Origin of the sequence: Wenjunlia vitaminophila DSM 41686 (assembly GCF_000380165.1) — a bacterium.
GTDB classification, from domain to species: Bacteria; Actinomycetota; Actinomycetes; order Streptomycetales; family Streptomycetaceae; genus Wenjunlia; species Wenjunlia vitaminophila.
The window spans coordinates 115,344-172,752 of record NZ_KB904735.1 but is presented as its reverse complement, the minus strand read 5'-3'; the positions used below and the strand labels follow the sequence as shown (position 1 = coordinate 172,752).

Genomic DNA, 57,409 nt, shown 5'->3' with positions numbered 1-57,409 from the left:
CGACCGGAGCTTCCCCACTTATCCGGCCCTCTTCCTCATCCGGGGCGGGAAACTGTTCTACTCCGGCGCCAACTCCGGTTACGGATCGACCACCGAGGGGCGCACCCCCGGGGTCTGGGACCTAAGGCACAACCGCTTCACGCCGGTGCCGGGCCTGGCCGCTCCCCGGCTCACCGAGACCTCCGCCTCGGTCCTGCTGCCCCCCGCTCAGGACCAGAAGGTGATGCTGCTCGGCGGCGGTGGCGTCGGGGAGTCCGACCGGGCCACCGCCCGGACCGCGGTGGCGGACCTGCGGGCCCGCCACCCCCGGTTCGTCGACGGGCCCGACCTGCCGCTGCCCGGGGTGCGCTACCTGTCGTCGGTGATCCTGCCGGACGACCGGGTACTGACCACCGGCGGCTCGGTGCGGTACCGCGGCCGGAACGGCTCCGACCTGCACAAGGCGCAGTTCTACGACCCCAGGACCAACACCTTCGTTCCCGCGGCCGACCCCACCGTGGGGCGGAACCACCACTCCGCGGCTCTCCTGCTGCCCGACGGACGGGTCGCCACGTTCGGCTCCGACCCCCTGTTCGGCGACAGTCGGAACAGTGAGCCGGGAACCTTCGAGCAGCGCATCGAGGTGTACTCCCCGCCCTACCTCCACCGTGACCGCCGCCCGGTGATCTCCGGGGGCCCGGAGCGGGTACGGCGTGGCGGCTCCGCGGAGTTCGGCGTCACCGGGACCCGCGGCCTGGACCGGTTCCGCCTGGTGCGGCCCTCCGCGGTGACCCACACCACCGACGTGGAGCAGCGCTCCGTCGAACTGGACTTCGTGCGGACCAGGAAGGGGGCCCGGGTGACCGTCCCCGCGGACCCCTCCCTGGTGCCCCGCGGCTGGTACATGCTGTTCGCCGTGGACAGGGCCGGGACACCCTCCGAGGCCGCCTGGATCCAGGTCACCTGACGCTCCTCCTCCGTCGCCGCCCGTCGCCCTCGAGCACCACCCGTGTCACCATCCCCCGGTCCAGGGGCCACCCGGTGCCGCCGCTCGGCACTCCCGTGTCTCCCGTTCCGCGGTAAAGGTCAGCAGATGTCACCTTTAGTGGTTATATAGGGTTTTTCTGGCCAGTGAGGAGAAAATCGGAGGAAACCGCACCGCGGAATCGCAGTCCGAGTGCCCCGCGGTGCCGCCCCTGCCGGTCGTCCGGCGGGGGCGGCTCCACCGTTCTCCAGGGAGCGTCCCATGGCCGTCCTTTGCCGTCCCGCCATCGCCGTGCCGGAACACACCATCACGATGGAGGAGACCCTGGACCTCGCCCGACGCCTGCACCCGGACCATCCCCAGCTCGAGTTGGTCCTCCGGCTGATCGGCAACACCGGGGTGCGCAAGCGCCACCTCATCCGACCCATCGCACAGACGTTGCGCCACCCCGGGTTCACCGCACGCAACGAGGTCTACCAGCGCGAGGCCAGAGCCAGGGTCCCCGAGGTGACCCGCTCCGCGTTGGCCAACGCGGAGCTGGAGCCCACCGACATCGACCTGATCGTCTACGTCTCCTGCACCGGCTTCACGATGCCGTCGCTGACCGCCTGGTTGATCAACACCATGGGCTTCCGCAGCGACACCCGCCAGATCCCCATCGCCCAGCTCGGCTGCGCCGCGGGAGGAGCGGCCATCAACCGGGCCCACGACTTCTGCACGGCCTACCCGCGGGCCAACGCGCTGATCGTCGCCTGCGAGTTCTGCTCCCTGTGCTACCAGCCGACCGACCTGGGCGTCGGCTCGCTCCTGTCCAACGGACTGTTCGGTGACGCCGTGGCCGCGGCGGTGGTCCGCGGCCACGGCGGGACCGGGGTCAGCCTGGAGCACAACGGCTCGTACCTGATCCCTGACACCGTGGACTGGATCTCCTACGCGGTCCGCGACACCGGCTTCCACTTCCTGCTGGACAAGCGCGTCCCGCGGACCATGGAGCCGTTGGCCCCGGTCCTGGCCGAGCTGGCCGGGCGACTCCACTGGGACGCCTCCACACTGGACTTCTACGTCATCCACGCCGGAGGACCGCGAATCCTGGACGACCTCAGCCGCTTCCTGGGGGTGTCACCCGAGATGTTCCGGCACAGCCGGGCCACGCTCACCGAGTACGGGAACATCGCCAGCGCCGTCGTCCTCGACGCCCTGGCCCGCTGCTGCGCCGAGGGGGGTCTGCGGCCCGGTGACCGCGGCATGATCGCCGGGTTCGGGCCCGGGATCACCGCGGAGATGTCCCTGGGGACCTGGGCCCACGACCAGCGGCCGGAGCCGGCCGCGGAACGAGTCCACCGCTCCTGCCGCTAGCGGCTGTCCGACACGTAGCGCCGTCCGGGCCTCCGGGCGCGTGGGCGTCCGGAGGCCGGTCCCTCGGGCGGGGCATTCGGCGCAGGGCCACGTTTCAACCGGCTGACCGCCGGTTATCCGCAAACGAGCCCGGAACGGAAGGGGGCGAACGATGGACTCTCGGCTCCTCACGTCGGCGGTCACCCTCCGGGTGAACGGCACCGTCCATCGGCTGACCCTGGACAACCGCAGCACCCTGCTCGACACGCTGCGCGAGGACCTGGACCTGACCGGCGCCAAGAAGGGCTGCGACCACGGCCAGTGCGGCTCCTGCACCGTGCTGGTGGACGGCCGGCGGGTGAACTGCTGCCTGCTGCTCACCGTGGCCTGCGACGGGTCGGAGATCACCACCGTGGAGGGGCTGTCCGACGGCTGGTCGCTGCACCCGGTGCAGGAGGCGTTCCTGGCACGGGACGCCTTCCAGTGCGGTTACTGCACCCCGGGGCAGGTCTGTTCGGCCGTGGGCGCGCTGCGGGAGATGGCCGAGGGCCGGCCCAGCGCGGTCACCGTGGGCACGGAACCACCCTCGGGTGCCGCGGAGATCCGGGAACGGATGAGTGGGAACCTGTGTCGCTGCGCCGCCTACCCGAACATCGTGCGGGCGGTGGGGGACGCCGCCGAGCGGGCCGCGGAGTGGTGGGAGCGGACGCCATGAGGACGCTGCGCTACCAGCGCCCCGAGGGGGTCGAGGCGGCGGTGTCCGCGGTCAACGCCACACCTGGGGCCCGTTATCTGGGTGGGGGCACCAATCTGGTGGACCTGATGAAGCTGGGAGTGGAGACCCCCGACCTGCTGGTGGACGTCAGCGGGCTGCCGCACCACGACATCGAGGAACTGCCCGGCGGCGGGGTGCGGATCGGCGCCGCCGTGCGCAACAGCGACCTGGCCGCCGACCCGCTGGTCCGCACCCGCTACCCGGTGGTGTCCCAGGCGCTCCTCGCCGGGGCCTCGGACCAGTTGCGCAACGTGGCCACCGTCGGCGGCAACCTACTCCAACGCACCCGCTGCCTGTACTTCCAGGACGCCGGCAAGCCGTGCAACAAGCGCGCCCCCGGCACCGGCTGCCCCGCGATCGAGGGGGTCCACCGCAACCTCGCGATCCTCGGCGCCTCCCCGCACTGCGTGGCGACCCACCCCTCCGACCTCGCCGTGGCCCTGGCCGCCCTGGACGCCCAGGTGCTGGTGGAGGGAGGGACGGGCCCGCGGGAGATCCCGCTGACCGAGTTGCACCGGCTCCCCGGCGACCGGCCGGAACGGGACACCGTGCTGGAACACGGTGACCTGATCACCCATGTGCGGCTCCCTGCGGCCCCCGAGGCGGTGAACTCCGCCTACCGCAAGGCCCGCGACCGGGCCTCGTTCGCGTTCGCCCTGTCCTCGGTGGGCGCGGCCCTCGAGGTGCGGGACGGGCTGGTGCACCGGGTGCGGCTGGCGCTCGGCGGGGTGGCGCCCAAGCCCTGGCGGGCCCGCGCCGCCGAGGAACGGCTGCGCGGGGCGCCGGCCACCCCCGAGGCGTTCACCCGGGCGGTGGAGGCCGAACTCTCCGTCGCCGAACCCCTGCGGGACAACGCGTTCAAGGTGCCGCTCACCCGGCACCTGGCCGTCCGGGTGCTGTGCGACCTCGCCGGTCGGGCCGGGGGCCCACGATGACCGGCACCACGTTCGGCGCCGTTCCCTGGGGTCCCCCGCTGGGCGAACCGGTCCCCCGGCTGGACGGCCGGGCCAAGGTGACCGGTTCGGCCAGGTACGCCGCCGATCACACCCCGGCGGGCTGCGCCCACGCGTGGCCGGTGCCGGCGCCCGTCGCCAAGGGGACGGTCACCGCGGTGCACCGCGCCGCGGCCATGGCCGAGCCCGGCGCCCTGTCCGTGCTCGCCCACGACGACGCCCCCCGCCTCGGCGACGCGGACGACCGCACCCTGGCCGTGCTGCAGTCACCCCGGATCGCCCACCGGGGCCAGGTGGTGGCGCTCGCCGTCGCCGAGACCCTGCCCGCCGCCCGGGCGATGGCCGCGGCGGTGCGGATCGAGTGCGCCCCCGTGCCGCCCGACCTGGAGCTGACCCCCGAACACCCCAGGCTGGTCACGCCCGAGGGGGCGGAAAGCGCCCAGGGGGACTTCCCCGCCGCCTTCCACGGCGCGCAGGTGCGGATCGACGCCGTCTACAGCATCCCCCCGCTGCACAACCACCCCATGGAGCCGCACGCCGCCACCGCGCAGTGGCTCGGCGGCCGGCTCGTCGTGTTCGACTCCAGCCAGGGCAGCAACGCGGTGCGGGACGCCCTGGCCGCCCTGTTCGAACTCGAGCCCGACCAGGTCAGCGTGGTTTCCGAGCACGTCGGCGGCGGCTTCGGCGCCAAGGGCACGCCGCGACCGCACGTGGTGCTGGCCGCGATGGCGGCCATGGCGGTCAACCGGCCGGTCAAACTCGCCCTGCCCAGGGGGCTGCTGCCCGCGTTGACCGGCTACCGCGCGAGCACCCTGCAGCGGGTCAGGCTAGGAGCCGACACCGAGGGCAGGGTCCGCGCCATCGCCCACGAGGTGGACACCTACACCTCCCCGCTGAGTCCCGACTGGCGGGAGAGGGCCACCCAGCCCACCCGTTCCCTCTACGCGGCCCCGCACCGGCTGACCCGGGAGCGGGTGGCGCCGCTCGACGTTCCCAGCCCGTCGTGGATGCGCGCCCCCGGGGAGTGCTCGGGGATGTTCGCGGTGGAGTCGGCGATGGACGAGCTGGCCGTGGCCTGCGCCATGGACCCGATCGAGCTGCGGGCGCGCAACGAGCCGGACGTGGACCCGCACACCGGCAGACCCTTCAGCAGCCGCCACCTGGTGGAGTGCCTCCGCGCGGGCGCCGACCGCTTCGGCTGGGCGGACCGCGACCCGGCCCCGGCGATGCGGCGGCAGGGCCGGTTGCTGATCGGCAGCGGGGTCGCCGCGAGCACCTACCCCGCGGAGGTCATCCCCTCCTCGGCCCGGGCGCACGCCAACCCGGGCGGCGGTTTCCTGGTCGAGATCAACGCCACCGACATCGGCACCGGGGCCAGGACCGTGCTCGCCCAGATCGCCGCGAGCACCCTGGGCATCGGGGTGGACGAGCTGGAGATCGACATCGGGCGCACCGACCTGCCCCGGGCCCCCCTGGCCGGCGGTTCGTGCGGCACCGCCTCCTGGGGCTGGGCCGTGCACAAGGCCTGCGGGGAGCTGAGCCGGCGGATCGACGAGCACCAGGGCGCGGTGCCCGCAGGGGGCCTGACGGTGACCGTGGACACCACCGAGGACCTGGCGACCGACGACCAGTACACCCGCCGTTCGTTCGGGGCGCAGTTCGCCGAGGTGGCCGTGGACGTGGACACCGGCGAGGCCCGGGTGCGCAGGCTGCTCGGCGTGTTCGCCGCCGGCCGCATCCTCAACCCCCGCACCGCCAGGTCCCAGCTCCTCGGCGGCATGATCATGGGCCTGTCCATGGCGCTGACCGAGACGAGCACGCTGGACCTGGCGTTCGGGGACCACCCCGAGCGGGACCTGGCCTCCTACCACGTGGCGAGCTGCGCCGACGTGCGGGAGATCGACGTGCACTGGCTCGCCGAGGAGGATTCCCGGCTCAATCCGATGGGCTCCAAGGGGATCGGCGAACTGGGCATCGTCGGCACCGCGGCGGCGGTGACCAACGCGATCCACCATGCCACCGGCGTCCGGGTCCGGGACCTCCCCGCGCAACCGGACGCGCTGCTCGAGGCCATGATCGCTCAGGGGCGGATCTGACGCTCGGGCCCCCGCCGCGGCGCACCCGCGGCAGGATGAGGGCCATGCCGCACCCATCGAGCGGGCTCAGCGATGCCCAGCGACGCGCCGTCCTCGCGGCGGACCCGGATACCGGCCGTCTGTCGGCCGCGGCCGTGACCTGCGCAGCCCTCCGTACCAGGGGGCTGGCGTACCGGCACGCGCGCAGCCCGGCGCACTACCTCACCGAGGCGGGACGAGCGCTGCGGAGCCGGCTGCTGGCTCCGGTGGAGGAGCCGGGAGCCGGGACACCCGCGGTGGCCGCCGACCCGTCCGGTTTCGCCGCGGCGACGGGCCAGGAGGGCGGCGTCCCCACCGGTCCCGGCCGGCAGCGGGAGGTCGCCGCCGCCTGGGCGGCGCTGCTCCAGATCCGTGGCCTGCTCCAGGGCGGCACCGACTGCCCGGCCGAGTGGGAACGGTCCCGTCCGGTGCACGCCGCGGCACTCGCCCTCGAGGCCGCGGGCCTGCCCCCCGCCCCGTCGGCCCGGGGCGGGGGCTACCGGGTGGCCGCGTCCCCGCAGCCGGACGCGGTCCGGGTGTCCTGGTCCGGCCCCGGGGACCGTCTCAACGACTGTGCCGCGGCGCTGTCCGCCCGCGGCTGGCAACCCACCCGCCACACGGACCGTTCCGGTGCCGCCTTCCTCCTGGTCAGCCCCCGCCGGCGGAGCCCGTCCCGCGGTCGCCGCTGAGCGCCGCGCCCCGGGGCCGTCACACGGGCGGCGGCCCCGACTCCTCGCCGCGCCGCGGGCTCCGGCGAGCGCGTGAGGTCATTTCCCGGAGAAGGAGTTGTGTCCGAAGTCACGTCGGCATTCCATCTCCCCTCGGATTTCACGCCGGCCGACTCCCTTGGCATCCCGTCAAATACCTGGTGGAACAGCGGGAATTCCGAGAGCGGCAACAACAAATGATCTCCGGACGCCGGAGGGATGCCGGCGGTTCCGTGACACAACTCACGCCGCATTCTTCGCTATGACTGATCTATTCGGACAAATCTCCAGGTGCATCAATGGGCTCACTCGCCTCGAAACGGATTTCACGCCAGAAGTCCTCCACACAGAGTCATCCGGCTTCACGGTGGGTGCAAGTCAATTGATCTAGGGAAATTCCGATGCTTGTCCGAGCCGGAACTTGTGTGCTTTCTTTTAGCCCGTCCCGCCGTCCCGACAGCGGCTGGACCCCGCCGGTCAGAACGCCGAGTCCTGTCCCTGGCCCGCCGGGAAACGACAACCACCAAGGGCAGGAGCGGGGGACCCAGGTAAGCGCCGTACCACTGCGCAGCAGTGACACGGCTTGGGGTGAAGCCGCGCATACGCGGCCGGGCAACTCCAGCCCGAACCCGACAGCTCACCTCGCAGGCGTGGGAGAGGAACAGCACACCTATGTCCGCAGGACGTCCTCGTCACGCTCGCAGGAGCATCTTCAACTCGTCCCGAGTGACCCTTGCCCTCACCGCGGGCGGTGTCGGCATCGCCCTGCCCCTGATCATGGCCACCACCGCCAACGCCGCCTCCACCGAGACCTGGGACCGGGTCGCCCAGTGTGAGAGCAGCGGCGACTGGAGCATCAACACCGGCAACGGCTTCTACGGCGGCCTCCAGTTCACCCAGAGCACCTGGAACGAGTTCGGCGGCGCCCAGTACGCCTCCCGTGCCGACCTGGCGACCAAGGAGCAGCAGATCGCCATCGCCGAGAAGGTGCTGGCGAGCCAGGGCCCCGGCGCCTGGCCCGTGTGTTCCATCAAGGCCGGCCTGACCCGCGGAAGCGCCGAGCCCACCAAGGCCCCCGCCGCCGCGCAGCCGACCGAGCAGAAGCAGGAGGCTCCCCAGGCCGAGGCCCCGCAGCCGCGGGCCGAGCGCTCCCAGGACCGCGCCGACCGGGGCGCCAGCTACACCGTGGTCGTCGGCGACACCCTGTCCGTGATCGCCCAGGACCAGTCCGTGGACGGCGGCTGGAACGCCCTGTACTCGGCCAACCGCCAGGTCGTCGGCGACGACCCCAACCTGATCTTCCCCGGCCAGAAGCTCTCCATCCCGGGCCAGGCCGAGGAGACCGCGTCCCGTTCTGCGGCCCCGCAGCAGCCGGCCGCCAAGCCGGCCGCCCAGCCGCAGTCCTCCGGCTACGTCGCCCCGATCAGCGCCCCGCTGGGCACCGCCTACGGCGTGGCCGGCTCCATGTGGTCCAGCGGCCACCACACCGGCGCGGACTTCTCCGCCGCGACCGGCACCCCGGTGAAGGCCATCACCTCCGGCACCGTGGTCAGCGCGGGCTGGGGCGGCGCGTACGGCAACGAGGTGGTCGTCCGCCACGCCGACGGCCGCTACAGCCAGTACGCCCACCTGTCGTCGCTGAGCGTGTCCTCCGGGCAGACGGTGTCCGCCGGCCAGCAGGTCGGCCTGTCCGGTGCGACCGGCAACGTCACCGGACCGCACCTGCACTTCGAGGTCCGTACCGGCCCCTCGTACGGCTCCGACATCAACCCGGTGGCCTACCTGCGGGCGCACGGCGTCGCCATCTGACCCCGTAGCACCGGCGCCAGCGGTCCACGGCGGCCTCGCGGACATCGTCCGCGGGGCCGCCGCGCCGTTCGCGCGGCGCGCGGCCGGACCGTCCCGGGAAAGGGAAAGGGCCCGGCCGGTGCGACGGGGGATGCACACCGGACGGGCCTGGTTCCTTTGTACCGTACCCGGTGCCCGTTCCGCAGCATCCGCAGGGAACAAATTCATCAACCGATGGGATTCCTCGGTTCACTCAAGCGGGACTCCAGGGCGTGCGTTCCTGCCGGTCCCCGCGCCACGCACGAGGGACGCGCCGTACCGGGGCCCCGCGGAACGGCGCTCCGGATCGCTGTCGGATCGCAACCCACCCGTGATCGACGCCTCCTGTCACCCGGACGAGCGACCTTCCCGCGCACACAGGCCGCGCCCCTGCCAAGAGACGAAGCCCGGCGACCGAAGAACGAGGGAGCAGGCTGAGGAACGAGGGAGCAGGCTGAGGAACGCAGGCAGGGGCACCCCAAGCGGCCGGAGGCGAGAGCGAACACAAGCGCTGTGTCCACCGCCCGTGACGCACGGCTGTCGCCGGCGGGGCCGGAGCCGACTCCCACCCCCGACCGGGGACGCCTGGTGACCAGGCCCAACGGAGACGAGGGCACCACACGAGTTTTCGGGCGGGGGTTAGCGGCAAGTCCAACGGTGTGGACACCACCACCGTCCGAAGCGTCGGAGTCGAGGAAGAACTGCTCCTCGTGGACCCCGCCACGGGCCATCCACGGGCGGTCGCCGGTGCGGTGCTCAGGTCCCCCGGGGACAACGACCCCCTGGTGGCGGAGCTCCAACGCGAGCAGCTCGAGACCGGTACCCGTCCGTGCCTGACCATGGACGAGCTGTCCGACGAGGTGCGTCGCTGGCGCCGGGAGGCGTCCGAACGGGCCAGGCAGGCCGATGTCGAGGTGGCGGCGCTGGCCACCTCGCCGCTGCCGGTGGACCCCTCGGTGAGCCCCATGGCCCGCTACCGCCGGATCTGTGAGGAGTACGGGCTCACCGCCCAGGAGCAGCTCACCTGCGGCTGCCACGTCCACGTGGGGGTCGAGTCGGACGAGGAGGGAGTCGCGGTGCTGGACCGGGTCCGGCCCTGGCTCGCCCCGCTGATCGCCCTCAGTGGGAACTCCCCGTTCTGGCAGGGGCGGGACACCGGGTACACCAGTTACCGGTCGCAGGTGTGGAGCCGCTGGCCGTCGTCCGGACCGGTCGAGCTCTTCGGCTCGGCCAAGCGCTACCACGCCGCGGTGCAGGCCATGGTGGACTCCGGAACGCTGCTGGACCGGGGCATGGTCTACTTCGACGCCCGGCTCTCCGCGAACTACCCGACGGTGGAGATCAGGGTGGCCGACGTGTGCCTGGACGCGGACGACACCGTGCTGATCGCCGCGCTGATCAGGGCCCTGGTGGAGACCGCGGCGCGGGAGTGGTTGCAGGGCGAGCCACCCGATCCGATGAGCGTGCCCCTGCTGCGGCTCGCCTCCTGGCGGGCCGGTCGCTCCGGCCTCGACGGGCAGCTCCTGCACCCGGTGGGGCACACCCCCGTCCCGGCGGAGCAGGTGCTGCGGACGCTGGTCGAGCACTGTGCCGCCGCGCTGATCTCAGCGGGTGACCTGGCCCTGGTCCAGGAGCGCGTCCATGCCGTGCTGCGCCGCGGGAACGGCGCCGCCGCGCAGCACGAGGCGTTGCGCGGTGGCGGTGGGCTGGCGGGGGTGGTGGCCACGGCGGTGGCCAGGACCGCCGCGTAGGCGACGGCTTCCGGTGCCGGCACGGCGGAACCGCCCGGGGACCGGGGCGCCCCGTCGGGCGGGGCCGGTCCGGCTCAGCTCCGTTTCACCCGCCCGCGGACCGCGAGCGCGGCCAGGCCGAGCAGCACTGGCCCGGTGAACCGGCAGGCCATCTCGATGTAGGTGCCGGCCGTCGTGAGGTTCTGCCCGCTGGAGCGGAAGACCACGGAGTTGAGCACCAGCCGCAGCGACTTCTCGGCCCGCTCCGGGGTGTAGCGCTGGCGGTGGCCCAGGGTGAGTTCCGGTTCCTGGCCGTCGATCACCAGACTGACCCGGTCGTCGCGGATCGGGCCCGTCGCCGTCTGGGTCGGGCTGGAGTCGGGGAGGCCGAGGCCCATCAGCAGCGTCATGAACAGCGCCGCGCAGGCCGCCAGCCACCCCAGGGCCCTGGAGGCACGCAGCCCGTAACCGGAGAGCGCCCAGTACAGGTGCAGCAGGACGCGTTCGCCCCACGGGTTGCCGGCGTGGTGTCGGCGCATCTCCATCTCGCCGTAGTAGAAGTCGGCGGCGCCCGGCTCGTCCTTCGCGTCCTCGAAGGCCTTGCGGAGCTGGCGGTAGAGCACGGCGAGGGTGGCCGGGCCCGCGGTGGCCGAGGCGTGCGGGCGACCGGGCCCCCTCGTCCAGCCCTCCCTGGCGTAGGGCCGGTGGACGGGCAGGGCCCGCCAGTGGTGCTCCTCGCCGAGCAGTTGCCGGTCCACCCAGGCGAAGGGGAACCGCCGGCGCGGGGGCCGGGCGAAGCCGCAGTGGCCTTCGAGGCGGATCTGGTCCAGGTGGTGCACCCCGCTGAACACGCAGGTGGTGAGGTCCACGTCGGCCAGTACCAGACAGGCGGCGTCGACCCGGCGCAGTGAGGTCACGCGGGGGCGCGGGCTGTCGCGGCCGAACGCCAGCAGCACCTCGCCGAACCGCGGCTCGGGGTCCGCGTCGCCCGCGACGGTCAGCAGCGACTCGATGGCCACCCCGGTCAGATCGACCTCGGCGTAGCGCACGTGGAGCACGGCCGGCGCGGCGAACCGGGTGCCGGCCAACGACACCCGCTGGGCGGCGAGCTCCGCCACCACCGGGGCACCGAACTCCGAGCCGTCCAGGTGGACGTCCAGCACACCGGTCAGCGGCCCCAGCCGTTGGACCTCGGGCAGGGACGCCTCGTCGAGGTGGAAGGGGCCCAGGCACCTGGCCCCGGCGAACCCCGCGTCACCGGCGAACGACGCCCGGGTGAAGGCGGCACCGTGCTGGAAGTCGGCCCGGTTGAACCAGGCGTCGGCGGTGAAGCACGCGTCCTGGAACCGTGCCTCGCCGTGGAACGTGGCCCCGGTGAACTCCGTGCGGTCGGTGAACCGCGCACCGCGGAACTCGGCCTCGGCACAGAACACCGCGTCCATGAACCGCGCGGTGTTGGCGAAACGGGCGCCCTCGAAGGTGGCGGCGCCGCGGAAGGCCACCCGCTCGAACGTCGCCCCCCACTGGAACTCCGCACGGTGGAACACCGCGTCGCCGGTGAACACCGCCTGGTCGAACCAGGCGCGGGCGGTGAAGACGGCCCCGTCGAACCTGGCGTCGCCGAACCGTGCGCAACCGGTGTCGTCCTGCACCGCCCCGAGGACCTCCCCCAGCAGCCCGGAGCCGAGGGTCACCCCCCGGTAGTCCACGTCCGCCCCCGGCTCAAGGGCCGCGAGGTGGGCGGCCCGCCCGTCCGGCGGAAGGTGGGCCAGGCAGCGGCCGGTGCCGGCGACGCGTATCCCCCGGCAGCCGACGGGGTCGGTGGAGGTGGTGCCCTCGCCGCAGTGCGACCAGTTCGGCGGCTGGTGATCAGTCACACCTCGTTGTGTAGCGCCGCCGGGTGCCACCTCGCAGCCCGTTCATCACATTTTCTCAGCCCGGAGCCGAACACGCTGCGCGCACGCATGCGCGCAGCCGCGGGTGAGGGGGAGCAGACGCGGCTGCGCGCTTCAGGCAAGCGTTCGGTAATACCGGGATGGGTGACGTGTGCTCAGGTCACCGCCCCTGGCAGTGGTGCGCCCACGACCAGTGTCGCCCCCGGCGGGCGCGGTGGCGCGACCGAGGAGAGAACCTACGTCGCATCCTGCGCACAACGGCGTATTCCCGGCGACTACGGTGGGTAGCGACCCTGCGTGCCGGGGGCGGCTACGGGTTCCGCGCCCGTGCGTGCCGGATCAGCCGAGGAGCTTGACCGCCTGGTAGTAGGTCCACGCCGTGCTGTCGCAGGCCGTCTTGGTCGCGCCGCTGTAGTTGTTGCAGACCCGCTTCAGGTCCTCGTAGAAGGCGGAGTCCAGACGTGACTTGTTGGCCGAGAAGGTCCCCATGGCCTTGTAGTTGCGGTACCCGAAGTCATGACGCGCACAGGCGTTCTTGAACGGGAAGCCCCAGGGGTTGTCCGGCGAGCTGCTGCAGTAGTCCGTGGACCAGTCGAAGGCGTAGGCCGACCAGGCCGACTGGTTCAGCCGCGCCGAGTACCAGGCGTTGTAGCTGCTGGCGCTGGTCTGGGTCCAACTGGCGAGGACCTGTGCCTTGTCCGCGGGCACGGCCTGGGCGGGGGTGCTGGCCAGGCCGACGCCGACGAGGGCCGCCACGGCGGTGGTGGCGAGGCTGGTGGTGAGCCGACGCATCCGTTCCTCCAGTTCTCCGAACGACCCTCTTGAGGTCGCGCGCACGGGCGAACAGCCCTCGCCGGGAGACGGGGGCGGAACAACGTGTCGGATGATGCGACTACCATCTTGATTCTGACTTGTACTTGTCAAAAGCGCCGGACGATCGACTTCCGTTCCTCCGGATTGCACCCCGTTTGCCCAACCGGACCGCGGGCCCACGAGGGCCAACCGCACGGCGGTCGGCGTTCCGACGTTCCAGCGGTGAGGGCAGAACGAGGGAGGGCCACGGCGCACGGGGAGACTCTGACGGTGCGGCCCGGGGCGGGCGCCGGCGGGAACCACCTGACACACCGCTCTCGAGCCGAGAGCTATCACCGCTGGATGACCGTCCCCTACCTTCCGCGCATGTCCGCTACAGACGCGGCGCCCAACGGCCCGCTGAGCACGCGCGTCCGTGTCGGCTACGGACTCGGGTCCTTCGCCACCGGCACCTTCAACACCGTGCCGGGACTGCTGCTCCTCTACTACCTCACCGACGTCCTCGGCGTAGCCGCGGGTCTCGCGGGGTTCCTGGTCTTCCTGCCCAAGGCGTGGGACGTGCTGCTCAACCCCTGGGTGGGCAGCCGTTCGGACCGCACGGCGCACCGGTGGGGTCCGCGTCGGCCGTGGATGGTCGGTGGTGCCGTCGCCCTGCCGCTGGGCTTCGCGGCGATGTTCGCCGGCCCGCCCCTGGGCCTGGGGTGGGCCACCGCCTACGTCGCCGTGCTGTTCCTGCTGACCGCGACGGGGTTCGCGTGCTTCCAGGTCCCGTTCGTCGCCCTGCCCGCCGAGCTGACCGCGGACCCCGACGAGCGGGCCCGCCTGATGTCCTGGCGGGTGGCCTTCCTCGGCGGCGCCATCCTGCTGTCCGGGTCCGTCGCCCCGGTGCTCGCCGGCTCCTCGGGGGACGACCACGGCACGCTCGCCGGCTACCGGCTGATGGGCGTGGTCATCGGGGCGCTGGTCTGTGCGGGCGCCTTCGGTTCCATCCTGGCCACCGCCGGCGCCCCCAGCGCCCTGCCGGCCACGGTCAGCGAGCCCTCCCTCCCGGCGCAGTTGCGGGCCGCCCGGGGGAACCGCCCGTTCGTCTGGCTGCTGACGGTGTACGTGGTGCAGTCCGCCGCGGCGGGGCTGATGCTCGCCGGCGCCCAGTACTTCGCCACCTACGTCCTGGACGAACCCGACGCCGTCACGGCGCTGTTCGCCTGCCTGATCGTCCCGTCCCTGCTGGCCATGCCGCTCTGGCTGGCCGCGGGTCGGCGGGTGGGCAAGCGCAACGCCGCCTTCGCCGCGTCCGGCTGCTTCCTGGCGGGGGCGGCGGTCGCCGCCCTGTGCCGGCAGCTCCCGGAGGCGGCGGCGTTCGCCGCCGTGGGCCTCGCCGGCATCGGCTACGCGGGGATGCAGATGCTGCAACTGTCCATGCTGGGCGACGCCATCGCCGCGGACACGTTCACCAGCGGACGGCGCAGGGCCGGGGTGTTCACCGGGCTCTGGACCGCGGGCGAGACCATGGGGCTGGCCCTGGGGCCGGCCCTGTTCGGCCTCGTCCTCGCGGTCAGTGGGTTCGTCTCCTCCGACGCGGAGCACCGGGTGTCCCAGCCGGACTCCGCGCTGACCGGCGTGGTGATCGGCTTCGGCGCGCTGCCCGCGCTGCTGATGCTGATCAGCCTCCCGCTGCTGACCAGGTACGACCTGTCAGAGGACCGGCTCAGGGCGCTGGCCGGCGCGGCCCGGACCGGCTCCGAACGCCGCGCGGCCGAACGCCCCGCCGCCACCCTCCCCGACGCCGGGTGAAAGACGCGCGGAGCGGCGGCCAGGGGTGCACGAGCACGCCCGATCAGTGACCCCGGTCGATCCACTCCTCCAGATGGGGCGCCTCGGCTCCGACGGTGGTGCTGTCCCCGTGCCCGGTGCGCACCACGGTGGACGCGGGCAGGGTCAGCAGCCTTTCCCGGATCGAGTCGATGATGGTCGGGAAGTCCGAGAACGAACGGCCGGTGGCCCCGGGGCCGCCCTGGAAGAGCGTGTCACCGGTGAGGACCGTCCCCAGCGACGGCGCGTACAGGCAGATCCCGCCGGGGGTGTGGCCGGGCGTGTGGATCACGCTCAGCTCGGTCCCGGCGACGGTGAGGCGCTGCCCGTCGGTCAGGGTGCCGTCCGGCTCGACGTCCGGGTGCGCCATGCGCCACAGCGGCAGGTCCTCGGCGTGCAACAGGACCGGCGCCCCGGTCAGCCGGGCCAGCGCGGGAGCGGCGTCGACGTGGTCGTTGTGGGCGTGGGTGCACACGATCGCGGTCACCCGTCGGCCGCCGACCGCGGCGGCGATGGCGTCGGCGTCGTGGGCGGCGTCCACGACCAGCACCTCCGCGTCGTCGCCGAGCAGCCAGACGTTGTTGTCCACCTCCCACACCCCGCCGTCCAGGGCGAACGTGCCGGAGGTGACCAGGTGCTCGACGCGGGCGGTCACAGCACCACCACCGAGCGCAGCACGTCGCCCCGGTGCATCCGGGCGAACGCGTCCTCGACGCCGTCCAGGGCGATGGTCTCGCTGACGAAGGCGTCGAGGTCGAGCCGGCCCTGCAGGTACAGGTCGATGAGCATGGGGAAGTCCCGGGACGGAAGGCAGTCGCCGTACCACGACGACTTCAGCGCACCACCGCGGCCGAACACGTCGATCAGCGGCAGCTCCAGCGTCATCTCCGGGGTGGGCACACCGACGAGCACCACGGTGCCGGCCAGGTCGCGCGCGTAGAACGCCTGGCGGTAGGTCTCCGGCCGGCCCACCGCGTCGATCACCACGTCCGCCCCGAAGCCCCCGGTCAGGTCGCGGATCGCCTCGACGGCGTCCGCGGTGCGGGAGTTGACCGTGTGCGTGGCGCCGAGCTTCTCCGCCGAGGTGAGCTTGCGGTCGTCGATGTCCACGGCGATGATCCGGGCGGCACCCGCGAGCCGGGCCCCCGCCACGGCGGCGGCGCCCACGCCACCGCAGCCGATCACCGCGACCGTGTCACCCCGGCCCACCGCGCCGGTGTTGATGGCGGCGCCGAGGCCCGCCATCACCCCGCAGCCGAGCAGCCCGGCCGCCGCGGGCGCCGCCGCGGGGTCCACCTTGGTGCACTGCCCCGCCGCCACCAGCGTCTTGTCCGCGAACGCGCCGATCCCCAGGGCCGGCGAGAGCTCGGTGCCGTCAGCCAGGGTCATCTTCTGGGTGGCGTTGTGCGTGGCGAAGCAGTACCAGGGTCGACCCCGGCGGCAGGCCCGGCACTGGCCGCACACGGCCCGCCAGTTCAGGATCACGTAGTCCCCGGGCACGAGGTCGGTCACACCCTCCCCGACCTGCTCCACCGTGCCCGCCGCCTCGTGGCCGAGCAGGAACGGGAAGTCGTCGTTGATGCCGCCCTCGCGGTAGTGCAGGTCGGTGTGGCACACCCCGCACGCGGCGACGCTGACCACGGCCTCGCCCGGCCCCGGGTCCGGGACCAGGATCGTCTCGAGCCGTACCGGCTCCCCCTTCGCGCGGGCGACGACGCCCCTGACCTCGTGCGGCATGTTGGCCCCTTCGACTCTGCCCCGCCCGTTGTCGGCGGGCGGCCCTGCTGGCGGTGGTCGCCCCAGCTCAGCGATCAGCCTAGCCACCGGTGTGGCCAGGCACTACGGCGCCGTCGGGGCCCGGCGGGTATCGTCACCGTCCGCCGGCCTGGCAACCGCACCAGCCGGTGAGGCCAACCCGTCCCGGAGCCGCCCGGCAACCCCGGGCCCCGGCCTACCGCACTGACTGGAGACCCGACACCCATGCCCGCGACCTGGCTAGAAGACCTCCCCGAGGACTCCCCGTTCGGCCCGGACAACCTGCCGTACGGCTGCTTCACCACCGACGACGCACCGACGAGCCCGCGCGTCGGCATCCGGATCGGGGACCGGGTGCTGGACGCCGCGGCGTGCGCCCGTGCGGTGGGCGACCCCCACGTCGAGCTGCTGGACCACCCCACCCTGAACCCGCTGCTCGCCGCGGGGCCCGCGGCCTGGCGGGCGGTGCGCGCGGCCGTCACCACATGGGTCACCGACCCGGGGCTGCGTCCGGTGGTGCAGCCCTGCCTGGTGCCGCTGGACCGGGTACGCCTGCACCTGCCGTTCGAGGTGGCCGACTACGTGGACTTCTACTCCAGCGAGCACCACGCCACCAACGTGGGCCGGATGTTCCGTCCGGACAGCGACCCGCTGCCGGCGAACTGGAAGCACCTGCCGATCGGCTACCACGGCCGGGCCGGGACCGTGGTGGTCTCCGGCACGCCGGTGGTCCGCCCGATGGGACAGCGACGGGCGCCGGGCAGCGCGGGGCCGTCCTACGGCGCCTGCCTGCGCCTGGACTTCGAGGCGGAGGTGGGTTTCGTGGTGGGAACTCCCACCGCGCTGGGCGAGCGGGTGCCGCTGTCCGCCCTCGCCGAGCACGTCTTCGGGGTGTGCCTGGTCAACGACTGGTCGGCGCGGGACATCCAGTCGTGGGAGTACGTCCCCCTGGGCCCGTTCCTGGGCAAGTCCTTCGCCACCTCCGTCTCCCCGTGGATCGTGCCGCTGGACGCGCTCCAGGCCGCCCGCACCGCTCCCCCGGCGCGGGACGTGGAGCTGCTGCCCTACCTGGACGACTCCGGGGAACAGCCGTGGGGCCTCGACCTGCGGCTCACCGTCAGCCTCAACGGCCACCCGATCTCCCGTCCCAGGTTCGCCGACATGTACTACACCCCGGCGCAGCAGCTCACCCACATGACGGTCAACGGCGCCCGGCTGCGCACCGGGGACCTGTTCGCCTCCGGGACGGTCAGCGGCCCCGATCGGGAGCAGCGCGGCTCCATGCTGGAGCTGTCCTGGTCGGGGCGGGAGCCGCTGGTCCTGCCGGACGGGACGGAACGGGCCTTCCTCGAGGACGGTGACGAGCTGACGGTCACCGCCTGGGCCCCGGGACCCGGCTCGAGCAGGATCGGATTCGGCGAGGTCACCGGCCGGGTGTTGCCCGCCAGGGACTGATCGCGTCCGCCACACCGGTGGCCCGCACGCGTCGCCCCGGCCGGCGGAAGCCCACCGTCCGGTACGCCCCGCCCCCCTCCGCCCGCCCGGCAGGCCCGGGCGGGGCGGCCCTAACCGGTCGTGCCGGCCCAGGGGTGCCACGTGTGCACCCCGCCGGGGCGTCCCGCTGGTGTGCCACTCTTGATCCGCTCATCGGGCACTCGAGCACACACATGGGGGAGCAGTGGTACAGCGGTCGATACCGGAACACCTCTTCGACGACTACGCCGACATCCTGGCCCAGGTGTCGATCACCGGTCGTCGACTGACCCGGGACGAGCTCCAGGCCCGACGCGCCTTCGGGGAGCGGGCGGCCGGGGAGGGCTACGGACTGCGTCAGCTCGTCGGCCGGCACCTGGCCAGGACCCGCGCGGTGTGGCCCGAGCTCCCCGGAGCGGTCGGCGCGTCCGGGTCCCGGGAACTGCGCCAGGTGGCGCAGAGCGTGTTGGCGGCGGCGGAGCAGGCCATCGACGCGATGGCCGAGGGCTACGAGCGGGCCCAGCTCCTCGCGGTGCGCCAGGAGGAGGCCGCGCGCCGGGAGTTCGTCGACGACCTGCTGTACGGCCGCAGCGACCTGGGCCGGCTCTCCGCCCGCGCCGAGCGCTTCGGTCTGCGCCTGGCGCACTCCCACGTCGTCGTGGTGGCTCGCGGCGCCGAGGTCTTCGACGACACCCATCCGGTGACCCGGAGCGTCGAGGACGCGGTGAACAGCCGGTTCGGGGAACGGCGGGTGCTGCTGACCACCAAGGACGGTCTCCTGGTGTGCATCGCGCCCGGCACCCACGACGAGGTGGTCGAGTACTTCGCCGCCCAGGCCAGGGCCGCGCTCGGCGGGGGCAGCGCCAACCGGGTGGCGGTGGGGCGGCCACACACCGGCCCGGGAGGGGTGGTGCAGTCGTACGAGGAGGCGCTGAGCGCCCTCGAGCTCGGCGACCGGATGCTGTTGGAGACGCCGGTGCTGCGCGCCGCGGAGCTGCTGGTGTTCCCCGTGCTCACCCGGGACCGGGAGGCGATGGCCGACCTGGTCCGCACCGTGCTCGGTCCGCTCCAGGGGGCCCGGGGCGGGGCCGAGCCCCTACTGGAGACCCTGGACGTGTACTTCGGCGCCGGCTGTGTCTCCGCCGAGGCGGCGCGTCGGCTCTCGTTGAGCGTGCGCGCGCTGACCTACCGTCTGGCCAGGATCCACCGGCTCACCGGCTCCAACCCGGCCGATCCACTGCACCGCTACACCCTGCAGACGGCGGTGATCGGCGCGCGGCTGCTGGACTGGCCGGCCAGGTCGGTCTAGCGACGCGGGCCGGCCGCACGGGTGGGTCGAAAGGGTGGGCCTGGTGGCCGAAGCGGAGTTTGTCCCGGGGATCGACGGGTAACCGAGATCGTCCGATCAGCGACGGCATCCGGAGGACCCCATGCGGCACCCCGAGCGTTCCAAGGGCGACGGCGCGCCAGGCACCGATCCCGCCGAGGCCAAGCAGGCACAGCTCGACCAGGTGCGGGACCGCCCGGAAGGCACTCGGCTCAGCACGAACTTCGGCACCCGGGTCGGCGACACCGACAACTCGCTGCGCGTGGGCGAGCGCGGCCCCACCCTCCTGGAGGACTTCCACTTCCGGGAGAAGATCACCCACTTCGACCACGAGCGGATTCCGGAACGGGTAGTGCACGCCAGGGGTGCGGGGGCGCACGGCTACTTCCAGCCCTACGCCTCACTCGCGGCGTACACCACGGCGGACTTCCTCCAGGACCCGGCCCGCAGGACCCCGGTGTTCGTGCGGTTCTCGACGGTGGGCGGGTCCCGCGGCTCCGCGGACACGGTGCGCGACGTGCGGGGGTTCGCGACGAAGTTCTACACCCGCGAGGGCAACTACGACCTGGTCGGCAACAACTTCCCGGTGTTCTTCATCCAGGACGCCATCAAGTTCCCGGACTTCGTGCACGCGGTGAAGCCGGAGCCCGACAACGAGATCCCCCAGGCGTCCTCCGCCCACGACACCTTCTGGGACTTCGTCTCCCTGCAACCGGAGACGCTGCACACGGTGATGTGGCTGATGTCCGACCGGGCGCTGCCGCGCAGCTACCGGATGATGCCGGGGTTCGGGGTGCACACCTTCCGCTTCGTCAACTCGGAGGGCCGCGGCACCCTGGTGAAGTTCCACTGGCGGCCGATGCTCGGCACCCACTGCCTGGTCTGGGACGAGTGCCAGAAGATCGCCGGCAAGGACCCCGACTACAACCGCCGCGACCTGTGGGACGCCATCGCCAGCGGCAACTACCCCACGTACGAGTTGGGGGTGCAGATGGTGCCCGAGGAGGACGAGTTCACCTTCGACTTCGACCTGCTGGACGCCACCAAGATCATTCCGGAGGAGGTGGTGCCGGTCCAGCCCATCGGGAAGATGGTGCTGAACCGCAACCCGGACAACTTCTTCGCCGAGACCGAGCAGGTCGCCTTCCACACCGCCCACGTCGTCCCCGGCATCGACTTCACCAACGACCCGCTCCTCCAGGGCCGCAACTTCTCCTACCTGGACACCCAACTGATCCGTCTCGGCGGGCCCAACTTCGAGCAGTTGCCGATCAACCGACCGGTGGCCGAGGTGCGCAACAACCAGCGGGACGGCTACGGCCAGCACCGCATCCACCCCGGCACGACCTCCTACTCACCCAACACGCTGGGCGCCGGCTGCCCCGCGGTGGTGGCGGGCGCCGGGGCGTACGCCCACCGCCAGGAACGGGTGGAGGGGTCGACCATCAGGAAGCGCAGCGAGAGCTTCCAGGACCACTACAGCCAGCCCACGCTGTTCTGGAACAGCATGGTGGGGTGGGAGAAGGACCACACCGTCGCGGCGTTCCGGTTCGAGCTCGGCAAGGTGGCGCACCCCGAGGTGCGCCGGCGGACCGTCGCGGAGCTCGGCAAGATCGACCACGTCCTGGCCACCCGGGTCGCGCAGGGCCTCGGTCTCGAGCCCCCGCCCGCCCCCGAGGGGGGTCGGCCGGTCAACCACGCCCGCACCTCCGCGGCGCTGAGCCTGACCGCGCAGGGGGCCGGCTCGACGGCCACCCGCAAGGTCGCCCTCCTGGTCGGGGACGGGGTGGACGCCGGGCAGGTGCGTGCGATCACCGAGGCGCTCACCGTCACCGGGGCGGTCCCCGAGGTGCTCGCGGCGCGTGACGGCGCGGTGCTGGCCGCGGGCGGCGGCGAGCTGGAGGTGGACCGGGCGATGTCCACCATGGCGTCGGTGCTCTACGACGCGGTGTGCGTGCCGGGCGGCGAGGAGTCCACCCAGGCCCTGCTGGACGACGGCCTCGCGGCGCACTACGTGGCGGAGGCGTTCAAGCACGGCAAGGCGGTGGGCGCGGTGGGCTCCGGGGTGGCGTTCGTCCGGGGCCTCGACCTGCCCGGGGTGCGCCTCGCCGACGGGGAGGAGGTGTGCAGCCACCGCGGCGTGGTGACCGCCGGCGCCGTGCCCGGTGGCTTCGCCGGCGCGTTCCTCGAGGCTCTCGCGGCCCACCGGCACTGGGACCGGGACACCGACCGCGTCGCCGCCTGAGCGCGCGTCGCCCACCGGCCCCGGCCCCAGTCCCGCCCCCGAACGGACCCGGCACGGGGCCGGGTGCCGGGTGCGGGTGCCGGGTGCGGGGCCGGTCAGCGGATCGGCATCCCGGAGAGGGCTCGCGCGATCACCAGCCGTTGGATCTCGCTGGTGCCCTCGAAGATGGTGTAGACGGCGGCGTCCCGGTGCATCCGCTCCACGGGGTACTCCCGGGTGAAGCCGTTCCCGCCCAGGATCTGCATGGCCTGCGCGGTGACCCACCGGGCGGTCTCCCCGGCGTACAGCTTGGACATGGAGCCCTCGGCCGCGGTGAACGGCTTGCCGGCCACGGCCATCCACGAGGCCCGCCACACCAGCAGCCTGGCGGCGTCGATCCGGGTGCGCATGTCGGCGAGCTGGAACGCGATCCCCTGGTTCTCGATGATCGGCCGGCCGAACTGGACCCGGGTCCTGGCGTAGTCCAGGGCCACCTCGTAGGCGGCGCGGGCGATCCCGACGGCCTGGGCGCCGACCGCGGGACGGGACGCCTCGAACGTCGCCATGGCGGCGTTGCGGCTCCGCTCCCCCGTGGCGGAACGCTCGCGGGCCCTGGCCAACCGCGCGTCGAGATTCTCCTTCCCGCCGAGCAGGCAGCGCCCGGGCACCCGGACGTCGTCGAGGACGACCTCGGCGGTGTGGGAGGCACGGATGCCGTGCTTCTTGAACTTCTGCCCCTGCGACAGTCCCCGGGTACCGGGTGGGACGACGAACGAAGCCTGCCCGCGGGCGCCGAGCTCGGGTTCGACCGAGGCGACCACCACGTGGACGTCGGCGAGGCCGCCGTTGGTGGCCCAGGTCTTGGTGCCGTTGAGCACCCACTCGTCGGTGGCCCCGTCGTAGCGCGCCCTGGTGCGCATCGCCGAGACGTCGGACCCGGCGTCCGGCTCGGAGGAGCAGAACGCGGCGAGCTTGATGTCGTCCGGGGTGCCGAACATCTGCGGCACCCACTCCCCTATCTGTTCCTCGGTGCCGTTGGCCAGCACGCCCACCGCGGCCAGGGTGGTGCCGACCACGGACAGGCCGATCCCGGCGTCACCCCAGAACAGCTCCTCCATGACCACCGGGACCCCGAGACCGGTCGGGTCGAAGTAGCACTGGGCGTAGAAGTCCATGGAGTACAGACCGATCCGGGCTGCCTCGCGCAGCACCGGCCAGGGCGTCTCCTCGCGCTCGTCCCACTCGGCGGCGGCTGGTCGCATCACGTCGGCGGCGAAGCCGTGGACCCAGTCGCGGAGCTGGACCTGGTCGTCGTTGAGTTCGAGCGTGGAATCGCCCATGTTCCCTCCGGGTGCGCGGATCGGTGGTGCCCGGCGGGTCACCCGGGCACCGGACCCGCGGTGTCACCTGCGGTGGCCGAAGTCTTTTACCGGTCAGTAAGCGATGTCAACGCCCTGGCACCGGATGGGCCCACGTGACCTGGGCATGTGGCCGCACGGGGGTGCCGTCGGGTCCTGATCCGCTGTCCGGAGTCGGTAGGCTTCCCTCGCGACCGTTGGCCTGCGCCGCTCGTCCCGGCTACGGCCCACGGGGGATGGCAGGTGACCGGCGGCCCGGCCGCGACTCGAGGAGGAGCACCAACGATGCAGGATGCCTCGCCACAGCAGGGCAGCTCGGAGCCGTTGACGCCGCGTGCCAAGCTCGCGGTCACCGCGGGCAAGGTCGTGGCGGCGGTGTCCCGTTCCGCCGGCCGGGGCAGCGGCTCGGTGATCGGCGGCAAGGTCGCGCTGCGCGTGGACCCCGACCTGCTGGCCCGGCTGGCGACCCACCTCGACGTGGTGCTGGTGTCCGCGACCAACGGCAAGACGACCACCACCCGGCTGATCGCCGAGGCGCTGCGCGCGCACGGCCCGGTGGTCTCCAACGCCCTCGGCGCCAACATGCCGGCCGGGATCACCTCCGCCCTGGCCGGTGGTTCCGCGGCGAAGTACGGCGTGATCGAGGTGGACGAGAAGTACCTGGCGACGGTCGCCCGGGACGTTCGGCCCAAGGCCATCGCGCTGCTCAACCTCTCCCGGGACCAACTGGACCGGGCCGCGGAGACCCGGATGCTGGCCGAACGCTGGCGCGAGGGCCTGTCCGGAACCGACGCCTGGGTGGTGGCCAACGCCGACGACCCGCTGGTGGCCTGGGCCGCGTCTTCCTGCCCGCACGTGGTCTGGGTGGCCGCTGGCCAGAGCTGGAAGGACGACGCCTGGTCCTGCCCGTCCTGCGGTGGGGTCCTCCAACGGCCCGGCGACGACTGGCTCTGCGCGGAGTGCGGTTTCCGCCGGCCCCCGCCGACCTGGGCCCTGTCCGGTGACTACGTCCTGGACCCGAACGGCACCGCCTGGCCGATGTCGCTCCAGCTCCCCGGCCGCGCCAACAAGGCCAACGCGGCGACGTCCGCCGCGGTGGCCTGGGTGTTCGGAGTGCCCCCCGAGACGGCGTTGGAGCGGATGAAGTCGGTCGCCGCGGTGGCCGGCCGCTATGACGTGGTCAACTACCAGGGGCGCGACCTGCGGCTCCTGCTGGCGAAGAACCCGGCCGGTTGGTTGGAGACGTTCTCCCTGATCGATCCGCCCCCGACCCCGGTGCTCCTCTCGGTCAACGCCCTGGGCGCCGACGGCACCGACACCTCCTGGCTGTGGGACGTGGACTACCCACGGCTGGCCGGGCACCCGATCTTCGTGATCGGCCAGCGCAAGCTGGACCTGGCGGTGCGCCTCGACGTCGCGGGACTGGACTTCCGGGTGTGCGAGGACGTCTCCGAGGCGGTGCGCCTCGCGCCCCCGGGACGGATGGAGTGCATCGCGAACTACACGGCGTTCCAGCAGCTTCGCCGCCAGGTCGGCGGTTGAGTCAGGTGACACGACGACAGGGAGTGAGCAGATCCGTGAGCGAGTCCGTCCTGCGCCTGGTGTGGGTCTACCCGGACCTGCTGTCCACCTACGGCGACCAGGGGAACGTCCTGGTGGTGGAGCGCCGCGCCCGCCAGCGGGGCCTGAACGTGGCACGCGTCGACGTCCGCTCGGACCAGCAGATCCCCACCTCGGGGGACATCTACCTGGTGGGCGGTGGCGAGGACCGGCCACAGCGGCTCGCAGCGGAGCGGCTGCGCCGCGACGGGGGCCTGTCCAGGGCCGCGGGCAACGGCGCGATCATCTTCTCGGTGTGCGCGGGCTACCAGATCCTCGGGCACGAGTTCGTCAACGACCTCGGCCGGCGGGAGCCTGGCCTCGGCCTCCTCGACGTGGTCAGCGAGCGGGGCACCGGGGAGCGGTGCGTCGGTGACGTGCTGGCCGACATCGACCCGCGGCTGGGGCTCCCCGAGCTGACCGGGTTCGAGAACCACCAGGGCGTCACCCGGATCGGCCCGAGCGCCAAGCCGTTCGCCCGGGTGCGGATCGGCAAGGGCAACGGCACCGGCGACGGCACCGAGGGCGCCTACAACGAAACGGTGTTCGGCACCTACATGCACGGCCCGGTGATGGCCAGGAACCCGGCGATCGCCGATCTCCTGATCAAGCTGGCGCTGGACGTGAACGCCCTGCCGCCGGTGGAGGAGACCTGGTACGAGGCCCTGCGCGCCGAGCGGATCGCCGCGGCGGAGCGGCCGGCCTGACGGGGCGGACCGCCCTCGTCCGAGCGCCCATCACCGCCCCTGTGCTCTTGTAGGGTTATCCCGGGTGTGTCGTCAAGGAGGACGCCCGGGCTCCGGCACCCCGGTGCCCACGGCTCGCACGGACCCGATGCGGCCGGCCCGAGGAACCAGCCCTGGGTCCCGGCCCCGAACCTCGGCCGGGGCGCCAGCCCCGCGGCCACGGACCCACCGGTCACGAGCCCCGCGGGCAGCGGCCCGCGGGCCGCTCGGGTCACGGCCGCCGTCCCGTGCCCAGCGCCCCACCGGGCCCCGTTGCACCACGTGCCCAAGCCCCACCGGACGATGGCGTCCGGCCGCGCACCGGTTGAGTTCAGGAGTAGTTGGAAGATATGCGTATCGGAGTGTTGACCAGTGGTGGCGACTGCCCGGGCCTGAACGCGGTGATCCGGTCCGTGGTGCACCGTGGTGTGGTCGACCACGGCGACGAGGTCATCGGGTTCCGGGACGGCTGGAAGGGCCTGCTGGAGTGCGACTACCGGGAGCTCGACCTGGACGCGGTGTCGGGCATCCTGGCCCGTGGCGGCACCATCCTCGGCTCGTCCCGGGTACAGCCCGCGCACCTGCGGGACGGGGTGCAGCGCGCCCGGCAGCACCTCGCCGACCTGGGCCTTGACGCGGTCATCCCGATCGGTGGCGAGGGCACCCTCAAGGCCGCCCGGATGCTCTCCGACGCCGGACTGCCGATCGTCGGTGTTCCCAAGACCATCGACAACGACATCTCCGCCACCGATGTGACCTTCGGCTTCGACACGGCCGTCGGCGTCGCCACGGAGGCGCTGGACCGGCTCAAGACCACGGCGGAGTCCCACCAACGGGTACTGATCGTCGAGGTCATGGGGCGGCACACCGGCTGGATCGCCCTCCACTCCGGCATGGCGGCCGGTGCGCACGCCATCGTGGTGCCCGAGCGGCCCTTCGACGTCACCGAGCTGGCCGAACTGGTCGGCAAGCGGTTCGCCGCGGGCAAGCGGTTCGCCATCGTGGTGGTCGCCGAGGGGGCCAAGCCGCGACCGGGGACGATGGAGTTCGACGAGGGCGGCAAGGACGTCTACGGGCACGAGCGGTTCGCCGGGGTCGCCCGCCAGCTCGCCGTGGAACTGGAGCAGCGCCTGGGCAAGGAGGCCCGGCCGGTCATCCTCGGCCACGTGCAGCGGGGTGGCACCCCCACCGCCTACGACCGGGTGCTGGCCACCCGGTTCGGCTGGCACGCGGTGGAGGCGGTGCACGACGGCGCGTTCGGCATGATGACGACGCTGCGCGGCACGGACATCACCCTGGTGCCGCTGGCCGAGGCGGTGGAACACCTGAAGACGGTGCCGCCGGCCCGCTACGTGGAGGCGGAGTGCGTGCTGTGAGCTGAGCCGGACGCACGCCGTCCGGTCCGCCCGGCGCGTGCATCGCCGGGTCGCGGGGCCCGTCGTCCGCCTGGTCGGACGCCGGGCCCCGCCGCCGTTGACCGGCGGGGGCGGGTGCGGGGGCGCGGCGCGCCAGGACTACTGTGGTGGGGGCACGGCAAGCAGGACGAACGCCGCGAAGCGGTCGCCCGGCGACGCCGGCGGACGGCCGGGTGCGGCGCAGGACCGCTCCGCCGTCCGACCACTCGGAACAGGGCCGTCGCCGTCCCATCGGCAGACTCACGAAAGAGGCCACGGCATGGACCACGACGGGCACGGGAGCGGCGTCCCGACCGACCCGTTCACGCTCTCCCGCGGGTTGGCGTTCACCGGGGAGCCGTTCTTCCTGGTGGGCTGTCTGGTCGCGCTGGCACTGTACGGCGCGGCGGTGTGGCGGCTGCGCAGGCGTGGCGACCGGTGGTCGTGGGGGCGGTCCACGGCGTTCGTCCTGGGCGTGCTGACCGTGGGCGTGGCCATGTGCACCGCGCTGAACGACTACGGCATGGTGATGTTCAGCGTGCACATGGTGCAGCACATGATCATCAGCATGGTGTCGCCGATCCTGCTGCTGCTGGGCGCCCCGGTCACGCTGGCGCTGCGGGCGCTGCCCCCGGCGGAACGCGGGCGCACCGGTCCGCGGGAGCTGCTCGTGGCGCTGCTGCACAGCCGCTACCTGCGGGTGGTCACGCACCCCGCGTTCACCATCCCGATGTTCATCGCCAGCCTCTACGCCCTGTACTTCACTCCGCTGTTCGACACCCTGATGGGCAGCAAGGCCGGGCACATCGCCATGATGGTGCACTTCCTCGCCGTGGGCCTGGTCTTCTTCTGGCCGATCATGGGAGTGGACCCGGGGCCGCACCGTCCGGGACACGTGATGCGCATCCTGGAGCTGTTCATGGGGATGCCCTTCCACGCGTTCTTCGGCATCGCCCTGATGATGTCCAGCGAGCTCGAGGTGAAGGCGTTCGACAACCCGCCGGCCTCGCTCGGGGTGAACCCGCTGTCGGACATGCACGCGGCCGGGGGCATCGCCTGGGGCTTCAGCGAGATCCCCTCGGTGCTGGTGCTGATAGCGCTCGTCTTCCAGTGGCAGCGCTCGGAGGAGCGTCAGGCCAAGCGGATGGACCGGGCCGCGGACCGGGACGGGGACGCGGAGCTGGCCGCGTACAACGCCTACCTGGCGGGTCTCGAGCAGCGGGCACACGGGGTGAAGGGCGCGCAGCCGCGCTGAGGTCGGCGCCCGCGGTGTACGCCGCACCGGCGAAAATCGGGCGTCCGAGTGGCAGCATGGACCCGAAGGACTGTTCCCACCGGGCCGTGCCGCTGCCTGTTGTGGCGGCTCGCGGAAGGAGGGCCGGATGCAGACGCCCGCGAAAACCATGATCGCGTGCACCGCGGTGAGCCTGCTCGCGGTGACGACCTACTCCGTCGCCATGGGGAGCAACGGTTGGCTCTGGTTCACCTGGGTGGTCCTGGGGCTGACCACGGTGGGTGTGATCGTGACCAGCGAGGCATAGTTCGGTCTCTGGCCTCGGTTTCGGAACCGGGGTCGGCGGTCACACGGCGTTCGTCCACGGGCCCCCGCGGCGGGGAAGATCTTTGTTATCGTGGTGGGAGCGAGTGATCGCGAACGAGGGAGGCCGGACATGGCGGGAGACGACGACATCTCCGGGTGATACCGGAAGCGATCGACCACGGGCAGGCGCGTTCGAGTGCTGCCGTGGTCACTTCGTCGTCCCGTCAGTTCTCCGCCGGGCGGCCGTGGCACGCCCGCGTCACACACGAGGTCCCTCGCATGTCCCACTCCTTCATCATCTGTTCCAACCTGCACTTCTCCTGGCCTGACGACACCCCGGTCTTCCAGGACCTCTCCTTCACCGTGGGCGCCGGCCGCACGGGCCTGGTCGCTCCGAACGGCGCCGGCAAGAGCACCCTGCTCAGGCTGATCACCGGCGAGTACCGGCCCGGCAGCGGAACCGTCTCCGTCGAGGGGGTCACCGGCTACCTCCCGCAGAGCCTCCCGCTGGTCGGCGACCTGACCGTGGCGGAGGTCCTGGGGATCGCCCCCGTGATCAAGGCGCTGGACGCCATCGAGTCGGGGGACACCAGCGAGGAACACTTCGCAACGATCGGTGACGACTGGGACGTCGAGGAGCGCACCCGTGCCCAGTTGGACCGGCTCGGACTCGGGGAGGTGTCCCTCGCCCGGCGCCTGGACACGCTCAGCGGCGGCCAGGTCGTCTCCCTGGGCCTGGCGGCCCAGTTGCTGAAGCGGCCGGACGTCCTGCTCTTGGACGAACCGACCAACAACCTCGACCTCGACGCGCGCCGCAGGCTGCACGCCGTGCTCGAGGACTTCACCGGCTGCCTGCTGTTGGTCAGCCACGACCGGGCCCTGCTCGACCGCATGGACCGCATCGCCGAGCTCGACCGGGGCGAGCTCCGTTCCCACGGCGGGAACTTCACCGCCTACCAGGAGGCGGTGCGCGCCGAGCAGGAGGTGGCCGAGAGGAACATCCGCAACGCCGAGCAGGAGGTCAAGCGCGAGAAGCGGGACATGCAGCAGGCACGTGAACGGGCCGAGCGGCGGGCCAACAACGCCGCCCGCAACATCAAGAACGCCGGCCTGCCGAAGATCGTCGCCGGTGCGATGAAGCGCAACGCCCAGGAGTCGGCCGGGAAGTCCCAGGAGCGGCAGGCGGCGCGCGTCAGCGCGGCCACGGCCCGACTCGACGAGGCCGGCCGAGCCCTGCGCGACGAGCAGAGGATCTCGCTGGACCTCCCCGGGACCGAGGTCCCGTCCGGACGCACGGTCTTCCTCGGGGAACGGGTGCGGGTACGCCGCGGCGAGCGGGAGATCTTCGCCGGTGAGGGCGTTGACCTGGTCATCAGGGGACCGGAGCGGATCGCCCTGACCGGTCCCAACGGCGCCGGGAAGTCCACCCTGCTGCGCCTGCTCGGCGGCGACCTGGAGCCGGACGGGGGCCTGACCAGGCGGGCTGACGGCCGGGTCGCCTACCTCTCGCAGCGGCTCGACCTGCTGGACCAGGACCGCACCGTGGCGGAGAACCTCGCCGCGTTCGCGCCGGGGATGCCGCGCGAGGAGCGGATGAACCTGCTGGCCCGCTTCCTGTTCCGGGGCTCCGGCGCGCACCTCCCGGTCGCGGTGCTGTCCGGGGGCGAACGCCTGCGCGCCACGCTGGCCTGTGTCCTGTTCGCAGAACCGGCACCCCAGCTCCTGCTGCTCGACGAACCGACCAACAACCTCGACCTGGTCAGCGTCGGGCAGTTGGAGAGCGCGCTGGTCGCCTACCGGGGGGCGTTCGTGGTGGTCAGCCACGACGAGCGGTTCCTGGCGGAGATCGGGGTCAACCGGTGGCTCCGGCTCACCGGGGGCCGGCTGCTGGAGACCGGGGCCACGGGGTGACCTCCGGGTCCTGAGTGGTGGTGTCGCGGCCCTCGGGGCTGGTGGGCTCGCACACCCGTGGCGCCGCTCACCGCCCGGTGCGTCCCGTGAGGTGGGTGAGGGCTTCCTGCCAGGTGCCCGTGTGCACCGGCAGGGGCCGCAGGGACGCCGCCAGTGTGTGGATGGCCTCGGTGGTGGCCGGGCGGGCGATCCAGTTGACGACGGATGCCAGCAGCCAGGCCCGGGTTGGTGGGGCACCGGCCCGGGGAGCCTGGGTGAGGACCGCGGTGACCGCCGGGCCCGGCCGCCCGGGCCTGGCCGGGTCGGGCAGGTGGAGGACGCCGCTGCCGGGGGCGGACCGCAGCGTGGTGAAGGGCTCGGGTCGTACGCGCCAACCGGCGTTGCCCAACTGTCGCGCGCGTTTGACGAGGTCGGACATCCAGGTGCGGGGGAAGAGGACCGCCTGCCGTCCTTCGTGCTCGACGACCCCGCACAGCAGCGGGATCTCGTCCCGCCCGGGGGACGCGTGGCGGCCGTAGCCGGCGAGGACGGCCTGGAGCGTCTGGTGCAGGGCGGTGGGGGTGGCGGCGCGGGTGAGGAGTTCGCCGCCGCGGAAGAGGAGGTGGAAGGTGCCGGGCCGCTCGACGGTGAGGGTGACGGGCGTGTAGCCGTCGTCGGGGATGCCGCCGGTCGCGGTCTCGGTGATCTGGCGGGACTCCTGGCCGCGTACCGCGATGCCCAGGCGTACGCCGTTGACCCGGGCGGTCAGGACCGCGTCGACGGGCTGGGCGGCAACGTTCACCGAACAGCTCGTGGGCGCCTCGGTGATCGTGGCCCGCGCGTCGGCGCCGCTGAGCGTGATCAGGGCGTGGCTGACCTCGTCGAAACCGGTGAGTACCCGCGCCGGCGTGCCGGGGGCCACCAGCACGGCGGTGGGGGTACCCCGGTGCGCGGCGTGGCGGCCGAGTCGGGTCAGGCACCGGTGTGCTGGTGCGGCCAGGGGTCGGCCCAGCGTGCGGGTGCCATCGGCATCGACCAGGAGCACGGAGGCGTCGAGTTCGGAGAGGCTGCGGCTGTTCGCCGCGAGGTCGGCAGCCAACTGGGCGCAGAAGGCGCAGGTGGCGGCCATCGCCACCACGAGCACCGGATGCGGCACCGACGCGGCGCAGTCGGCGGCGCGCACCTCCAGATCGCTGTGCGCCGCGGTAGCGGCGGCCCCGTGGGCTGGTGCGACGAGGCCGATGGCGCGCCACTGGGTGAGGCAGTGTGCGTGCTGGGCGCGGTGTTCCGCGGCGGGAGGGCGTCCGTGGAGCCAACCAAGGGCGGTCGGGCTGAGGTAGGCCGCGGCGGGTCTGCGGGTGTCCATCAGGACCCCGCCACCGCCCAGCTCGGCCACGACCACCCCTGGCAGCAACATCGGCTACGGCTGCTGGCAGAAGCCGCTGAAGCCGTTCGTCGACACGCACACGAGGCCCGGGCAGCACCCGACGGCTCCTGTGCAGCCTTCTCCCTGCACCCTGCAGGCCACGGGGGCGATGAAGGTGTCGGTGAAGATCTCTTCGATCTCGGCGATCATTTCGGCGCCCAGCTCAGGGGCGGGTGTTTCTTGCAGGTAAGTGACCATATGGGCAGGATGCGCGACCCCTGACGAGGTGTCGAGGGGGGTGTCACTCGCGAGGCTGACCGAGGTGGCTTCAAACGGCTCGGATTCGGCCGTGGTTCCCCGTTCCCGCCGGCCCCCGACCAGTACGACGATCACACCTCGGCCTGGGGTGGTCCTGGTGCTGACCTGCGGGGGAGGCGCGCGGCCCGTGGTCCCACCCACGGTGGCACCACGTGGGGCGGGAGGAAACGAGGCCGGTTCCCACCGTCGGAGCCCGTCAGGCGAGAGGCGTCCCGCCTCCGGTCCCACGGGAGCGGGAACCGACGGCGGCCGGGGTCACGGGGCGCTGGTGTCCTGGTAGGGGCTGGCCTGGGTGCGGAAGAGGGTCGCGTAGTGGCCGCCCTTGCGCAGGAGCGCGTCGTGGCTGCCCTGCTCGATGACGCGGCCTGCTCGCAGGACGTAGATGCGGTCGGCGTGGCGGACGCTGCGCAGGCGGTGGGAGATCAGTACCACCGTGCGGCTGGTGAAGAGCTGGCGCAGGCTGGTGAAGAGCTGCTCCTCGGCCTGGGCGTCGAGGGCCGCGGTGGGCTCGTCGAGGATGACCAGGGGGGCGTCGCGGTAGAAGGCGCGGGCCAGGGCCAGACGTTGCCACTGGCCGCCGGACAGGTCCGCGCCCCCGGCGAACTCCTTGCCCAGTGGGGTGTGCAGGTCCTCCGGGAGCTCCTGGAGGAAGTCGAGTGCCCCGGCCCGCCTGGCCGCTTCCCGCACGCGCCGAAGGTCGGCGGTGGCGTGCGGGCGACCGAAGGCGATGTTGTCCAGGGCGGGGAGTTTGTAGCGGGTGAAGTCCTGGAAGACCACCGCGGTGCGTTCACGATGGGCTGTGAGGTCCGTGATCGCGGCCCCGTCGTGCAGCAGGCGGCCGCTGTCCGGCGGGTAGAGCCCGGCCAGGAGGTGGGCGAGTGTCGTCTTGCCCGAGCCGTTCACCCCCACCAGGGCCACGACCTGTCCCGGCCCCAGCTCCAGGCTCACCTCCCGTACCGCCGGGATGTCCGCGCCGGGGTAGGTGTAGCACAGGCGCTCGGCGCGCAACGACCCGAACCCGTCCCCGCGCACTGGCTTCTGTTGGGGCACCAGGGCGGTCGCCGTTCCCGGGGTGCCGGGAGCCGGGGCGGGGGCGGCGAAGGTCTTCAGGTCGGTGAGGCGCAGCAGGCTGTCGCCGATACCGCTGAGCATGCCCGCGAACGTGTTGAGCCGCACCGACAGCAGCCACACCCCCGCCACGGCAGCTCCGGCGAGCGGCGCGGACAGCAGGTGACGGCTGGCCATCCACCACAGGGCGCCGACCGCCACGCACGTCACCGCCATGCCGGAGGCCTGGGCGGCCATCCGACGGCGGGCGTGGACCCTCACCAGGGCCTCGGTGTCCCGGATCTCGCGCGCGTACAGGTCCTGCCAGCGCCCGGTGAGGACTCCTGCGAGGTCCAGGGCCCGGATCTCCCTGGCCTCTCCCCGGCCGGTGAGCAGCCGTTCGAGGTACTCACGCAGCCGCCGGTTCTCCGACAGCTCGTGGTGCAGGTCGTGGTGGGCACTGCGTTCGTCGCCCGCCGCCCTGATCGCGGGAAGGGCGCCGAACACCACCAGTGGGAACAGCCACCAGGCCATGACCAGGAACGCGCCTCCCACCGCGAGCACGGTCAGGGCCGCCTGGAAGGCCGTAACGAGGAGGATGACGGCCGTGGCGGGCTGGCGGCGTGCGGCGAAGACCGCCCTCTGCAGACGGTCGTGGAAGTCCGGCTCCTCGAACCGCGGCAATTCGGCCGCCGCTGCGGCCTCGAGCACCATCCTCGCCGCCAGGCGGTCCACCTTCACCGTCAGCACCGCCATCCGCGCCGTTCCGGACAGCCGCAGGGCCCCGGCCGCGGCGCCCGTCACCAGGAGTGCGATCACCACGGGCACCAGCACGGGCGACCGCCCGGCCGCGGCGGGGCCGTGTGCCAGCACCGACCCGAACACCTTCTGCATCACCACAAGTCCCCCGGCCATCGCGCCGGCCAGGAGGACCTGCACCGAGATCACGTGGAGCACCGCCCGCCGGTCGGACAGCCAGGCCAGGCGGGCGGCGAACGCCGCCGAGGACCACAGGACGCGCACCCGCCGTTCAGCCATCACCGGTCCCCTTCCCCTGCCCCGCCGCCAACGCCCCGGGCATTCCGGGCCCACAGGAGCACATCATCATCATTGCCCCGAAGTGACCCGGCACATCCAGCGGCTGGCGGCGTCCGGCATCCCCCGGGCGTCCCGTCGAAGCGCGGCTGACACCGCTGCCTGGCCACACGGCGCCCCACGTCCCCGCCACCGTTCAGCCGAACGAGTGACGCGGGTGTGCTCCGGGGAGCGGGGGGCGTCGGATCGCCCCCGGGGGCTCGCCTCGGCGCTCCCCTCGACGCCCCGTCCTGCGCCGACGGGTGCCGTCGTGCCGTCAGAACAGGAAGTACCGCCGCGACATGGGGAGTTCCCCGGGGGGCTCCGGTTCCACGTCCTCGCCGTCGACCCGGACGGCACCGCCGTCCGCGGGGACCTCGATCCGGGGCAGGGCCGCGTTCTCCGCCATGTTCTCCTTGCCGCGTCGGCGGGTGTCGCAGAGAACGGTGCAGGACCTGCCGAGACCGAGGCGCTCGGAGAGCCCGGCATCGAGGGCGGGCTGGGCGACGAACGTCAACGCGTTGTCTGCCGGGGCGCGTCCCACGGCGCCGAACCCGGGGTGGAACGGGACGGACGGCGTGGTGGACGCCCCGGGGCCGGGGGCGTCCCGCCCGCCGTGGACGATCTGCCCGCCCTTGATGACCAGTCGGGGCCTGACGCCGAACCAGGCGGGGTCCCACAGCACCAGGTCGGCGACCTTGCCGGTGCGCACCGAGCCGATCTCCCGGTCGAGCCCGTGGGCGACCGCCGGGTTGATGGTGTACTTGGCGATGTAGCGACGGGCCCGGTGGTTGTCGGCCCGGACGTCGCCGGTCAGCCTTCCGCGCCGGCGCCGCATCAGGTGTGCGGTCCGCCAGGCGCGCGGCACCAGTTCGCCGATCCGGCCCCGGACGCCACCGCCCGAGGAGAGGATCGACAACGCTCCCAGGTCGTGCAGCACCCGCTCGGCCGCCAGCAGCGCCTCCTTCGCCGGCGCGGCGGGGCCGCCCTCCGGCGCCGGGGACGGGCCCGCCCCCGCGGCACGACCGGAGCCCGGCCGTGCGGCCAGGGTCGAGCCGGGCAGCACCCAGGGCTCGGCGGCCAGGACGAGCGCGTCGAGGAACGGGGGGTGACCGACACCGGGGGCCAGGGTGGCGTGGACGGCACGCCCCGCGACCGCGTCCGCGGTGTCCCTGAGGGACCCGGCCTCGTTCCGCGGATCGGGGCGCAGCAGCAGGGGGACGCCGGTGGCGTCGCAGACGGTCAGACAGGCGTCGACGGCGGCGGGGGTGACCCCCCTGACGGGGTGGACCCGGAACCCGGCCGCCCCGGACCGCACCTGGGTGTGCAGCGACTGGGCGCTCGTGGTGCTCCCCAGGCCGAGCAGGGCGATGTTGACCGGGAACGCCTCCATCGCCTGGAGCATCCCGGCCAGGTGCCAGGGGCCGGGGGTGACGCCGGTGGTCACGGTGCCGTCGGCGGGACCGGTACCGCCACCGACGAGTGTGGTGACCCCCGCGGCCAGGGCGTCCCCCACGACCCGGGGGTGGACCAGGTGGGTCCCGGTGTCGATGGCTCCCGCGGTGAGGATCTGCCCGTTGCCGCTGATCACTTCCGTCTCCGGGCCGATCACCAGCCCGGGGTGGACCCGGTCCATGGTGTCGGGGTTGCCCGCCTTGGCCAGGGCGGCGATCCGGCCGTTGCGGATGCCGACGTCGGCCTTGACCACGCCCCAGTGGTCCAGGACCACGACCCCGGTGATCACGGTGTCCGGCGCGCCCTCCGCGCGGGTCACCCTGGCCTGGCCCAGCGGCTCGCGGAGCGTGCCGCCCGGCCCGAGGAGCGCCTCGTCACCCGCCCTGCCCGGGCCGCCGCACAGGTCCCGCTCGACCTGGATCAGCAGGTCGGTGTCGGCGAGCCTGATCCGGTCGCCCACGGTGGGGCCGTACAGCTCGGTGTAGTTCCGCCGCTCGATCCCGGTCATGAGGACACACCCCCGGTCCCCCGCGGTGGCCGTAACCCGCCGAAGGGCACCAGGTCCACCTCGAGCTCGACCCCGGGGTCGAACCGGACGGTGGTGCCGGCCGGGACGTGCAACCGCAGCCCCCGCGCGGAGCCGCGGTCGAACTCCAGCTCGGCGTTGACCTCGGCGAAGGGATGGTGGGAACCGACCAGCACGGGATGCCGCGCGGTGTTGCGCACGGTGAGCCGCACGGGCTCGCGCCCGGCGTTCAGCGGCACGGGCTCGGTGCCGGCCAGGACCTCCCCGGGGACCACGGCGGTCAGCCGATCGGCCGGTGGACGGTGACCAGGTGGGCGCCGTCGGGGAAGGTGGCCTCCACCCGCACCTCGGGGATCATCTCGGGCACTCCCTCCAGCACGTCGTCACGGGTGAGCACGGCGCGGCCGGACTCCGCGAGCTCCGCGGCGGTCCGGCCGTCCCTGACCCCCTCCAGCAGGTGGGCGGTGAGCACGGCGACCGCTTCCGGGTGGTTGAGCCGCAGGCCCCTGGCCCGGCGGCGCAGCGCGACGTCGGCCGCGACGTGGACGAGTAAGAGCTCCTGCTCGCGCGGGGTCAAGTCCATGGCGTTCACTGTACGTTCGCCGCGCCCGCGGACATCAGGGCCCGTAGGCCGTTCTGGAACACCTCCGGGGTGACCTCGTCGAACAGCGCCTGCTGGGACAGGTAGCCCTGGACCAGCCCGAGCAGGGTGCGCGCCACCTGCTCGGCGGGGATGTCGGCCCGTATCCTCCCTGACCGCTGGTAGCTCTCCACCAGCCCCTGCCAGGCGCCGGCCATCTCGGTGAACCCCCGCTCCAGGGCGGCGGCGAGCTCGGCGTTGCGCAGGGTCTCGCTCCACACCTGGAGGATCAGCCGGGCCCTGGCGCGCGCCTCCCCCGGCTCCCCCGTGGACCCGACCTGCCACAGCACCCGGCCGAGGATCTCGTCCAGCGGCGGGGTGGGGTCCGCGGCCAGGACGGCGTCGAAGGCGGTCCTGACGTCGCCCAGGGTCTCCATGGCGATGGCAGCGATGATCTCTTCCTTCCCCCGGAAGTAGCGGTAGACGGCCCCCGCGGACAGGTCGACCTCCCGGAGCACGTCCTGCATCGATGTGGCGTGGAAGCCGTTGAGGGTGAAGGCGCGCCGGGCCCCGTCGAGGATCTGGCGGCGACGCGCGTCGAGGTGGGCCTGGGAGGTACGAGCCATGTCGTTAATCATAAAACGAATGTTCATTCTTGACAAGGGTGGGGACCCGACACCACAGTGATCCCACCAAAAAGAACGAGCATTCGCTTTATGAGAGAGAACGCCATGCCCCCTCCCCCAAGCTCCACCCGGCGCGCCGTGGCCGTCGTGGTGATGGTGCCGGTGCTGGTCGCGTTCGCCCTGTGGGCGTTCGCCTGGCCCGCCGCACGCACCGCACCGCGGGACCTGCCGGTCGGGGTGGCCGGCCCCGCCGAGGCCGCCGCCCCCGTCCAGCAGCAGCTCGAGCAGCACGGGGACGCCTTCGACGTCCACCGTTTCGCTGACGAGGCCGCCGCCCGGAGGGCGATCGTGCACCGCGATGTCTACGGCGCCGTCGTCACCACCCCGCGCGGCCCCCGGCTGCTGACCGCGTCAGCGGCGAGCCCGGCGGTCGCCCAGTTGCTCCGCGACGCCGTCGCCTCCCAGACGCCGCCGAACGCCCCGCCGCAGGTCGAGGACGTGGTGCCGGCCCCGGCTTCCGACCCCAGGGGCAGCGCGTTGAGCGCCAGCGTCCTGCCGTTGGCCCTGGCCGCCGTCGCCACCGGGCTCCTGGTCGCGATGGGACGACTGGGCGCCCGTCGCTCCGTCGCCGCCCTGTTCGCCGCGTCCGCGCTGATCGGCGCGGTGAGCGCCGCCATGACCAGCAGTTGGCTGGAGATCCTGCCCGGCAACTGGTGGGCGGTGGCCGGCTCGGTGTCCCTGACCGTGCTGGCCGGCGCCGCCCTGGTGGCGGGGTGCGCGGCCCTGCTCGGCCACCCCGGTCTGGGCCTGGGCGCGGTGCTGGTGGTACTGCTCGGCAACCCCTTCTCCGGGGTGCCCTCGGCGCCGGAGCTCCTCCCCCGGCCGGCCGGGCTGATCGGTCAGCTCCTCCCCCCGGGGGCGGGCGGCAGCCTGCTGCGCAGCGTGTCCTTCTTCGACGGCAACGCGGCCCTCGGCCCCAGCCTCGTCCTGACCGCCTGGTCGGTGCTCGGCCTCGCCGCGATCGTCCTGGGCGCGCTGCGCCCGCACGCCCGGCGCGCCGCGGCCACGCCCGCCCCCACGCCCACCACGCGAACGCCTCCCACCCGGGCCACCCAGGTCGCCACGGCCGACCAGCAGACCCCGACGGCTCCCGGCAACCCGCACACCCAGCCGGTCGGCTGACCCTGCCCCCACTCCCGCCGCCCGCGTTCCGGTCCCCGGACGCGGGCGGCGGCGTGCTGTCCACCACCCACGTCCGCGCACCGGGTGGGGCCGCGGGCCGGGCCGTCCCCCACGAGCACCGGCGCGACGAGGGGGCGGGCACCGCGCGGCCCCAGACACGCTCCGGAAAGCGGAACGTCGTGTCCGATATCCGCCCTTGACGCCCCACACCCCGGCGGCAGCATCATGTTCACGTCAAAGCCGCCCGGGGGACCCGGAGTCATCACCCGCCCCACGGCAACGGGCCCCGCAATGCCGACGAGCACCGACCCGGCCTCACCGCGCGGCGTCAGCCCCCCGTCCTCGCACCTCTCGGAGCCCATCGTGTCCCGATCCGCCCTCGACCCCTCCCGCCGCAGGCCAGTTCGACGCCGGGCCGCCGTCGCCGCCGCCGCGGCCGGCGCCCTGACCGCCGCCCTGCTGGCGTCCTCCGTCCCGGCCACCGCGGCACCGCCGAGCAGGGCCGCCGCCGCACCGGACATACCGATAGCCAACGTCAAGAGCCACCTGACCCAACTCCAGTCGATAGCCACCGCGAACGGCGGCAACCGCGCCCACGGCCGCGCCGGTTACCGGGCCTCGCTGGACTACGTGAAGGCCAAGCTGGACGCGGCCGGCTACACCACCACCGTGCAGCAGTTCAGCTACTTCGGCTCCGTCGGGTACAACCTGATCGCCGACTGGCCCGGCGGGGACACCAACCGCGTGGTGATGGCCGGCGCCCACCTGGACTCGGTGACCAGTGGACCCGGCATCAACGACAACGGCTCCGGCTCGGCCGCGGTGCTGGAGACCGCGCTCGCCGTGTCCCGGGCCGGCCTCCAGCCCGACCAGCACATCCGCTTCGGCTGGTGGGGCGCCGAGGAACTGGGCATGGTGGGCTCCCAGCACTACGTCTCGTCCCTGAGCAGCACCCAGCGGTCGCAGATCGACGCCTACCTGAACTTCGACATGATCGGCTCGCCGAACCCGGGGTACTTCGTCTACGACGACGACCCGACGATCGAGGCGGTGTTCAAGAACTGGTTCACCGCCAAGGGCGTGCCCACCGAGATCGAGACCGAGGGCGACGGCCGCTCGGACCACGCGTCGTTCAAGAACGTCGGGATACCGGTCGGCGGGCTGTTCACCGGAGCCAGCCGGACGAAGACCTCCGCCCAGGCACAGAAGTGGGGCGGTACCGCGGGTCAGCCCTTCGACCGCTGCTACCACTCCTCCTGCGACACCACGAGCAACATCAACGACACCGCCCTGGACCTCAACAGCGACGCGCTGGCCCACGCGGTGTGGACGCTGAGCGGCGGCTGACCGCGCTCAGCCGGCCCCCTGACGGCCCGGACGCCCACCACCGGCGTCCGGGCCGTCGTGGTGTGCGGCGATGCCGAACCGGCGCCGCTCCCCGGACGCGGGTCCGCCCGGTTCCCCGGCGGGCACCGTGCCGACCACCGACTCCGCCGACCCGTCGAGCCGCTCCAGCTCCGCGGGGGCGACCAGGGCGACGATCGGCTTGCCGTGGCGGGTGACCACCACCCGTTCCCCGCCGTAGACGACGCGGTTGATCAGGTCCGCGAACTCGGCCCGGGCCTGCGTCACCGGGATCTCGTAGGTCATGCTCACCATCCTAGCTTTCTGTACATTCTGCACATTCTTCATCGTCCGTACGCGATCCTCCGGGCGCTGCCACGGGCGGCGGGGCCGCAGCCGTCGAGTTGCGACCCCGTGGGCGTTCTGACCTACTGGTTTCCACCGGAAGTTGAGGCGCAGCGATGATCCGACCGACCGCCCGATACGTCCTACCCGAGTTCCACGAGCGCACCAGCAGCGGGTTCCGGACGATGGACCCGTACTCCAAGCTGCTCTCCGAACGGGTGATCTTCCTGGGCACGCAGATCGACGACACCGCCGCGAACGACGTGATCGCCCAGTTGATGTACCTGGAGCACAACGACCCGGACCAGGACATCTCGCTCTATATCAACTCGCCCGGGGGCTCACTTACAGCGATGACGTCCATCTACGACACGATGCGGTTCGTCGCCTGCGACACCGAGACGGTCTGCCTGGGGCAGGCGGCCTCCGCCGCTGCCGTGCTGCTGGCCGCGGGCACCCCGGGCAAACGGCTCGCCCTGCCCGGCTCCCGGATGCTCATCCACCAGCCCGCACTGCTGGAGCCGATCCAGGGGCAGGCCAGCGACCTGGAGGTCCAGGCCAGGGAGGTCGAGCGCTCCCGGAGGCTGCTCGAGGAGCTGCTCGCCCGGCACACCGGGCGCAGCACGGAGCAGATCAGCCAGGCCGTCGAGCGGGAGACGTTCCTCACCGCCGAGCAGGCCGTCGAGTTCGGGTTGGTGGACCTGGTGACCCGTTCCCGCAAGGGCCTGACCACCCACCCACTGGGGTGACCACGGTGGTGCCCGGGCTTCCGCGGCTGCCGGCGCCCACCCGCGCCGAGGGCGAGCTGATCGGCGCGTCACTGACCGCTGGCGGAGCAACGAACGGGTGGCGCCCCGCGGGACGGCGGGAGGGGCGGTCAGTCCGGGGCAGGACGACGCGCGGCAACCAGCCGCACCGCGTCGAGCGGCGCCGTGTCCCCGGTCATCCCCCACTCCTCGAGGGTCTGCCGCACGTGGCGTCCGGCGGGCGCGACGGACGCGGGGGCCGTGGGCAGGGTGAGGGACGCCTCCTCCGGAACTGCCATGCGTCACCCTTCCCACCCGTGTGCGTTCGGTCGAACTGACGGTCGGGTCGTTCACCTTGCCACCCGGCGTGGTGGCGGTGGAGGGGTTCGGCGCATCCGCTCGCGCGGTGTCGGCCCGAGCGGCCGTGCCGGGGGGGCCGGCCAACGGGTGCCTTTCAGGGAGCCGTCGGCGCGGTGGTGGTGATCACCGCCACCGCACGATCGATCTGATCATCCGTCAGGTCGGCGCGGGCGGTCAGGCGCAGCCGGGAGAGGCCGTCGGGCACGGAAGGGGGCCGGAAACACCCCACCGCCACCCCGCGGGCCCGGCAGTCGGCGGCCCACTCCACCGCGGACTGCGGGGACGGCGCGAGCACCGACACCACGGCCGCCGCCGGCACCGTGGTCCGCAGTCCGGCCGCGGCGAGCCGGTCGGACAGGTCCCGGGCGACCTCGCGCGCCCTGGCCGGTCGTTCCGGCTCCTCCCGGAGCAGGCGCAGCGCCGCCAGCGCGGCGCCGACCGCGGCCGGCGCCAGGGCGGTGTCGAAGATGAACGTCCTGGCGTTGTCCACCAGGTGCCTGATCACCCGGGCGGGGCCGAGCACCACTCCGCCCTGGCTGCCCAGGGCCTTGGACAGCACCGCGGTGGTCACCACGTCCGGGGCCCCGGCGAGCCCGGCGGCGGCCACCGCGCCGGTGCCGCGTTCCCCGACCACCCCGAGGCCGTGGGCGTCGTCCACCAGCAGCCCGGCCCCGGCCCGCCGGCACACCCCGGCCAGGTCGCGCAGCGGCGCCAGGTCACCGTTGACGGAGAACACCCCGTCGGTGACCACCACGGCCCGTCCCGGGTGCGCCGCCAACTCCTTGCGCACGGCCTCCGGGTCGGCGTGCGGCACCACGGCGGTGGTCGCCCGGGACAGTCGGCAGCCGTCTATCAGCGAGGCGTGGTTGGCGGCGTCGGAGACCAGCAGGGCGCCGGGACCGGTCAGCGTGGTGACGGCGGCCATGTTGGCGGCGTACCCGGAGGAGAAGACGAGCGCGGCCTCGGCCCCGCACCAGGCGGCGAGGTCCGCCTCGAGCTCGGCGTGCAGCGCGGTCGTGCCGGTGACCAGTCGGGAGCCGGTGGCCCCGGCGCCCCACCGCAGCGCGGCCGAGGCCGCCCCCTGGGTGACCCGCGGGTGGCGGGTGAGTCCGAGGTAGTCGTTGCTCGCCAGGTCGAGCACCGGGGAGTCGGCGGCCCTCGGTCGCAGGGTCCTGGTCAGACCTGCTCGGCCGCGACGCCAGGCGTGCTCGTCGAGCCAGTCGAAGGGGCCCTCAGCCATGGTTCGTTCCTCGAGGTCGTCAGGGGTTGCGTCAGGCAACGTAGCGCGGCTCGAGCCACCTTGGGACTGTCGTGATGTACACATGCCCATCAAGCGATCTTGTTCTTTCCGTCACTGGTGACCGGTTGTCCGGTCCGTAGGATCTGAGGCCATGGACCTGTTGAACACGCTCGTGGACAAGGGACTGCGCCGGCAGCCGCCGACCCGTGAGGAGGCGCTGGCGGTGCTCGGCGCGTCCGACGCGGAGACGCTGGACGTGGTGGCCGCCGCCGGCAGGGTGCGGAACCACTGGTTCGGCCGCCGGGTGAAGCTGAACTACCTGGTCAACCTCAAGTCCGGGTTGTGCCCCGAGGACTGTTCGTACTGCTCACAGCGGTTGGGGTCCAGCACGGGGATCCTGAAGTACAGCTGGTTGAAGCCCGAGGAGGCCGCGGCGGTGGCCTGCGCCGGGGTGGCCGGCGGAGCGAAGCGCGTGTGCCTGGTGGCGTCCGGCCGCGGCCCCACCGACCGGGACGTGGAGCGGGTGTCGAAGACGATCGCCGCCATCAAGGAGCAGAACGAGGGCGTGGAGGTGTGCGCCTGTCTTGGCCTGCTCTCCGAGGGACAGGCCGGGAAGCTGCGGGAGGCCGGCGCGGACGCCTACAACCACAACCTGAACACCTCCGAGGCCACCTACGGCGACATCTGCACCACCCACGACTTCGGCGACCGGGTGAGCACCGTCCAGCAGGCCCGGGCAGCCGGGCTCTCGGCGTGCTCGGGGTTGATCGCCGGCATGGGCGAGTCCGACGAGGACCTGGTGGACGTGGTGTTCGCCCTGCGCGAGCTCGACCCCGACTCGGTGCCGGTGAACTTCCTGATCCCGTTCGAGGGCACCCCGCTAGGCAGCGAGTGGAACCTGACCCCGCAACGGTGCCTGCGCATCCTGGCCATGACCCGGTTCGTCTTCCCGGACGTCGAGGTGCGCCTCGCCGGCGGCCGGGAGCTGCACCTGCGGTCCCTCCAGCCACTGGCCCTGCACCTGGCGAACTCGATCTTCCTGGGTGACTACCTGACGAGTGAGGGACAGGCCGGGCGGGCGGACCTGGACATGATCGCCGATGCCGGGTTCACCGTGGAGGGCAGCGACGAGGTCACCCTGCCCCCGCACCGGGTGTCCCCGCACCAGGTGTCCCCGCCCCGGCAGGACGGGGACACGCAGGTTGCCGCGGGCACGGCCGAAGGGGACGCGCCGGCAGCGGCGCCGGGTGCGACCGGTGTCGCCCGTCCCGACCTGGTCGCGGTGCGCCGCCGGGGAGCCGGGACGGACCTGGCACCCAATGCCTGAGACCCCGACGCCCGCTCTCCCGCACCCCCGCCGGTCGTCCCCGCTCGCGACCGCGCCCCCGCGGTCGCCCGGGACCGGGCGACCGCTCACCCCCGACCAGGTCCTGGAGCTTGACCGGGAGCACGTGTGGCACCCCTACGGTCCGATGCCCGGCCGGCAGTCGCTCCTGGTCGAGTCCGCCTCCGGCGTGCGCCTGCGCCTCGGCGCCCCCTTCGCCGGGCAGCGGGAGCTGATCGACGGCATGTCGTCCTGGTGGGCGGCGATCCACGGGTACCGGCACCCGGTGCTGGACGCCGCGGTCAGTGACCAGCTCGACCGGATGAGCCACGTGATGTTCGGCGGGCTGACCCACGAGCCGGCGGTGCGCCTGGCCACGACGCTGGTGGAGCTGACACCGGAGCCGCTGCGGCACGTGTTCCTCGCCGACTCCGGTTCGGTGTCCGTCGAGGTCGCGGTGAAGATGTGCCTGCAGTACTGGCGCTCGGTGGGGCGGCCGGACAAGACCAGGTTGCTGACCTGGCGCGGGGGCTACCACGGGGACACCTGGCAGCCCATGGCGGTGTGCGACCCGGACGGGGGGATGCACCACCTGTGGACGGGGGTGCTTCCCCGGCAGGTCTTCGCGGACCGCCCCCCGGCCGGCTTCGCCGCCGACCCCGACCCCGACTACGTCGCGCACCTGGACGCGTTGCTGGAGCGGCACGCGCCGGAGCTGGCCGCGGTGGTGGTGGAGCCGGTGGTGCAGGGCGCGGGCGGGATGCGCTTCCACTCCCCGCACTACCTGCGGGCACTTCGGGAACTGTGCGACCGGCACGGGGTCCTGCTGGTCTTCGACGAGATCGCCACGGGTTTCGGGCGCACCGGGGAGCTGTTCGCCGCCGACCACGCCGGGGTCAGCCCCGACGTGCTGTGCCTGGGGAAGGCGCTGACGGGCGGATACCTGAGCCTGGCCGCGACGCTGTGCACCTCGCGGGTGGCCCGGGGGATCTCCCGGGGTGCCGTGCCGGTGCTGGCCCACGGACCGACGTTCATGGGGAACCCCCTGGCCTGCGCGGTGGCCAACGCGTCGGTGGAGCTGCTGCTCACCCGGGACTGGCGGGCCGAGGTGCGGCGGCTCCAGGCGGGGCTCGAGGCCGGGCTCGCGCCGGCCAGGGACCTGCCGGGGGTGCGCGAGGTGCGGGTGCTCGGCGGGATCGGGGTGGTACAGCTCGACCACGAGGTGGACCTCCCGGCGGCCACCGCCGCGGCGGCCCGGCACGGGGCGTGGCTGCGGCCGTTCCGGGACCTCGTCTACACGATGCCGCCCTACGTGACCGGTGACGAGGACCTCGCCGTGCTCTGCCGGGCGGTCGTGGCGGGCGCCGAGCAGGGTTGAGATCAGCGAGGGAGGCGATCAACGGCATGGACGTCCTGGTGGTGTCGGGCACCGGCACGGAGATGGGGAAGACGGTGGTGACCGCCGCGGTGGCCGCGGCCGCGGCGGCGGCCGGCCGGCGGGTGGCGGTGCTGAAGGCGGCGCAGACCGGGGTGCTCGGCGGCGAGCCCGGGGACGCCGAGGAGGTGGCCCGGCTCGCCGGGGGCGTCACCACGGGGGAGTTGGCGCGCTTCCCGGAGCCGCTGGCGCCGAACACCGCCGCCCGCCGGGCGGGGCTCGCCGCGGTACGGCCCGGGGACGTGGCGGTCGCCGTGCGGAAGCTGGCCGTCGAGCACGACCTGGTGCTGGTGGAGGGCGCGGGCGGGCTGCTGGTCCACCTCGACGACGACGCGGGGACACTGGCCGACGTCGCCGCCGAACTGGGCGCCCCGGTGCTCGTGGTGGCCGCGGCGGGCCTGGGCACCCTGAACGCGGTGGCGTTGACCACCGAGGTGCTGCGCGGGCGCGGGGTGTCCCCCCTGGGCACGGTGATCGGGAGTTGGCCGGCCCACCCGGACCTGGCCTGCCGCTGCAACCTGGCCGACCTGCCGGTGGTCGGGCGTGCCCCGCTGCTGGGCTCCGTGCCGGCGGGTGCGGGGGCCCTGGCCCCGGAGGCCTTCCGGAGCGCGGCCCCGGGGTGGCTGGCCGGGGAGTTGTTCGGGACGTGGGACGGGGAGGCGTTCCTCGGCGAGCACGGCCCGCCGCCCGGTCCCGCGCCGCGGCGCGGGTGAGCCTCCGGTCCGTGTCGTTCCTGAGTACGACCCGCCCGGGACACCCTGGTCCCCCGGGCTGATGTTCCCCACGTCACACCCCCCTATCCTCGGAGCGGCACCGGTCAGCCAGCCCGACCCTGGGAGGAACCGTGGCGACACCCGCGCACAGCCGTACCTTCGGCCTCGTCCCCGACGCGCCGGCGGCGGCCCGGGCGGAGGCCCTGACCAAGTCCTACGGTCAGGGCGAGACGCGGGTGGTGGCGCTGGACTCGGTGGACGTGGGCCTGGCCCGGGGCCGGTTCACCGCCATCATGGGGCCGTCCGGGTCGGGCAAGTCCACCCTGATGCACTGCCTGGCCGGCCTTGACTCGGTCACCAGCGGCCGGGTCTGGGTCGGTGACACCGAGATCACCGCGCTCAACGAGCGACGCCTCACCCGGCTGCGGCGGGACCGGATCGGTTTCGTGTTCCAGTCGTTCAACCTGCTGCCGACGCTGACCGCGGCGGAGAACATCACCCTGCCCATGGACATCGCGGGCCGCAGGCCCGACCAGGGATGGCTGGACCAGGTCATCGACACCCTGGGCCTGCGCGACCGGCTGCGCCACCGCCCCGGTCAGCTCTCCGGCGGCCAGCAGCAACGGGTGGCGTGCGCCCGGGCGTTGGCGTCCCGCCCGGAGCTGGTCTTCGCCGACGAGCCCACCGGGAACCTCGACTCGCGGTCCAGCGCCGAGGTGCTGGCGTTCCTGCGCGGCGCGGTGGACGAGCTGCGGCAGACGGTGGTGATGGTCACCCACGACCCGGCCGCGGCGGCCCACGCCGACCTGGTGCTGTTCCTCGCCGACGGACGGATCGTGGACGAGATGCCCCGGCCCACCGCGGCGGCGGTGCTGGACCGGATGAAGCGGTTCGACCGGGTCAGGGGAAGCTGAACCCGCTGCACGGGCGCCGGCCCGCGTCGTAAGATCGGCAGGTCATGGAGAAGGCAACCCCGTTCACCAGTTTCGTCGCACTCGGGGACTCGTTCACCGAGGGCATGTCGGACCAGGGTCCCGACGGCTCGTACCGCGGCTGGGCCGATCTCGTCGCCGCCCGGCTGGCCGGGCGGGCCCCCGGTTTCCGCTACGCGAACCTCGCCGTGCGGGGCAAGCTGATCGGCCAGATCGCGGCCGAGCAGGTCCCCGTCGCCGCGGCGATGAACGCCGACCTGGTCTCCCTGGTCGGTGGGATCAACGACGTGTTGCGGCCCAAGTGCGACGTGGGCCTGGTGTGTGCCCGGCTGGAGGAGGCGGCGGAGACGCTCGCCCCCACCACCCGGCAACTGGTGCTCTTCCGCAGCACGGACCCCACCCGTCGGATGCGGGGCAGCGCGCGGCTGCTCCCCCGGGTGGAGCGGCTGCACGCGCTCCTCGACGACCTCGCCCGACGGCACGACGCGGTGGTGGTCGACCTGTTCGGGGTCCGTGTCTTCGACGACCCCCGGCTCTGGGCGGAGGACCGGCTGCACCTGAACACCGAGGGCCACCGCAGGGTGGCCGAGGCCACCCTGCGGGCCCTGGGCTACCCGCCGTCGTTCGACTGGACGGCGCCGCTGCCGCCCGCGGGGTCCGCCTCGTGGGCCGACCAGCGGCGGGCCGACCTGCGCTGGGCACGGGTCTACCTCGGGCCGTGGATCGGCCGCCGGCTCACCGGTCGCTCCTCCGGGGACGGGCGGGCCGCCAAGCGCGCCGACCTCGAGCCGTGGACCAGCGGACCGGCCTCGGTCTGACCACCCTGCCCTGACCTGCGTCGGAGCGGCACTACACTGGACGCCCGTGACCTCAAAGCCCCGCATCCCGAACGTCCTGGCCAGCCGTTACGCCTCGGCCGAGCTCATCACCCTGTGGTCCCCCGAGCACAAGGTGGTCCTCGAGCGCCGCCTGTGGCTGGCCGTCCTGCGCGCACAGGCGGACCTCGGGGTGACGGTGCCGGACGGTGCGGTCGCCGACTACGAACGCGTCGTCGAGGCCGTCGACCTGGACTCGATCGCGGAGCGGGAGAGGGTCACCCGCCACGACGTCAAGGCCCGCATCGAGGAGTTCAACGCCCTGGCCGGCCACGAGCAGGTGCACAAGGGCATGACCTCCCGGGACCTGACCGAGAACGTCGAGCAGTTGCAGGTCAAGCTGTCCCTGGAGCACGTGCGGGACCGGGTGGTGGCGGTCCTCGCCCGGCTCGGGTGCCTCGCCGCCGAGCACGCCGAGGTGGTGATGGCGGGCCGGTCGCACAACGTGGCGGCGCAGGCGACCACCCTGGGCAAGCGGTTCGCGACCGGCGCCGACGAGCTGCTCGTGGCGTTCGAACGGCTCACCGAGCTGATCGACCGCTATCCGCTGCGCGGCGTCAAGGGTCCGGTCGGCACCGCCCAGGACATGCTGGACCTCCTCGACGGGGACCTGGGGCGGCTCGCCGAGCTCGAGCGCAGGGTGGCCGAGCACCTCGGCTTCGCCCGGACCCTGACCTCGGTGGGCCAGGTCTATCCGCGTTCCCTGGACTTCGACGTGTTGAGCGCCCTGGTGCAGCTCGCCGCCGCCCCGTCCGGGATCGCCAGGACGATCCGGCTGATGGCCGGGCACGAGCTGGTCACCGAGGGTTTCCAGCCGGGCCAGGTGGGTTCTTCGGCGATGCCGCACAAGATGAACACCCGCTCCTGCGAACGGGTCAACGGCCTCGCCGTGGTGCTGCGGGGCTACGCCTCGATGGCCGGGGAGCTCGCCGGGGACCAGTGGAACGAGGGTGACGTCTCCTGCTCCGTGGTGCGCCGGGTCGCGCTCCCGGACGCCTTCTTCGCGCTGGACGGCCTGCTGGAGACGTTCCTGACGGTCCTCGACGAGTTCGGGGCGTTCCCGGCCGTGATCGCCAGGGAGCTCGACCGGTACCTGCCGTTCCTGGCCACCACCAAGGTCCTCATGGCCGCGGTGCGGGCCGGGGTGGGCCGGGAGGAGGCCCACGAGGTGATCAAGGAGCACGCGGTGGCCTCCGCGCTGGCGATGCGGGAGAAGGGCGTCCAGCACAACGAGCTGTTGGACCGGCTCGCCGAGGACGACCGCATCCCGCTGGACCGGTCCGCCCTGGGCGCGCTGATGGCGGACCGACTGTCGTTCACCGGTGCCGCGGCGGCGCAGGTCGCGGCCGTGCTGGAGCGGATCGAGCAGGTCACCGCCAGCCACCCGGAGGCCTCCAGGTACGTGCCGGGGGCCATCTTGTGACCGACGCGGTCAGCGATGCCACCTCCGGGTCCGGCCCTGCCGGTCGCCCCCGGACGTCCTCGCGGGTCGGGACGCGCCGGCGGATGGGCCCCGAGGTGCTGGCCGCGGCCCGTGACCAGGTCATCCCCGACGTCCTGGCCCCGGGCTCCGGGTGCTGTTCTGCGGGATCAACACCGGTCTGTGGTCCGCGGCCACCGGCCACCACTTCGCCCGGCGGGGCAACCGGTTCTGGCCGACCCTGCACCTATGCACTTCACCCGGACGAGTGACGACTTACTGATCGTTCCAGAATGAGTTGAGCTGTGGGCCTGCTCAACGAGCTTGGTCGACAGTAGGCATCACGAGTCCGGTGCCCGGGTAGCGTCTGCACGGCTGGGGTGTTGGCAGGTTGGTTGAGGTGGTCATCATGCCTCCGGAGGCCGTGGGTGCGGCAAGCCAAGATCGACAGGGCCACGGCGGTGGAACCGTTGGGCTTCGTCACGCTTGGCGCGCAGGAACGTCAATGTCAGGTGATGCCGTCGACTCACCGAGCCACTTCTCGCTCTCCGCCCTCTTTCACCTGGCCTGAAGATCTTCCTCCAATTCATCCGGACACGCGAGCATTTTCGGATTGATCTGAAGCATCGGGCGATGCAGGCTTCTCTGAACTGGAGGTGTCGAGCACATACTTGGCTCAAGGTGCCGAGACAGTAGGGGCGTTGTACAGGTCGACCATCGTGCGTACCGGAATCGGCAGCCAGTCTTCGGATGATGCATCGTTCTGGGAGAGCAGTTCGAGCACCTCGGTGGGCGTCGGACGGTGGCTCGGGTCATGATCGAGGCACCGGGTGATAACGCCGACGAACCGAGAGGGCAACAGACTGAGGGCGGACTCAAGGGATTCACTGCCGGTGAGCGGCGTGGCTCCCGCGGCATGGCACAGCACCATGCCGAAGGCGTAGAGATCCGCGGCAGGCGTGATCGACGCACCGGTGAGCTGTTCCGGAGCGAGGAACCCCTGTGTGCCGATGACGTAGTTGGTACGGGTAAGTGCGGTGCCGTCGAGGGCTCGGGCGACGCCGAAGTCGATGATGCGAGGACCTGAGCTAGAGATGATGATGTTGCTGGGTTTGAGGTCGCGGTGGATGATGTCGCGGGCGTGGATGCCTTCGAGCGTTTCGGCGATACCGACAGCGAGGGTCTGCAGGGTCCTTGGGGGAAGGGCACCCTGCTGCCCGAGGACGTCGTGCAGTGACGGGCCGGGGATGTACTCGGTCGCCAGCCAGGGCGGGTCGCCGTGGGGGTCGGCATCAACCACTGGCGCGGTGTGGAAGCCGCCGACACGGCGTACGGCTTCGATCTCGCGGGCGAACCGCTTTCGGAATGTTGGGTCCGTAGCGAACTCCGACCGGATGACTTTGACCGCGACCAGGCGCTGCCCGGGGGACTGGCCGAGATAGACCGTCCCCATCCCCCCTTGGCCCAGCCGAGCCGTCAGGTGGTAACGGCCGACGCGGCGAGGATCGTCCTGCAGCAACGGCTGATGTCCAGGTGTGGGACCGGCCTGGACGGGCGACTGCGGTATCCCGCGCATCGCTCCGCTCCCTCCAGCGAGGATGGTGGCCACGTCGCGTTCGGTTTCCGCTTTCAACAGCGCGGCATGCCTCTCGCCTTCGGCGGTGAGGATCGCGGTGCGCTTGTCACGATCGGCGCGCATCTGCTTCTCCATCGAGTCCTGGATGGAAGTGGGCGGCAAGATGCCCTTGAGTTCGACGCGGTTGACGCGGATGCCCCACTTGCCGGTGGCCTCGTCGAGGACGCCGCGCAGGGTCGCGTTGATTTCCTCCCGCGAGGTGAGGGTTCGTTCGAGGTTCATGCCACCGACGACGCTGCGTAGCGTGGTGACAGTGAGCTGCTCGATCGCCTGGATGTAGCTGGCGACTTCGTAGGTCGCAGCGCGGACATCGGTCACCTGGTAGTAGACGACGGTGTCGATATCAACGACCAGGTTGTCCTGGATGATCGCGAGCTGCGATGGGAAGGGGACGACCTGCTCACGGAGGTCGATGCGGTCGCCGACCTTGTCGATGAACGGGACAACGATGCTCAGGCCAGCGTTGAGGGTGCGGGTGTAGCGGCCGAAACGTTCCACGATGGCGGCGCTGCCCTGCGGAATGACATGGATCGCCTTGACCAAGGTGATGAGGACCAGCACCACCAGAATGATCAAAACGATGGAGATCCATTCCACAGCGGCTCCCTGCCCCCTCAAGCGTCCCTGGACTGATGTCAGCTAGGTACCGCGCAGGAGTCTTCCAGATCCACCCCGTGAGTGGGCTTGAGTTCGTGGACAGAAGGTCGGGTACATATGCACCGCTCTGGCTTCACCCCCTGCTGATGCGATCGGACGAGCAGGGCGAACTGGTCGGTCTCGGCCTGGGCCTGGGCCTGACCAACGTCTGCGCCGGGCGACCGCGGGCCGACGAGCTCTCACCCGAGGAGTTCATCGAGGGGGGCAGGGCGCTCACCGAGAAGGTGCTTCGGCTGCGCCCGACGTGGCTCGCGCTCGCCGGGGCGCGGCCCCGGGGCGTGCCCGCGGTGGGTCCCGGAGGGGTCCGGTCATCTCGCCGCGCCCCGCACGCGGCGGTAGGCTCCGCACGGGCACCGCGCACCGAACACCATTGGGACATGTCACCAGCCAACGCTGGGAGGGTCGGACGTTGGGACAGCTCACCGGCGGAGATCCGTCCCTGCTGCGGCGGATCAACTCCGCGGTTGTCCTGCGTGCGCTGCGCGGGACGCGGCACTCCAGCCTGACCGAGCTGGTCGGCATGACCGGCCTGTCCCGCCCCACGGTGGAGGGCGCGGTGGACGGTCTCGTCGAGGCCGGCCTGGTCGTGGAGGTCGAGCCGGAGCCGCAGGACAACCGCCGGCAGGGGCGCCCCGCTCGCCGCTACCGCTTCCACGCCGAGTCCGGGCACCTGCTCGGTGTCGAGGTCGGTGTGCACCGGGTCCACACCCTGCTGTCCGACCTCAGTGGACGCCTGCTGGGCTCGCACACCAGGCAGGTGGCCGAGTCGGCCTCCGCGGAGGACCGGCTGGGCCTGCTCGACCAGGTGGTGACCGAGCTGCTCCAGCGGGCCGGGGTGGCCCGGGACACCCTCCGCGCGGTGGGGGTGGGCACGCCGGGGATCGTCGAGGCGAACGGGACGGTGCGGCTGTGCACGGCGCTCCCCGGCTGGACGGAGCTGCCGTTGGGCGAGCGACTGCGCGGGGCCTTCCCCTGTCCTGTGCTGGTGGAGAACGACGCCAACCTGGCCGCGGTCGCCGAGCGCTGGAAGGGCGCCGCGGCCGGCTCGGACGACCTGGTGTTCGTGCTGGCCGGGCTGAGCCCCGGGGCCGGCTCCCTGATCAACGGGAGGATCCACCGCGGCCACGGCGGCGCCGCCGGGGAGATCGGCGCCCTGCACCTGCTGGGGCTCGGGGCGACCCCGGAGCGGCTGCTGTCCACCACCGGCCAGCCCCTGCACCCGCTGGACGAGAACGCCGTGACCGAGGTGTTCCGGCTGGCCCGGGAGGGCGATCCGGTGGCCGGGAGCGCCGTGGACCGGTTCGTGGGCCGCCTGGTGCAGGACGTGGGCGCGCTGGTCGTCGCCCTCGATCCGGAGGTGGTGGTGGTCGGCGGCTGGGCGGCGGGCCTGGACGACGTGCTGGAGCCACTGCGCACCCGACTCGCCCGCTGCTGTCTGCGTCCGCCCCGGGTGGAGCTGTCGGCGCTGGGGGACGCGGCGATCACCACCGGGGCGTTGCGCCTCGCGCTTGACCACGTGGAGGAGCGGTTCTCCGCGGTCGGCGCGGCCGCTCCCTGAGCACCCCGGCGGTCCCACCGGGAAGGGCGGAGGGTGTTCCGGCGGGGCTCGGGTCAGGACGCCTGACGGGTGTCGTACGGCGTGACCTCGACCTCGCCGGACCCGTCGAAGGTCAGCCGGCAGGTGTCGGCCCGGTAGGTGGAGATGGCCACCGCCGCGACGCGTTCCTCGCTGACGTAGCGGGTGGTGACGACGAGCACCGGGGAACCGGGGAGTCGGTCGAGCTGCCTGGCGTCCTCGGCCCCGGCCACCCCCAGCTCCACCGAGCGGGGCTCACCCTGGAGTCGCAGGCCCTGGAGCTCGCGCAGCACCACCCGGGCCCTGCCCCCGGCGGCGAGGAACCCGGAGATCCCGGGGACGGTCCTCCTGGGGATGTAGAGCTCCTCGGTGCCGACGGTCTGCTCGCCCATCATGCGGAGCCGGCGCAGGGTGTACACCGTCTCGTTCGCCGGGACGGCGAGCATCGTGGCCACGGCGGGCGGCGCCGGCTCCTCCGCGCAGTCCGTGGTGCGCCAGGAGTCGTGCGCGGAGCCCGGCCAGCCGTGGTGCTGGCGGGCCACCGGGACGCCGACGCGGGGGCCGGCGACAGTGGTGCCCACTCCGCGGCGCCGCTGCAACCGGCCCTCGAGCTCGAGCTGGTCCAGGGCCTGGCGCAGGGTCGCCCGGGCCACTCCGAAGCGAGCGGCGAGCTCCCGCTCGTTGGGCAGTACCTCACCGACGGCGAAGTCGGTCTCCAGGGCGTCGTTGAGGACGGTCTTCAGATGCCAGTACTTGGGCTCCTGCGCCGCCGCCGGCCGCGTCCTCGCCACCTGTCCCCCTGCTACGCCTCGGTTTTCGTGCCTTGTTTATTAAAGGACCCTGCACTATGGGGGACAGTAGGGCGCGCGCGGTCGTTGGTCAAGACCAATGCCCCCGGGGGCGTCGACCCCGCCCTGACCTCGGCGAACGCCAGGCGTCCGACGGACACGGGCGATGGGCTACCGTCAGGCTGGTGGACAACGAGATCACAGTGGTCACCGGTGGCAGCCGCGGCATCGGGGCGGCGGTCACCCGCCGGCTGGCCGCGGCCGGGCACGCGGTGGGCATCGGTTACCGCGACGACCGTCAGGCCGCCGAGGCGGTGGCCCGGGAGGTGCGGGCGAACGGCGGGCGGTGCGTCACGGTCCGCGCCGACGTGGCCGTCGAGGCGGATGTGGACCACCTCTTCGACGTGGTGGTCGCCGAGCTCGGCCCGGTGACCGGCCTGGTGAACAACGCGGGGATCACCGGTCCCCTGGGCCGGTTCACCGAGACCGCCCCGGGGACCATGCGCAACGTGGTGCAGGTCAACGTCGTCGGCGCGCTGCTGTGCGCGCGCCGGGCCGCCCGGGAGATGAGCACCCGGCGGGGCGGCCGGGGCGGCGCCATCGTGAACGTCTCCTCCGGGGCGGCCACGCTGGGCAGCCCCGGGGAGTACGTGCACTACGCGGCGAGCAAGGCGGCGGTGGACGCGATGACGGTGGGGCTCTCCAAGGAGCTGGCGACGGAGGGCATCCGGGTCAACTCCGTCCAGCCCGGTCTCGTCCACACCGACATCCACCGTGCCATGGGCGACCCGGACCGACCGGAGCGGAAGGCCCCGGCCGTGCCGATGCGACGGGCCGGGGAACCGGACGAGATCGCCGCGGCGGTCGCCTGGCTGATGTCCCCGGAGGCGTCGTACGCCACGGGCGCGGTGCTGCGGGTCGCCGGGGGGCTCTGACCGGGGGCCGGCCCCGGGCGGTGGCGTCAGCCGGAGAGCCGGGCACCGATCGTCCGGACCACCTCGACCAACAGGTCGATCTCCCGTTCGCCGGTGCGCCAGTTGACGATCGCCGGCCGCAGGGCGGTCATCCCGCGGTGGACCGTGGTCCCGGCCAGGACCCTTCCGTCGGCGAGGAGCTCGGCACCGAGCCGCTGGTTGAGCGCGTCCAGCTCGGCTCCGTCCACGCCCGGCGGCCGGTAGCGGAAGCAGACCACGCACAGCCGCACCGGGGCCAGCAGTTCCAGGTCGGGGGCGCGTTGGACCAGGTCGCCCAGGCGCAGCGCCAGGTCGTGGTGGCGCTCCACCATGTCCCGGTACCCCTGCCTGCCGTACGCGCGCAGGGTGGCCCAGACCGGCAGTGCCCGGGCGCGGCGCGAGGACTCCGGCCCCAGGTTGTTGTAGTCGATCCGTTCCTCGCCGTCCCCGGAGCGCAGGTAGGCGGCGTTCCAGGCACCGAACGCCTTCCGCATCCACTCCCGTTCCCGGACGAAGGCGAATCCGCTCTCGTAGGGGACGTTGAGCCACTTGTGTCCGTCGGAGGCGACCGAGTCGGCGCGTTCCACCCCGTCCACCAGGTGGGCGAGCCGGGGTGTCACCGCGGCGAACAGGCCGAACGCCCCGTCCACGTGGAGCCAGGCGCCGTGCGCCTCGGCCAGGTCGGCGAGATCCGCCAGGGGGTCGAAGTCGCCGGTGTCGACCTCACCGGCCGTCCCGACGATCACCGCCGGGCCCTGGGTCCTGCTCAGTGCCCGGTCCATCGCGGCGAGGTCGATCCGCCCCGCGTCGTCCCGGGCGTGGACCTGGACGGTGTCCCGGCCGCAGCCCAGGATCTGCAACGCCTTGCGGGTGCTGACGTGGACGTACCCGCTGGCCAGGACGGGCATCCGGGGCAGTCCGGCGAGTCCCTCGGCGGCGATGTCCACGCCGTGTCGCTCGCCCCACCACTGGCGGGCACAGGCGAGTCCGGTGAGGTTGGCGAACGTGGCGCTCGGGGTGAGCACCGCGCCGTGGCTCTCCGGGAGGTGGAACAGTTCCTTGAGCCAGCGCAGCGCGACGGTCTCCGCCTCGGTGGCGAAGGCGGAGGCCGCCCACAGTCCGCTGACCTGGTCCAGCAGGGAGGTCAACCAGTCCCCGGCCTGGGCCGCGGGGGTCGCGCCACCGGTGACGTAGTGGAAGAACCGGGGGCCCAGGGAGTGGGTGGCCGTGGCCGTCCCGACGTCGATCAGGCGGCCGACGGTGGCCAGGGTGCCCTCCCCGTCCTCGGGCAGCGGGCCACCGAGNTCCGCGAGCCGGTGCCAGGAGGCCGGGTCGCTGACCGGCCGGTCGGGCAGGGCGTCCAGGTAGCCGGGTGCGGCCCGGGCGACGAGGTCGAGGGCGTCGGCGCTGAGTTCGCTTTCGTTCAGGGGGTCCATTCCGGCAGGAGAACACTTCCGTCCCCGACACGTCGAGATGGAAGTGTTATCGGAAGCGAACCCGGCCGCGAGAAGGGCTGAACACCCGTTCGGTAGCGGCTGGTTGACGGCCCCGGGGCCGGGCTCGGGGTCCGCCGGGTGTGGCACCGCGGATACCCCGACGGCCGGCGAACAGGCACACTTCCCGTGTCCCCATTGAGATCAATCCGAGGAGCACCTCCATGACAGGACAGGCCTCCGGCCGGTCCGGCACGTCCCCAGGACCGGGTTCGGGCACCGGCCTCCGGTCCTCCCTGTTGAGCACGCTGGATCGGTTCTTCACCGTCTCCGGGCGGGGTTCCACGCTCGGTCGTGAGGTGCGCGGCGGCTTCGCCACGTTCTTCACCATGGCCTACATCCTGGTCCTGAACCCCATCATCCTCGGCCAGGCGACGGACAAGTTCGGCCACCACCTCTCACCCGCGCAGCTCGTCACCGCGACCGCCCTGGTCGCCGCGGTCATGACCCTGATCATGGGGGTGGTGGGGAACGTGCCGCTTGCGCTGGCCGCGGGGCTGGGCATCAACGCCCTGGTCGCCTACCAGATCGCCCCCAGGATGAGCTGGCCGGACGCCATGGGCCTGGTGGTGCTCGAGGGACTGCTCATCTGTCTGTTGGTGGTCACCGGACTGCGCCAGGCGGTGATGCACGCGATCCCCCAGCCGCTGAAGCAGGCGATCAGTGTGGGCATCGGCCTGTTCATCGCCTTCATCGGGTTCGTGGACGCCGGGTTCGCCACCCGCAACCCGGACAAGGCCAACACCACCGTCCCGGTGGGCCTGGGTACCGGCGGCAGCCTCACCGGCTGGCCGCTGCTGGTGTTCTGCCTGGGGCTGCTGCTCACCGTCTGCCTGATCGCCCGCCGGGTCCGGGGCGCGATCCTGATCAGCATCGTCACCATGTCCGTCTTCGCGGTGGCGCTGAACGCACTGGTGGACATCGACCGCTCGGCGTGGGGGCTCACCGTCCCGGACGTGCCGGACGACGTGGTGTCCGCGCCGGACTTCGGGCTGGTCGGCGAGTTCAGCCTCGGCGGTGGGTTCGCCGAGGTGGGAGTAATCACCGCGGTGCTGTTCCTGTTCACCCTGGTGCTGAGCGACTTCTTCGACACCATGGGCACCGTGGTCGGGGTGAGCAACGAGGCCGGTCTGCTGGACAAGAGCGGTCGGGTGCCCCGCATCGGCCGGGTGCTGTTCGTGGACGCCA

46 protein-coding genes, 4 pseudogenes and 1 riboswitch (2 of these 51 only partly in view) are annotated in these 57,409 nt (G+C 72.8%); of the genes and pseudogenes, 31 read left to right on the top strand and 19 right to left on the bottom strand.

Translation table 11 applies throughout. The annotated features are described in order from the left end of the window. The 8 genes from glxA to A3IG_RS0127645 all read left to right on the top strand — a co-directional run. Positions 1–946: the final stretch of a radical copper oxidase GlxA gene (gene glxA / locus A3IG_RS0127685; protein WP_018386840.1), read on the top strand. Its footprint begins 977 nt before the window's first position; only the last 946 of its 1,923 coding nucleotides appear in the window; the start codon falls outside the window, past its left edge; the stop codon is at positions 944–946. Between the two features lie 279 nt (positions 947–1,225). Then, the gene (locus A3IG_RS0127680; protein WP_018386839.1) at positions 1,226–2,320 is read left to right on the top strand and encodes a type III polyketide synthase; all 1,095 of its coding nucleotides are present in this window, start codon (positions 1,226–1,228) and stop codon (positions 2,318–2,320) included. Positions 2,321–2,471: 151 nt separating this feature from the next. Further along, complete coding sequence (locus A3IG_RS0127670; protein ID WP_018386838.1) at positions 2,472–3,014, top strand: (2Fe-2S)-binding protein; 543 nt, start codon at positions 2,472–2,474, stop codon at positions 3,012–3,014. Then, positions 3,011–4,009 carry an FAD binding domain-containing protein gene (locus A3IG_RS0127665; RefSeq protein WP_026220739.1) on the top strand — a complete coding sequence of 333 codons (999 nt, stop codon included), beginning with the start codon at positions 3,011–3,013 and terminating at the stop codon, positions 4,007–4,009. Before A3IG_RS0127670 ends, A3IG_RS0127665 begins: the two co-directional genes overlap by 4 nt. Beyond that, positions 4,006–6,123 (top strand): xanthine dehydrogenase family protein molybdopterin-binding subunit, encoded by a 2,118-nt coding sequence (locus tag A3IG_RS0127660; protein ID WP_051087664.1) that lies wholly within the window; start codon positions 4,006–4,008, stop codon positions 6,121–6,123. Before A3IG_RS0127665 ends, A3IG_RS0127660 begins: the two co-directional genes overlap by 4 nt. Positions 6,124–6,167: 44 nt before the next feature. Continuing rightward, complete coding sequence (locus A3IG_RS0127655) at positions 6,168–6,830, top strand: hypothetical protein (protein ID WP_018386835.1); 663 nt, start codon at positions 6,168–6,170, stop codon at positions 6,828–6,830. Between the two features lie 529 nt (positions 6,831–7,359). Beyond that, positions 7,360–7,512: riboswitch (cyclic di-AMP (ydaO/yuaA leader) on the top strand. A gap of 8 nt (positions 7,513–7,520) precedes the next feature. After that, complete coding sequence (locus tag A3IG_RS0127650; RefSeq protein WP_026220737.1) at positions 7,521–8,657, top strand: transglycosylase family protein; 1,137 nt, start codon at positions 7,521–7,523, stop codon at positions 8,655–8,657. A gap of 677 nt (positions 8,658–9,334) precedes the next feature. After that, on the top strand, positions 9,335–10,426 hold the full coding sequence (locus A3IG_RS0127645) for a glutamate--cysteine ligase (protein ID WP_018386833.1): 1,092 nt from the start codon (positions 9,335–9,337) through the stop codon (positions 10,424–10,426). Between the two features lie 74 nt (positions 10,427–10,500). Here A3IG_RS0127645 and A3IG_RS35805 read toward each other — a convergent pair whose 3' ends face one another. Next, complete coding sequence (locus A3IG_RS35805; RefSeq protein ID WP_018386832.1) at positions 10,501–12,282, bottom strand: pentapeptide repeat-containing protein; 1,782 nt, start codon at positions 12,280–12,282, stop codon at positions 10,501–10,503. Positions 12,283–12,639: 357 nt separating this feature from the next. Then, positions 12,640–13,092 (bottom strand): phospholipase, encoded by a 453-nt coding sequence (locus A3IG_RS0127635; RefSeq protein ID WP_018386831.1) that lies wholly within the window; start codon positions 13,090–13,092, stop codon positions 12,640–12,642. A gap of 387 nt (positions 13,093–13,479) precedes the next feature. Between A3IG_RS0127635 and A3IG_RS0127630 the strand changes: the two genes are divergently transcribed. Continuing rightward, the gene (locus A3IG_RS0127630) at positions 13,480–14,907 is read left to right on the top strand and encodes an MFS transporter (protein WP_018386830.1); all 1,428 of its coding nucleotides are present in this window, start codon (positions 13,480–13,482) and stop codon (positions 14,905–14,907) included. 43 nt (positions 14,908–14,950) lie between these two features. Here the strand turns inward: A3IG_RS0127630 and A3IG_RS0127625 are convergent, their stop codons facing one another. Continuing rightward, the gene (locus tag A3IG_RS0127625; RefSeq protein ID WP_018386829.1) at positions 14,951–15,580 is read right to left on the bottom strand and encodes an MBL fold metallo-hydrolase; all 630 of its coding nucleotides are present in this window, start codon (positions 15,578–15,580) and stop codon (positions 14,951–14,953) included. Next, positions 15,577–16,662, bottom strand: a complete 1,086-nt coding sequence (locus A3IG_RS0127620) for an S-(hydroxymethyl)mycothiol dehydrogenase (RefSeq protein WP_018386828.1) — start codon at positions 16,660–16,662, stop codon at positions 15,577–15,579. The genes A3IG_RS0127625 and A3IG_RS0127620 overlap by 4 nt, the downstream gene beginning before the upstream one ends. 243 nt (positions 16,663–16,905) lie before the next feature. Between A3IG_RS0127620 and fahA the strand changes: the two genes are divergently transcribed. The 3 genes from fahA to A3IG_RS0127605 all read left to right on the top strand — a co-directional run bounded on the left by fahA (position 16,906) and on the right by A3IG_RS0127605 (position 21,725). Beyond that, positions 16,906–18,135: a fumarylacetoacetase gene (gene fahA / locus A3IG_RS0127615; protein WP_018386827.1), complete on the top strand. Its 1,230-nt coding sequence runs from the start codon at positions 16,906–16,908 to the stop codon at positions 18,133–18,135. 223 nt (positions 18,136–18,358) lie between these two features. Further along, positions 18,359–19,462, top strand: a complete 1,104-nt coding sequence (locus A3IG_RS0127610; RefSeq protein ID WP_018386826.1) for a PucR family transcriptional regulator — start codon at positions 18,359–18,361, stop codon at positions 19,460–19,462. 121 nt (positions 19,463–19,583) lie between these two features. Then, on the top strand, positions 19,584–21,725 hold the full coding sequence (locus tag A3IG_RS0127605) for a catalase (protein WP_018386825.1): 2,142 nt from the start codon (positions 19,584–19,586) through the stop codon (positions 21,723–21,725). Between the two features lie 95 nt (positions 21,726–21,820). On the opposite strand, the gene A3IG_RS0127600 is transcribed toward A3IG_RS0127605, so the two are convergent. Beyond that, positions 21,821–23,044, bottom strand: a complete 1,224-nt coding sequence (locus tag A3IG_RS0127600) for an acyl-CoA dehydrogenase family protein (protein ID WP_018386824.1) — start codon at positions 23,042–23,044, stop codon at positions 21,821–21,823. A 303-nt stretch (positions 23,045–23,347) separates the two neighbouring features. Between A3IG_RS0127600 and A3IG_RS0127595 the strand changes: the two genes are divergently transcribed. The 6 genes from A3IG_RS0127595 to abc-f all read left to right on the top strand — a co-directional run bounded on the left by A3IG_RS0127595 (position 23,348) and on the right by abc-f (position 30,231). Next, entirely contained in the window at positions 23,348–24,604 is a 1,257-nt protein-coding gene (locus A3IG_RS0127595) for a MurT ligase domain-containing protein (RefSeq protein ID WP_018386823.1), read from the top strand. Between the two features lie 35 nt (positions 24,605–24,639). Next, the gene (locus A3IG_RS0127590) at positions 24,640–25,368 is read left to right on the top strand and encodes a type 1 glutamine amidotransferase (RefSeq protein ID WP_018386822.1); all 729 of its coding nucleotides are present in this window, start codon (positions 24,640–24,642) and stop codon (positions 25,366–25,368) included. A 368-nt stretch (positions 25,369–25,736) separates the two neighbouring features. Continuing rightward, complete coding sequence (locus A3IG_RS0127585) at positions 25,737–26,762, top strand: 6-phosphofructokinase (protein ID WP_026220736.1); 1,026 nt, start codon at positions 25,737–25,739, stop codon at positions 26,760–26,762. A 298-nt stretch (positions 26,763–27,060) separates the two neighbouring features. After that, positions 27,061–28,035 carry a cytochrome c oxidase assembly protein gene (locus A3IG_RS0127580; protein WP_018386820.1) on the top strand — a complete coding sequence of 325 codons (975 nt, stop codon included), beginning with the start codon at positions 27,061–27,063 and terminating at the stop codon, positions 28,033–28,035. A 127-nt stretch (positions 28,036–28,162) separates the two neighbouring features. After that, on the top strand, positions 28,163–28,321 hold the full coding sequence (locus A3IG_RS34705) for a hypothetical protein (protein ID WP_018386819.1): 159 nt from the start codon (positions 28,163–28,165) through the stop codon (positions 28,319–28,321). Between the two features lie 278 nt (positions 28,322–28,599). Next, a complete protein-coding gene (abc-f, locus tag A3IG_RS0127570; RefSeq protein WP_018386818.1) occupies positions 28,600–30,231 on the top strand; it encodes a ribosomal protection-like ABC-F family protein in 1,632 nt (543 codons plus the stop codon). Between the two features lie 67 nt (positions 30,232–30,298). Here abc-f and A3IG_RS0127565 read toward each other — a convergent pair whose 3' ends face one another. The 7 genes from A3IG_RS0127565 to A3IG_RS0127535 all read right to left on the bottom strand — a co-directional run bounded on the left by A3IG_RS0127565 (position 30,299) and on the right by A3IG_RS0127535 (position 37,202). Continuing rightward, positions 30,299–31,627, bottom strand: coding sequence for a hypothetical protein (locus A3IG_RS0127565; RefSeq protein ID WP_018386817.1), 1,329 nt, complete (start codon positions 31,625–31,627; stop codon positions 30,299–30,301). A gap of 3 nt (positions 31,628–31,630) precedes the next feature. Further along, positions 31,631–31,969, bottom strand: coding sequence for a hypothetical protein (locus A3IG_RS0127560; RefSeq protein WP_018386816.1), 339 nt, complete (start codon positions 31,967–31,969; stop codon positions 31,631–31,633). A 180-nt stretch (positions 31,970–32,149) separates the two neighbouring features. Then, positions 32,150–33,979, bottom strand: coding sequence for an ABC transporter ATP-binding protein (locus A3IG_RS0127555; protein ID WP_018386815.1), 1,830 nt, complete (start codon positions 33,977–33,979; stop codon positions 32,150–32,152). A 313-nt stretch (positions 33,980–34,292) separates the two neighbouring features. Beyond that, the gene (locus A3IG_RS0127550; RefSeq protein WP_018386814.1) at positions 34,293–35,978 is read right to left on the bottom strand and encodes an amidohydrolase family protein; all 1,686 of its coding nucleotides are present in this window, start codon (positions 35,976–35,978) and stop codon (positions 34,293–34,295) included. After that, positions 35,975–36,271: an urease subunit beta gene (ureB, locus tag A3IG_RS0127545; RefSeq protein WP_018386813.1), complete on the bottom strand. Its 297-nt coding sequence runs from the start codon at positions 36,269–36,271 to the stop codon at positions 35,975–35,977. Before ureB ends, A3IG_RS0127550 begins: the two co-directional genes overlap by 4 nt. 5 nt (positions 36,272–36,276) lie before the next feature. Further along, entirely contained in the window at positions 36,277–36,579 is a 303-nt protein-coding gene (locus A3IG_RS0127540) for an urease subunit gamma (protein ID WP_040912489.1), read from the bottom strand. 5 nt (positions 36,580–36,584) lie between these two features. After that, positions 36,585–37,202: a TetR/AcrR family transcriptional regulator gene (locus A3IG_RS0127535; protein ID WP_018386811.1), complete on the bottom strand. Its 618-nt coding sequence runs from the start codon at positions 37,200–37,202 to the stop codon at positions 36,585–36,587. Positions 37,203–37,292: 90 nt separating this feature from the next. On the opposite strand from A3IG_RS0127535, the gene A3IG_RS0127530 reads away from it, so the two are divergent. After that, positions 37,293–38,384 carry an ABC transporter permease gene (locus tag A3IG_RS0127530; protein WP_018386810.1) on the top strand — a complete coding sequence of 364 codons (1,092 nt, stop codon included), beginning with the start codon at positions 37,293–37,295 and terminating at the stop codon, positions 38,382–38,384. 291 nt (positions 38,385–38,675) lie between these two features. Further along, positions 38,676–39,728 (top strand): annotated as a pseudogene (locus A3IG_RS0127525) (M28 family metallopeptidase); the annotation flags it as partial. Between the two features lie 9 nt (positions 39,729–39,737). On the opposite strand, the gene A3IG_RS0127520 reads toward A3IG_RS0127525, so the two are convergent. Next, positions 39,738–40,034, bottom strand: coding sequence for a type II toxin-antitoxin system Phd/YefM family antitoxin (locus A3IG_RS0127520; RefSeq protein WP_026220733.1), 297 nt, complete (start codon positions 40,032–40,034; stop codon positions 39,738–39,740). A gap of 155 nt (positions 40,035–40,189) precedes the next feature. Here A3IG_RS0127520 and A3IG_RS0127515 point away from each other — a divergent pair, with 155 nt between their 5' ends. Continuing rightward, positions 40,190–40,822 (top strand): ATP-dependent Clp protease proteolytic subunit, encoded by a 633-nt coding sequence (locus tag A3IG_RS0127515; RefSeq protein ID WP_018386807.1) that lies wholly within the window; start codon positions 40,190–40,192, stop codon positions 40,820–40,822. A 128-nt stretch (positions 40,823–40,950) separates the two neighbouring features. Here the strand turns inward: A3IG_RS0127515 and A3IG_RS34450 are convergent, their stop codons facing one another. After that, positions 40,951–41,118 carry a hypothetical protein gene (locus tag A3IG_RS34450; protein WP_018386806.1) on the bottom strand — a complete coding sequence of 56 codons (168 nt, stop codon included), beginning with the start codon at positions 41,116–41,118 and terminating at the stop codon, positions 40,951–40,953. Between the two features lie 155 nt (positions 41,119–41,273). Next, positions 41,274–42,419: an 8-amino-7-oxononanoate synthase gene (locus A3IG_RS0127505; protein WP_018386805.1), complete on the bottom strand. Its 1,146-nt coding sequence runs from the start codon at positions 42,417–42,419 to the stop codon at positions 41,274–41,276. 151 nt (positions 42,420–42,570) lie between these two features. On the opposite strand from A3IG_RS0127505, the gene bioB reads away from it, so the two are divergent. The 7 genes and pseudogenes from bioB to A3IG_RS35585 all read left to right on the top strand — a co-directional run. Next, the gene (bioB, locus tag A3IG_RS0127500; RefSeq protein WP_018386804.1) at positions 42,571–43,746 is read left to right on the top strand and encodes a biotin synthase BioB; all 1,176 of its coding nucleotides are present in this window, start codon (positions 42,571–42,573) and stop codon (positions 43,744–43,746) included. Next, positions 43,739–45,121: an adenosylmethionine--8-amino-7-oxononanoate transaminase gene (locus A3IG_RS0127495; RefSeq protein WP_018386803.1), complete on the top strand. Its 1,383-nt coding sequence runs from the start codon at positions 43,739–43,741 to the stop codon at positions 45,119–45,121. Before bioB ends, A3IG_RS0127495 begins: the two co-directional genes overlap by 8 nt. Positions 45,122–45,147: 26 nt before the next feature. Next, on the top strand, positions 45,148–45,891 hold the full coding sequence (gene bioD, locus A3IG_RS0127490) for a dethiobiotin synthase (RefSeq protein WP_018386802.1): 744 nt from the start codon (positions 45,148–45,150) through the stop codon (positions 45,889–45,891). Between the two features lie 131 nt (positions 45,892–46,022). After that, on the top strand, positions 46,023–46,805 hold the full coding sequence (locus tag A3IG_RS0127485) for an ABC transporter ATP-binding protein (protein ID WP_018386801.1): 783 nt from the start codon (positions 46,023–46,025) through the stop codon (positions 46,803–46,805). A gap of 44 nt (positions 46,806–46,849) precedes the next feature. Continuing rightward, positions 46,850–47,641: an SGNH/GDSL hydrolase family protein gene (locus A3IG_RS0127480; protein WP_018386800.1), complete on the top strand. Its 792-nt coding sequence runs from the start codon at positions 46,850–46,852 to the stop codon at positions 47,639–47,641. Between the two features lie 46 nt (positions 47,642–47,687). Next, entirely contained in the window at positions 47,688–49,121 is a 1,434-nt protein-coding gene (gene purB / locus A3IG_RS0127475) for an adenylosuccinate lyase (protein ID WP_018386799.1), read from the top strand. A gap of 83 nt (positions 49,122–49,204) precedes the next feature. After that, positions 49,205–49,368 (top strand): annotated as a pseudogene (locus A3IG_RS35585) (uracil-DNA glycosylase family protein); the annotation flags it as partial. 426 nt (positions 49,369–49,794) lie between these two features. Here the strand turns inward: A3IG_RS35585 and A3IG_RS35920 are convergent. Both A3IG_RS35920 and A3IG_RS35915 read right to left on the bottom strand, forming a co-directional pair. After that, positions 49,795–50,592, bottom strand: a pseudogene (locus A3IG_RS35920) (serine/threonine-protein kinase); the annotation flags it as partial. A gap of 111 nt (positions 50,593–50,703) precedes the next feature. Next, a pseudogene (locus tag A3IG_RS35915) lies at positions 50,704–51,351 on the bottom strand (SPFH domain-containing protein); the annotation flags it as partial. 469 nt (positions 51,352–51,820) lie between these two features. Here A3IG_RS35915 and A3IG_RS0127465 point away from each other — a divergent pair. Further along, entirely contained in the window at positions 51,821–52,969 is a 1,149-nt protein-coding gene (locus A3IG_RS0127465; RefSeq protein WP_018386797.1) for an ROK family transcriptional regulator, read from the top strand. Between the two features lie 53 nt (positions 52,970–53,022). On the opposite strand, the gene A3IG_RS0127460 is transcribed toward A3IG_RS0127465, so the two are convergent. Then, positions 53,023–53,778: a GntR family transcriptional regulator gene (locus A3IG_RS0127460; protein WP_018386796.1), complete on the bottom strand. Its 756-nt coding sequence runs from the start codon at positions 53,776–53,778 to the stop codon at positions 53,023–53,025. 182 nt (positions 53,779–53,960) lie between these two features. Here A3IG_RS0127460 and A3IG_RS0127455 point away from each other — a divergent pair, with 182 nt between their 5' ends. Further along, positions 53,961–54,710, top strand: a complete 750-nt coding sequence (locus A3IG_RS0127455) for an SDR family oxidoreductase (RefSeq protein ID WP_018386795.1) — start codon at positions 53,961–53,963, stop codon at positions 54,708–54,710. A 26-nt stretch (positions 54,711–54,736) separates the two neighbouring features. Here A3IG_RS0127455 and A3IG_RS0127450 read toward each other — a convergent pair whose 3' ends face one another. Continuing rightward, on the bottom strand, positions 54,737–56,164 hold the full coding sequence (locus A3IG_RS0127450; RefSeq protein ID WP_018386794.1) for a pyridoxal phosphate-dependent decarboxylase family protein: 1,428 nt from the start codon (positions 56,162–56,164) through the stop codon (positions 54,737–54,739). Positions 56,165–56,385: 221 nt separating this feature from the next. Here A3IG_RS0127450 and A3IG_RS0127445 point away from each other — a divergent pair, with 221 nt between their 5' ends. Further along, positions 56,386–57,409, top strand: partial view of an NCS2 family permease gene (locus A3IG_RS0127445; protein WP_018386793.1) — the 5' portion only. Its footprint extends 458 nt past the window's final position; the window shows 1,024 of its 1,482 coding nt (coding positions 1–1,024); the start codon lies at positions 56,386–56,388; the stop codon falls past the right edge of the window.

Coding starts and splice junctions, on each gene's coding strand:
- A3IG_RS0127660 (WP_051087664.1), top strand. CDS start 4,006: ATGACCGGCACCACGTTCGGCGCCGTTCCCTGGGGTCCCCCGCTGGGC.
- A3IG_RS0127495 (WP_018386803.1), top strand. CDS start 43,739: ATGCCTGAGACCCCGACGCCCGCTCTCCCGCACCCCCGCCGGTCGTCC.
- A3IG_RS0127600 (WP_018386824.1), bottom strand. CDS start 23,044: ATGGGCGATTCCACGCTCGAACTCAACGACGACCAGGTCCAGCTCCGC.
- bioD (WP_018386802.1), top strand. CDS start 45,148: ATGGACGTCCTGGTGGTGTCGGGCACCGGCACGGAGATGGGGAAGACG.
- A3IG_RS0127480 (WP_018386800.1), top strand. CDS start 46,850: ATGGAGAAGGCAACCCCGTTCACCAGTTTCGTCGCACTCGGGGACTCG.
- A3IG_RS0127520 (WP_026220733.1), bottom strand. CDS start 40,034: ATGACCTACGAGATCCCGGTGACGCAGGCCCGGGCCGAGTTCGCGGAC.
- A3IG_RS0127540 (WP_040912489.1), bottom strand. CDS start 36,579: ATGGACTTGACCCCGCGCGAGCAGGAGCTCTTACTCGTCCACGTCGCG.
- A3IG_RS0127665 (WP_026220739.1), top strand. CDS start 3,011: ATGAGGACGCTGCGCTACCAGCGCCCCGAGGGGGTCGAGGCGGCGGTG.
- A3IG_RS0127605 (WP_018386825.1), top strand. CDS start 19,584: ATGCGGCACCCCGAGCGTTCCAAGGGCGACGGCGCGCCAGGCACCGAT.
- A3IG_RS0127550 (WP_018386814.1), bottom strand. CDS start 35,978: ATGACCGGGATCGAGCGGCGGAACTACACCGAGCTGTACGGCCCCACC.
- A3IG_RS0127630 (WP_018386830.1), top strand. CDS start 13,480: ATGTCCGCTACAGACGCGGCGCCCAACGGCCCGCTGAGCACGCGCGTC.
- A3IG_RS0127565 (WP_018386817.1), bottom strand. CDS start 31,627: ATGTTGCTGCCAGGGGTGGTCGTGGCCGAGCTGGGCGGTGGCGGGGTC.
- A3IG_RS34450 (WP_018386806.1), bottom strand. CDS start 41,118: ATGGCAGTTCCGGAGGAGGCGTCCCTCACCCTGCCCACGGCCCCCGCG.
- A3IG_RS0127620 (WP_018386828.1), bottom strand. CDS start 16,662: ATGCCGCACGAGGTCAGGGGCGTCGTCGCCCGCGCGAAGGGGGAGCCG.
- A3IG_RS0127635 (WP_018386831.1), bottom strand. CDS start 13,092: ATGCGTCGGCTCACCACCAGCCTCGCCACCACCGCCGTGGCGGCCCTC.
- bioB (WP_018386804.1), top strand. CDS start 42,571: ATGGACCTGTTGAACACGCTCGTGGACAAGGGACTGCGCCGGCAGCCG.
- A3IG_RS0127505 (WP_018386805.1), bottom strand. CDS start 42,419: ATGGCTGAGGGCCCCTTCGACTGGCTCGACGAGCACGCCTGGCGTCGC.
- A3IG_RS0127530 (WP_018386810.1), top strand. CDS start 37,293: ATGAGAGAGAACGCCATGCCCCCTCCCCCAAGCTCCACCCGGCGCGCC.
- A3IG_RS0127595 (WP_018386823.1), top strand. CDS start 23,348: ATGCAGGATGCCTCGCCACAGCAGGGCAGCTCGGAGCCGTTGACGCCG.
- A3IG_RS0127585 (WP_026220736.1), top strand. CDS start 25,737: ATGCGTATCGGAGTGTTGACCAGTGGTGGCGACTGCCCGGGCCTGAAC.
- A3IG_RS0127515 (WP_018386807.1), top strand. CDS start 40,190: ATGATCCGACCGACCGCCCGATACGTCCTACCCGAGTTCCACGAGCGC.
- A3IG_RS0127670 (WP_018386838.1), top strand. CDS start 2,472: ATGGACTCTCGGCTCCTCACGTCGGCGGTCACCCTCCGGGTGAACGGC.
- abc-f (WP_018386818.1), top strand. CDS start 28,600: ATGTCCCACTCCTTCATCATCTGTTCCAACCTGCACTTCTCCTGGCCT.
- A3IG_RS0127580 (WP_018386820.1), top strand. CDS start 27,061: ATGGACCACGACGGGCACGGGAGCGGCGTCCCGACCGACCCGTTCACG.
- A3IG_RS0127650 (WP_026220737.1), top strand. CDS start 7,521: ATGTCCGCAGGACGTCCTCGTCACGCTCGCAGGAGCATCTTCAACTCG.
- fahA (WP_018386827.1), top strand. CDS start 16,906: ATGCCCGCGACCTGGCTAGAAGACCTCCCCGAGGACTCCCCGTTCGGC.
- A3IG_RS0127680 (WP_018386839.1), top strand. CDS start 1,226: ATGGCCGTCCTTTGCCGTCCCGCCATCGCCGTGCCGGAACACACCATC.
- A3IG_RS0127555 (WP_018386815.1), bottom strand. CDS start 33,979: ATGGCTGAACGGCGGGTGCGCGTCCTGTGGTCCTCGGCGGCGTTCGCC.
- A3IG_RS0127655 (WP_018386835.1), top strand. CDS start 6,168: ATGCCGCACCCATCGAGCGGGCTCAGCGATGCCCAGCGACGCGCCGTC.
- A3IG_RS34705 (WP_018386819.1), top strand. CDS start 28,163: ATGCAGACGCCCGCGAAAACCATGATCGCGTGCACCGCGGTGAGCCTG.
- A3IG_RS0127535 (WP_018386811.1), bottom strand. CDS start 37,202: ATGGCTCGTACCTCCCAGGCCCACCTCGACGCGCGTCGCCGCCAGATC.